The sequence below is a fragment of the Hoeflea phototrophica DFL-43 genome, from assembly GCF_000154705.2.
Lineage (GTDB): Bacteria > Pseudomonadota > Alphaproteobacteria > Rhizobiales > Rhizobiaceae > Hoeflea > Hoeflea phototrophica.
In genome coordinates this window covers 1-56,673 of the sequence record NZ_CM002917.1, presented here as the reverse complement: position 1 = coordinate 56,673, position 56,673 = coordinate 1, and the positions used below count along the sequence as shown (strand labels likewise).

At 59.1% G+C, this 56,673-nt stretch carries 55 protein-coding genes (1 of these 55 only partly in view); 23 read left to right on the top strand and 32 right to left on the bottom strand.

The features are described 5' to 3' along the window. Positions 1–68: the beginning of a taurine ABC transporter substrate-binding protein gene (locus tag HPDFL43_RS00275; RefSeq protein ID WP_007199540.1), read on the bottom strand. It extends 925 nt beyond the left edge of the window; 68 of the gene's 993 nt are visible here — the first part of the coding sequence; it begins with the start codon at positions 66–68; its stop codon lies off the left edge, out of view. Positions 69–414: 346 nt separating this feature from the next. On the opposite strand from HPDFL43_RS00275, the gene HPDFL43_RS00270 reads away from it, so the two are divergent. Continuing rightward, positions 415–1,809 carry an aminotransferase family protein gene (locus tag HPDFL43_RS00270; protein ID WP_007199538.1) on the top strand — a complete coding sequence of 465 codons (1,395 nt, stop codon included), beginning with the start codon at positions 415–417 and terminating at the stop codon, positions 1,807–1,809. A gap of 128 nt (positions 1,810–1,937) precedes the next feature. Beyond that, complete coding sequence (gene pdxR, locus HPDFL43_RS00265) at positions 1,938–3,401, top strand: MocR-like pyridoxine biosynthesis transcription factor PdxR (protein WP_040448846.1); 1,464 nt, start codon at positions 1,938–1,940, stop codon at positions 3,399–3,401. A 72-nt stretch (positions 3,402–3,473) separates the two neighbouring features. Here the strand turns inward: pdxR and xsc are convergent, their stop codons facing one another. From xsc to HPDFL43_RS00250, 3 genes are all read right to left on the bottom strand, one after another. Further along, on the bottom strand, positions 3,474–5,258 hold the full coding sequence (xsc, locus tag HPDFL43_RS00260) for a sulfoacetaldehyde acetyltransferase (RefSeq protein ID WP_156970141.1): 1,785 nt from the start codon (positions 5,256–5,258) through the stop codon (positions 3,474–3,476). 120 nt (positions 5,259–5,378) lie between these two features. Next, positions 5,379–6,581, bottom strand: a complete 1,203-nt coding sequence (locus HPDFL43_RS00255; protein WP_007199535.1) for a DegT/DnrJ/EryC1/StrS family aminotransferase — start codon at positions 6,579–6,581, stop codon at positions 5,379–5,381. A gap of 152 nt (positions 6,582–6,733) precedes the next feature. Further along, positions 6,734–7,615, bottom strand: coding sequence for a LysR family transcriptional regulator (locus tag HPDFL43_RS00250; RefSeq protein WP_007199534.1), 882 nt, complete (start codon positions 7,613–7,615; stop codon positions 6,734–6,736). Between the two features lie 117 nt (positions 7,616–7,732). Here HPDFL43_RS00250 and HPDFL43_RS00245 point away from each other — a divergent pair, with 117 nt between their 5' ends. From HPDFL43_RS00245 to HPDFL43_RS00205, 9 genes are all read left to right on the top strand, one after another. Continuing rightward, positions 7,733–8,692: an NAD(P)H-binding protein gene (locus HPDFL43_RS00245; protein ID WP_040449435.1), complete on the top strand. Its 960-nt coding sequence runs from the start codon at positions 7,733–7,735 to the stop codon at positions 8,690–8,692. 224 nt (positions 8,693–8,916) lie between these two features. Beyond that, positions 8,917–10,200, top strand: a complete 1,284-nt coding sequence (locus HPDFL43_RS00240; RefSeq protein WP_007199532.1) for a polyhydroxyalkanoate depolymerase — start codon at positions 8,917–8,919, stop codon at positions 10,198–10,200. Between the two features lie 162 nt (positions 10,201–10,362). Then, positions 10,363–10,797, top strand: coding sequence for a DUF2852 domain-containing protein (locus HPDFL43_RS00235; protein ID WP_007199531.1), 435 nt, complete (start codon positions 10,363–10,365; stop codon positions 10,795–10,797). Positions 10,798–10,912: 115 nt separating this feature from the next. Then, the gene (locus tag HPDFL43_RS00230; protein ID WP_040448842.1) at positions 10,913–11,659 is read left to right on the top strand and encodes a M48 family metallopeptidase; all 747 of its coding nucleotides are present in this window, start codon (positions 10,913–10,915) and stop codon (positions 11,657–11,659) included. Between the two features lie 109 nt (positions 11,660–11,768). Continuing rightward, positions 11,769–12,434, top strand: coding sequence for a phosphoribosylanthranilate isomerase (locus tag HPDFL43_RS00225; RefSeq protein WP_007199529.1), 666 nt, complete (start codon positions 11,769–11,771; stop codon positions 12,432–12,434). 20 nt (positions 12,435–12,454) lie between these two features. Then, positions 12,455–13,675, top strand: coding sequence for a tryptophan synthase subunit beta (gene trpB / locus HPDFL43_RS00220; RefSeq protein ID WP_007199528.1), 1,221 nt, complete (start codon positions 12,455–12,457; stop codon positions 13,673–13,675). Between the two features lie 2 nt (positions 13,676–13,677). After that, entirely contained in the window at positions 13,678–14,517 is an 840-nt protein-coding gene (gene trpA / locus HPDFL43_RS00215) for a tryptophan synthase subunit alpha (RefSeq protein ID WP_007199527.1), read from the top strand. A gap of 87 nt (positions 14,518–14,604) precedes the next feature. After that, a complete protein-coding gene (accD, locus tag HPDFL43_RS00210) occupies positions 14,605–15,528 on the top strand; it encodes an acetyl-CoA carboxylase, carboxyltransferase subunit beta (protein WP_007199526.1) in 924 nt (307 codons plus the stop codon). 50 nt (positions 15,529–15,578) lie between these two features. Beyond that, positions 15,579–16,925 (top strand): bifunctional folylpolyglutamate synthase/dihydrofolate synthase, encoded by a 1,347-nt coding sequence (locus HPDFL43_RS00205; protein ID WP_007199525.1) that lies wholly within the window; start codon positions 15,579–15,581, stop codon positions 16,923–16,925. Between the two features lie 74 nt (positions 16,926–16,999). Here HPDFL43_RS00205 and trxA read toward each other — a convergent pair whose 3' ends face one another. The 12 genes from trxA to HPDFL43_RS00145 form a co-directional block, all read right to left on the bottom strand. Continuing rightward, complete coding sequence (gene trxA / locus HPDFL43_RS00200; RefSeq protein ID WP_007199524.1) at positions 17,000–17,323, bottom strand: thioredoxin; 324 nt, start codon at positions 17,321–17,323, stop codon at positions 17,000–17,002. Between the two features lie 79 nt (positions 17,324–17,402). Then, complete coding sequence (gene addA / locus HPDFL43_RS00195; protein ID WP_245271086.1) at positions 17,403–20,987, bottom strand: double-strand break repair helicase AddA; 3,585 nt, start codon at positions 20,985–20,987, stop codon at positions 17,403–17,405. Further along, positions 20,980–24,186 (bottom strand): double-strand break repair protein AddB, encoded by a 3,207-nt coding sequence (addB, locus tag HPDFL43_RS00190; RefSeq protein ID WP_007199522.1) that lies wholly within the window; start codon positions 24,184–24,186, stop codon positions 20,980–20,982. Before addB ends, addA begins: the two co-directional genes overlap by 8 nt. Beyond that, a complete protein-coding gene (locus HPDFL43_RS00185) occupies positions 24,183–24,941 on the bottom strand; it encodes a nucleotidyltransferase family protein (protein ID WP_007199521.1) in 759 nt (252 codons plus the stop codon). Before HPDFL43_RS00185 ends, addB begins: the two co-directional genes overlap by 4 nt. A gap of 13 nt (positions 24,942–24,954) precedes the next feature. After that, positions 24,955–26,448, bottom strand: a complete 1,494-nt coding sequence (locus HPDFL43_RS00180; RefSeq protein WP_007199520.1) for a bifunctional tRNA (adenosine(37)-N6)-threonylcarbamoyltransferase complex ATPase subunit type 1 TsaE/phosphotransferase — start codon at positions 26,446–26,448, stop codon at positions 24,955–24,957. 21 nt (positions 26,449–26,469) lie between these two features. Beyond that, positions 26,470–28,998, bottom strand: a complete 2,529-nt coding sequence (locus tag HPDFL43_RS00175; RefSeq protein ID WP_156970139.1) for a sensor histidine kinase — start codon at positions 28,996–28,998, stop codon at positions 26,470–26,472. Positions 28,999–29,192: 194 nt separating this feature from the next. After that, positions 29,193–30,587 (bottom strand): adenosylhomocysteinase, encoded by a 1,395-nt coding sequence (gene ahcY, locus HPDFL43_RS00170; RefSeq protein ID WP_007199518.1) that lies wholly within the window; start codon positions 30,585–30,587, stop codon positions 29,193–29,195. 118 nt (positions 30,588–30,705) lie between these two features. Continuing rightward, complete coding sequence (locus HPDFL43_RS00165) at positions 30,706–30,993, bottom strand: HPr family phosphocarrier protein (RefSeq protein ID WP_007199517.1); 288 nt, start codon at positions 30,991–30,993, stop codon at positions 30,706–30,708. Beyond that, complete coding sequence (locus tag HPDFL43_RS00160; RefSeq protein ID WP_007199516.1) at positions 30,990–31,391, bottom strand: PTS sugar transporter subunit IIA; 402 nt, start codon at positions 31,389–31,391, stop codon at positions 30,990–30,992. Before HPDFL43_RS00160 ends, HPDFL43_RS00165 begins: the two co-directional genes overlap by 4 nt. Positions 31,392–31,546: 155 nt before the next feature. Continuing rightward, a complete protein-coding gene (locus HPDFL43_RS00155) occupies positions 31,547–32,017 on the bottom strand; it encodes an HPr kinase/phosphorylase (protein ID WP_245271085.1) in 471 nt (156 codons plus the stop codon). Next, on the bottom strand, positions 32,014–33,798 hold the full coding sequence (locus HPDFL43_RS00150; RefSeq protein ID WP_007199514.1) for a sensor histidine kinase: 1,785 nt from the start codon (positions 33,796–33,798) through the stop codon (positions 32,014–32,016). Before HPDFL43_RS00150 ends, HPDFL43_RS00155 begins: the two co-directional genes overlap by 4 nt. A gap of 59 nt (positions 33,799–33,857) precedes the next feature. Then, entirely contained in the window at positions 33,858–34,571 is a 714-nt protein-coding gene (locus HPDFL43_RS00145; protein WP_040449432.1) for a response regulator transcription factor, read from the bottom strand. Positions 34,572–34,916: 345 nt separating this feature from the next. On the opposite strand from HPDFL43_RS00145, the gene HPDFL43_RS00140 reads away from it, so the two are divergent. From HPDFL43_RS00140 to HPDFL43_RS00120, 5 genes are all read left to right on the top strand, one after another. Further along, positions 34,917–36,530, top strand: coding sequence for a phosphoenolpyruvate carboxykinase (locus HPDFL43_RS00140; RefSeq protein ID WP_040448840.1), 1,614 nt, complete (start codon positions 34,917–34,919; stop codon positions 36,528–36,530). Positions 36,531–36,630: 100 nt separating this feature from the next. Then, positions 36,631–37,308, top strand: coding sequence for a nitroreductase family protein (locus HPDFL43_RS00135; protein ID WP_007199511.1), 678 nt, complete (start codon positions 36,631–36,633; stop codon positions 37,306–37,308). Further along, positions 37,305–37,739: an alternative ribosome rescue aminoacyl-tRNA hydrolase ArfB gene (gene arfB, locus HPDFL43_RS00130; protein ID WP_007199510.1), complete on the top strand. Its 435-nt coding sequence runs from the start codon at positions 37,305–37,307 to the stop codon at positions 37,737–37,739. The genes HPDFL43_RS00135 and arfB overlap by 4 nt, the downstream gene beginning before the upstream one ends. A 79-nt stretch (positions 37,740–37,818) precedes the next feature. Beyond that, a complete protein-coding gene (gene lysM, locus HPDFL43_RS00125; protein WP_007199509.1) occupies positions 37,819–38,334 on the top strand; it encodes a peptidoglycan-binding protein LysM in 516 nt (171 codons plus the stop codon). Positions 38,335–38,361: 27 nt separating this feature from the next. Continuing rightward, positions 38,362–38,970, top strand: coding sequence for an alpha-ketoglutarate-dependent dioxygenase AlkB family protein (locus tag HPDFL43_RS00120; RefSeq protein WP_007199508.1), 609 nt, complete (start codon positions 38,362–38,364; stop codon positions 38,968–38,970). A 14-nt stretch (positions 38,971–38,984) separates the two neighbouring features. On the opposite strand, the gene coaA is transcribed toward HPDFL43_RS00120, so the two are convergent. From coaA to hisB, 7 genes are read right to left on the bottom strand one after another with little or no spacing between them, the layout of a single operon-like run. Continuing rightward, positions 38,985–39,971, bottom strand: a complete 987-nt coding sequence (gene coaA / locus HPDFL43_RS00115; RefSeq protein ID WP_007199507.1) for a type I pantothenate kinase — start codon at positions 39,969–39,971, stop codon at positions 38,985–38,987. Positions 39,972–39,973: 2 nt separating this feature from the next. Next, on the bottom strand, positions 39,974–40,297 hold the full coding sequence (locus tag HPDFL43_RS00110) for a phosphoribosyl-ATP diphosphatase (RefSeq protein WP_007199506.1): 324 nt from the start codon (positions 40,295–40,297) through the stop codon (positions 39,974–39,976). Between the two features lie 52 nt (positions 40,298–40,349). Next, positions 40,350–41,126, bottom strand: a complete 777-nt coding sequence (gene hisF, locus HPDFL43_RS00105; RefSeq protein WP_007199505.1) for an imidazole glycerol phosphate synthase subunit HisF — start codon at positions 41,124–41,126, stop codon at positions 40,350–40,352. Next, positions 41,123–41,893 carry a 1-(5-phosphoribosyl)-5-[(5-phosphoribosylamino)methylideneamino]imidazole-4-carboxamide isomerase gene (gene hisA, locus HPDFL43_RS00100; protein ID WP_007199504.1) on the bottom strand — a complete coding sequence of 257 codons (771 nt, stop codon included), beginning with the start codon at positions 41,891–41,893 and terminating at the stop codon, positions 41,123–41,125. The genes hisF and hisA overlap by 4 nt, the downstream gene beginning before the upstream one ends. Before the next feature lies 1 nt (position 41,894). Further along, positions 41,895–42,545, bottom strand: coding sequence for an imidazole glycerol phosphate synthase subunit HisH (gene hisH, locus HPDFL43_RS00095; protein WP_007199503.1), 651 nt, complete (start codon positions 42,543–42,545; stop codon positions 41,895–41,897). A 5-nt stretch (positions 42,546–42,550) separates the two neighbouring features. Then, on the bottom strand, positions 42,551–43,033 hold the full coding sequence (locus tag HPDFL43_RS00090; RefSeq protein ID WP_007199502.1) for a DUF2628 domain-containing protein: 483 nt from the start codon (positions 43,031–43,033) through the stop codon (positions 42,551–42,553). Between the two features lie 48 nt (positions 43,034–43,081). Beyond that, entirely contained in the window at positions 43,082–43,690 is a 609-nt protein-coding gene (gene hisB, locus HPDFL43_RS00085; protein ID WP_007199501.1) for an imidazoleglycerol-phosphate dehydratase HisB, read from the bottom strand. Positions 43,691–43,901: 211 nt separating this feature from the next. Between hisB and hslV the strand changes: the two genes are divergently transcribed. The 5 genes from hslV to HPDFL43_RS00060 all read left to right on the top strand — a co-directional run bounded on the left by hslV (position 43,902) and on the right by HPDFL43_RS00060 (position 48,608). Further along, positions 43,902–44,462, top strand: coding sequence for an ATP-dependent protease subunit HslV (gene hslV, locus HPDFL43_RS00080; protein ID WP_007199500.1), 561 nt, complete (start codon positions 43,902–43,904; stop codon positions 44,460–44,462). Between the two features lie 25 nt (positions 44,463–44,487). Continuing rightward, on the top strand, positions 44,488–45,033 hold the full coding sequence (locus tag HPDFL43_RS00075; RefSeq protein ID WP_007199499.1) for a GNAT family N-acetyltransferase: 546 nt from the start codon (positions 44,488–44,490) through the stop codon (positions 45,031–45,033). After that, positions 45,023–46,186, top strand: coding sequence for a hypothetical protein (locus HPDFL43_RS00070; RefSeq protein ID WP_007199498.1), 1,164 nt, complete (start codon positions 45,023–45,025; stop codon positions 46,184–46,186). The genes HPDFL43_RS00075 and HPDFL43_RS00070 overlap by 11 nt, the downstream gene beginning before the upstream one ends. A 7-nt stretch (positions 46,187–46,193) precedes the next feature. Further along, entirely contained in the window at positions 46,194–47,504 is a 1,311-nt protein-coding gene (gene hslU, locus HPDFL43_RS00065) for an ATP-dependent protease ATPase subunit HslU (RefSeq protein WP_007199497.1), read from the top strand. Positions 47,505–47,636: 132 nt separating this feature from the next. Next, on the top strand, positions 47,637–48,608 hold the full coding sequence (locus HPDFL43_RS00060) for a DUF1402 family protein (RefSeq protein WP_040449429.1): 972 nt from the start codon (positions 47,637–47,639) through the stop codon (positions 48,606–48,608). 25 nt (positions 48,609–48,633) lie between these two features. Here HPDFL43_RS00060 and HPDFL43_RS00055 read toward each other — a convergent pair whose 3' ends face one another. The 4 genes from HPDFL43_RS00055 to HPDFL43_RS00040 are packed head-to-tail and all read right to left on the bottom strand — an operon-like array spanning position 48,634 to position 51,458. Continuing rightward, positions 48,634–49,053 (bottom strand): helix-turn-helix domain-containing protein, encoded by a 420-nt coding sequence (locus HPDFL43_RS00055; protein ID WP_007199495.1) that lies wholly within the window; start codon positions 49,051–49,053, stop codon positions 48,634–48,636. Beyond that, positions 49,050–49,616: a Smr/MutS family protein gene (locus HPDFL43_RS00050; RefSeq protein WP_040448839.1), complete on the bottom strand. Its 567-nt coding sequence runs from the start codon at positions 49,614–49,616 to the stop codon at positions 49,050–49,052. The genes HPDFL43_RS00055 and HPDFL43_RS00050 overlap by 4 nt, the downstream gene beginning before the upstream one ends. Before the next feature lie 13 nt (positions 49,617–49,629). Further along, positions 49,630–50,754 carry a murein transglycosylase A gene (gene mltA, locus HPDFL43_RS00045; protein WP_007199493.1) on the bottom strand — a complete coding sequence of 375 codons (1,125 nt, stop codon included), beginning with the start codon at positions 50,752–50,754 and terminating at the stop codon, positions 49,630–49,632. Further along, the gene (locus HPDFL43_RS00040) at positions 50,754–51,458 is read right to left on the bottom strand and encodes a Tim44/TimA family putative adaptor protein (RefSeq protein ID WP_007199492.1); all 705 of its coding nucleotides are present in this window, start codon (positions 51,456–51,458) and stop codon (positions 50,754–50,756) included. The genes mltA and HPDFL43_RS00040 overlap by 1 nt, the downstream gene beginning before the upstream one ends. 132 nt (positions 51,459–51,590) lie before the next feature. Here HPDFL43_RS00040 and HPDFL43_RS00035 point away from each other — a divergent pair, with 132 nt between their 5' ends. After that, on the top strand, positions 51,591–52,145 hold the full coding sequence (locus HPDFL43_RS00035; RefSeq protein ID WP_007199491.1) for an FxsA family protein: 555 nt from the start codon (positions 51,591–51,593) through the stop codon (positions 52,143–52,145). A gap of 96 nt (positions 52,146–52,241) precedes the next feature. Next, entirely contained in the window at positions 52,242–52,754 is a 513-nt protein-coding gene (secB, locus tag HPDFL43_RS00030; RefSeq protein WP_007199490.1) for a protein-export chaperone SecB, read from the top strand. Between the two features lie 91 nt (positions 52,755–52,845). On the opposite strand, the gene dnaQ is transcribed toward secB, so the two are convergent. Genes dnaQ through HPDFL43_RS00005 form a run of 5 tightly spaced genes read right to left on the bottom strand, consistent with a single transcriptional unit; the run spans position 52,846 to position 56,447 of the window. Further along, complete coding sequence (gene dnaQ / locus HPDFL43_RS00025) at positions 52,846–53,547, bottom strand: DNA polymerase III subunit epsilon (RefSeq protein ID WP_007199489.1); 702 nt, start codon at positions 53,545–53,547, stop codon at positions 52,846–52,848. A 9-nt stretch (positions 53,548–53,556) separates the two neighbouring features. Further along, a complete protein-coding gene (coaE, locus tag HPDFL43_RS00020; protein ID WP_007199488.1) occupies positions 53,557–54,150 on the bottom strand; it encodes a dephospho-CoA kinase in 594 nt (197 codons plus the stop codon). Further along, entirely contained in the window at positions 54,150–55,004 is an 855-nt protein-coding gene (locus HPDFL43_RS00015) for a shikimate dehydrogenase (protein WP_007199487.1), read from the bottom strand. Before HPDFL43_RS00015 ends, coaE begins: the two co-directional genes overlap by 1 nt. After that, the gene (locus HPDFL43_RS00010) at positions 54,997–55,590 is read right to left on the bottom strand and encodes a Maf-like protein (protein ID WP_040448828.1); all 594 of its coding nucleotides are present in this window, start codon (positions 55,588–55,590) and stop codon (positions 54,997–54,999) included. The genes HPDFL43_RS00015 and HPDFL43_RS00010 overlap by 8 nt, the downstream gene beginning before the upstream one ends. 35 nt (positions 55,591–55,625) lie before the next feature. Further along, positions 55,626–56,447 carry a pyruvate, water dikinase regulatory protein gene (locus tag HPDFL43_RS00005; protein WP_040449427.1) on the bottom strand — a complete coding sequence of 274 codons (822 nt, stop codon included), beginning with the start codon at positions 56,445–56,447 and terminating at the stop codon, positions 55,626–55,628. Positions 56,448–56,673: the final 226 nt, after the last annotated feature.

Here is a 56,673-nt window from a genome sequence, read left to right as displayed (position 1 = left end):
GCAGCCGAGGCTACCGCGACCATGGCGATACCAGCCAGCAATGAGGACATTCTTGAAGCAATTTTCATAAGGACACTCCCTTGTCGTCGCCGGACCACCCCGACGGACTCTGCACATGTACGCCGTCATCGCTTGCACGACCGGCACTGTTCCCGTTTTCTTTGACGATCTTAGACTTTGTTTTTGGCGTCAAGAGCTCAAAGTCGATCAACCAAAGGACGAAAGCCATAGCGCCAATTCCGCACCTTCCACTGTACCAGTTCAGAAAATTCATCTAGTTCGCTGGTTTTGCTGGCCTTATTGGCTGGCTCTATGGGTCGGGATTCACTGGCCCTATCGAAACGCCGGAAACCAAAGCGATTGTTCTCTTCAGGTGAGGTTTTTCGCCAGCCTCGCGAGCAAAAGGGTCCGACCATGAACATGCCCATTCAATCCGGAATTCAGCCCAATGACATTCAGGCGGTCATTGATGCCGACAAGAACCATGTTTGGCATCACCTGATCCAGCACAAGCCGTTCGAGACGGTCGATCCGAGGATCATGGTCGAAGGCCGCGGCATGCGTGTTTGGGATGCGACCGGCAAGGAGCATCTCGATGCCGTCTCCGGTGGTGTCTGGACGGTCAATGTCGGCTACGGGCGCGAGAGCATTGCCAATGCAGTGCGCGACCAGCTTGTGAAGATGAACTATTTCGCCAACAGCGCCGGTTCGATCCCCGGTGCGCTTTTCGCGCAGAAGCTGATCGAGAAGATGCCGGGAATGAGCCGGGTTTACTATTCAAACTCCGGGTCAGAGGCAAATGAGAAGGCGTTCAAGATGATCCGCCAGATCTCGCACCGCCACCACGGCGGCAGGAAGTACAAGATTCTCTATCGCGACCGCGATTATCACGGCACCACGCTCGCCACACTGTCAGCCGGTGGACAGCCGCAGCGGGCGGAGCAGTATGGTCCGATGGCGCCGGGCTTCGTGAAGGTTCCGCATTGCCTCGAATACCGCAATCAGTTTCCGGACGCCGAGAGCTATGGCGAAGCGGCGGCCAACGCCATCGAAGAGGTGATTCTGCGCGAAGGCCCGGACACGGTCGGCGGTTTGTGCCTAGAACCGATCACCGCAGGCGGCGGCGTCATCACACCGCCGGAAGGATATTGGCCGCGGGTCCAGGAAATCTGCCGCAAATACGACATTTTGCTTCATATCGACGAAGTGGTCTGCGGTGTTGGCCGGACGGGTGAATGGTTCGGCTATCAGCACTACGGTGTAAAGCCGGATTTTGTCACCATGGCCAAGGGCGTGGCGTCCGGCTATGCGGCCATTTCCTGCACCGTTACCACCGAGGCGGTGTTCGAACAGTTCAAGGATGATCCGTCAGATCCAATGTCCTATTTCCGGGATATCTCCACCTTTGGCGGTTGCGCGGCCGGCCCGGCAGCAGCGCTTGAGAACATGCGGATCATCGAGGATGAGAACCTGATCGAAAACACCCAGGCCATGGGTGCACGAATGCTGGACAATCTTCGTGCGCTCCAGGACAAGCACGCCGTGATCGGCGATGTTCGCGGCAAGGGGCTGTTCCTGGGTGCCGAATTGGTCTCCGACCGCACCAGCCGAGAGCCTGCCGAAGAAAAGAAGGTTCAGGCAGTCGTTGCCGATTGCATGGGCCAGGGCATCATCATCGGTGCGACCAACCGCTCGCTTCCCGGCTTTAACAATACGCTGTGTTTCAGCCCGGCCCTGATTGCCACCGCCGACGACATCGACAGGATCACCGACAGTGTCGACCAGGCGTTGACGCGGGTGTTCGGCTGACCAGAGGACACGCGGATCTGACCACCGGAATTTCAAAGCCGCGCGCCACGCAGACGCGTGTTTTGCGTGCGCCCCTTCCTAAGCGCCAAGTGGCGGGATATGCTGGCCAAAACCGGCTGGATGTCTGTATGTCGATCCCGATAGATACGTTTTTTCTCGACCCTAAATTCGAAGGCACGCTGCAACAGAAGATCCAGCGGATGATCAGCGAAGGCGTGCTGTCGGGACGATTCAACCCCGGCTCCAAATTGCCCTCGAGCCGCAAGCTCGCCGCCCATCTCGGCATCAGCCGGATCACTGTGACGCTTGCCTATAGCGAGCTGGTTTCCGATGATTACCTGATCGCCAAGGGCCGCTCGGGCTATTATGTGTCGCCGACGGCCCCGCAACGCACCCGTTTTGAATCGCTGACGGGTGTAACATCGGATTCGGTCGACTGGGGCCGGGCCATCGCCCAACGCTATTCGGGCCAGGTGCTGGTGGAAAAGCCGGTCGACTGGCGCAGCTATCCCTATCCCTTTATCTACGGCCAGGCTGACGAGAAGATCTTCGATCACAGCAACTGGCGGCAATGCGCACTCCAGGCGCTGGGCAAACGTGAATTTGAAACGGTGACTGCCGACAGCTATGAGCGTGACGACCCCGAGCTGGTCAAATACATCGCTCTCAACACCCTACCGCGGCGCGGCATTCAGGCAAAGCCCGAACAGATTCTAATCACCATGGGAGGCCAGAACGCGCTGTGGATGGCCGCCAAGGTGCTGCTCAACCAACGGCGTACGGCAGTGATGGAAAATCCCGGCTATCCGGGCTTGCGGGCAGCGCTCAATCTGGCGCGCTGCAATGTCGTCAATGTGCCGGTCGATCACGCCGGCATGTGTCTTGATTCGGTTCCACCGGAAACCGATGTTGTGTTCACCACACCAAGTCATCATTGCCCGACAAGTGTGACAATGCCGCTCGAGCGACGGCAGGCGCTTCTGGAAATGGCCGCGCGGAACGACTTTATCGTGGTTGAAGATGACTACGAGTTCGAAATGTCGTTTCTCAACCCGCCTGCCCCGGCGCTTAAATCACTCGATGAAGAAGGCCGGGTGATCTATGTCGGTTCCTTCTCCAAATCCCTGTTTCCCGGACTGCGGCTCGGATACATCGTTGGCTCGGAGACGTTCATCCGCGAAGCGCGGGCACTGCGCATGGTGGTCGTCCGGCATCCGCCGGGCCATCTCCAACGCACGGTGGCGAACTTCCTTTCGCTTGGTCATTTTGATGCGCTTGTGGCACGCATGGGCCAGACCTACAGGCGGCGGCGTGATGTGATGCAGGAGGCTATTGACCGGCGAGGGCTGCAGATCGCGGGCGCGGATGTATCCGGGGGCTCCAGTTTCTGGATGAAAACGCCGGATCGTATCGATGCGAGGGCGCTTGCCGAGGCCGTGAAACAGCGCGGCGTGCTGATCGAGCCGGGCCACTTCTTCTTCGCAAATCCTGAAGATGGCAACCGGTTCTACCGCATTGCCTATTCCTCGATCGACAGCGCCCGGATCCCGGGCGGGATCGATATTATCGCCGATACGATCGCCAGTCTCTGAAGACTTCGCCACTGTTGAAACGAAAAGAGACCCCGCCTTGGCGGGATCCCGGTTGGTCTCACTCGCTGTGGATCATACAGCGCCCTGCTGCGGGCGCATGTCATCGCGGCTTATGCCCGCGACCACGACCGGCTTCTTCATGGCATCGCGACGGAACGGTTCGCCAAGCTCCTGATTGAGGATTACCTCGATGAAGGTGGTCTCTCCATCCTTCATCTGCCGCTCAACCGCCTTGGCCAGCTCCTCGGTGAGGCTTTGCTGACTGTTGACAACCACACCCTTGGCGCCACAGGCCTCGGCAATTGCCGCATAGGAGGTGTCTCGATCGAGCTCCGTGCCGACGAAATTGTTATCATACCAGAGCGTCGTGTTGCGCTTTTCCGCACCCCATTGGTAGTTGCGGAAGATCACCATGGTGATGGCAGGCCATTCGTCACGGCCGCAAGCGGTCATCTCGTTCATGGAAATCCCGAAGGCGCCATCACCGGAGAACCCGATCACCGGCACATCAGGCTGCCCGATCTTTGCGCCGAGAATCGAGGGGAAACCATATCCGCAAGGACCGAACAGGCCCGGAGCAAGATATTTGCGGCCCTGCTCAAAGCTTGGATAGGCGTTGCCGATCGCGCAGTTGTTGCCAATGTCCGATGAAATGATCGCGTCCTTGGGGAGCGATGACTGGATCGCCCGCCAGGCCTGACGCGGTGACATAAGATCGGCGTCGCGCTTGCGGGATTCCTCGTTCCAGGAGGTGCCCGGATCGTCTTCCTCATGGTCGAGCGATGAGAGTTCCTGAGCCCAGCGGGATTTGGTCAGCGACACCAGGTTGCGGCGGTCTTCCCGTCCGGCGTCGCCGGCATCATCGGAAAGCTGGGCAAGGATGGCGCGCGCCACCTTTGTCGCATCACCTTCGATGCCCACTGTGACCTTCTTGGTCAGCCCGATGCGATCGGCATTGATGTCGACCTGAATGACCTCCGCATCCTTCGGCCAATAGTCGATGCCATAGCCCGGCAGGGTGGAGAACGGATTGAGCCTGGTTCCGAGCGCCAGCACGACATCGGCCTTGGCGATCAGTTCCATCGCCGCCTTCGAGCCGTTGTAGCCCAGCGGACCTACGGCAAGGCGGTGCGAGCCGGGGAAGCTGTCATTGTGCTGATAGTTCGAGCAGACCGGGGCGTCGAGCCGCTCGGCCAGCTTGACCAGATCAGGGATCGCGCCCGAAAGCACCACGCCGGCACCGGAGAGGATCACCGGGAACTGCGCCTTGGACAGCAGCGCGGCCGCATCCGAAATGGCCTGATCGCCACCAGCAGGCCGCTCGAAGCGCACTACCTGCGGCAATTCGACATCAATCACCTGGGTCCACATATCCCGCGGAATGTTCATCTGTGCAGGCGCCGATCCGCGCCACGCCTTCATGATGACACGGTTGAGCACTTCGGGAATGCGGGAAGCATCACGCACTTCTTCCTGATAGCAGACGCAATCGGCAAACAGGCGCATCTGCTCCATTTCCTGAAATCCGCCCTGGCCGATGGTCTTGTTGGCCGCCTGCGGCGTGATTAGGAGCATCGGTGTGTGATTCCAGTAGGCCGTCTTGACCGGAGTGACGAAGCCGGTGACGCCGGGGCCGTTCTGGGCGATGGCCATGGCCATCTTGCCGGTGGAACGGATAAACCCGTCACACATGAGGCCTGCATTGGTTTCATGGGCGCAGTCCCAGAACGCAATTCCGGCACTGGGAAACAGATCGGAGACCGGCATCATGGCCGAACCGATGATGCCGAAAGCATGCTCGATTCCGTGCATCTGAAGCACTTTCACGAATGCTTCTTCGGTGGTCATTTTAGGCATAGGACACTCCTCTTGATGACGAGTTAAAAACCACATCTGGCATGGTAGTCTCTAGGGCCAGTTTGGCCGCGTCGCTACGCCAGTTTTCCGGGCCGACCAGCTCGGTTCAGGGCGCGCGCTTCAGGAGGCCTGGGCCATAGCCCAGGGAGCGGCACAGTGAGCGATGATCGCGGCAACATGACGGCAATCCTCGAGCGAGAAGGTCAACGGCAACCGCATGTCGAACAGGCCCGCAAGGACCCGGTCAGTACCGGGAAGAGGCTGCGCCTCGACATAGCGCCAGCTGTGGTGGTTCGAGGTGAAGCCGACCGGATCATCATTGCCAAACCACTTGAGCTCCACACCGAGCGCCTTGGCATCCGCGACGAAGGTGCGCGCTGCGGCAGCATCGATTCCAGGCAGTCGGAACTGAATCGAGCTGCCGACAAAACTTTCCTGATCGGGCCGGTGCCGAAGCAAAAGGCCATAGACGCCTGCGAGGCCCTGTTCAACCTCACGGTATCGCTGGTTCCAGCGCTCGATGGACTCATCAAGCCGCGCGAGCTGGGGCAGCAGGATGGCGGCACGCAGATTGTCCATGCGGCCCGACATGTTGGGGGTTTCGAGCCGGACCTGCTCGAACACCTGCGGTGGCGGCGCTGCGCCATGCCGCTCATAAAGCATGTAGGAGCCTGACAGGATGATGGCACGGGCCATGAATTCCGGATCATCCGAGGTCAGCAATCCACCCTCGCCGGAATTGAGATGTTTGTAGGTCTGGGTGGAAAAACAACCGGCCAACCCGAAATTGCCGCTTTTGATACCATTCCAGGCCGCGCCCATGGTGTGGGCGCAATCCTCGATCAGGATAAGGCCATGTTTGCGGACAATCTCGGACAGGTGGTCCATGTCGGCGAGATGGCCACGCATGTTCGACAGCAACAGGAACCGGGCCTGGCTTTCAAGCGCCTTGCGCTCAAGATCGGCAAGATCGATCACCATATCCTCGGTGATTTCAACCAGCAGCGGCTTGCCACCTGCCGCCGTGATGGCGCCTGGTACCGGCGCCAGCGTGAACCCATTTGTCAGGACTGCTTCGCCCTGCTGGAGGCCTGCGGCGCGCAGGGCAATAGCCATGGCGTAACCGCCGGAGGCACAGGCCAGGCAATAGCGGGACCCCTGATAGGCAGCGAAAGCCTGTTCGAGTTGCGAGGCCTGGGAAAGTTCATCCGCAACCGTGTTGTAACGATGGAGACGGCCCGAGCGCAGCACTTCTGTCGCGGCCAGAATGGCCTCGTCGTCCAGAGCTTCCTGTTGCGTGAAACTGCCAGTGAATGGTTGCAACGCTATCGCTCCTCAGCTGCACCGCGGTTCCTTGCCTTAGCTTTGGCCCTGCCGAATGACTACAGCCAGTTCCACACCATGGATAGGGACAATGCCAGTTTCAATTTGAGGCACCCAGCAGCAGCCGGTTTGCGGGATCCGTTTCAGCCATTTCAACCTGCCGATGCGTAGTTACGCATGGCCTTGAAGAGATAGTCCGCGACATAGCGTATGCGCGGGCTGTGCCGGAGATCGCTGTGCATGGTCAAATAGGTTTCCAGCCGGGGAAGCTCCATATCTTCGAGGCATGTTTCGAGGTCAGGATCACCTGCCACAAGAGGCGCTTGCGCGAAGCTGATCCCTGCTCCGGCGCGCAGCGCTTCCCACAACACCAGATGATTGTCGGAACGGACCTTGAAGGACGACCGGTTGATTTTGATGCCGGCTCTGGCCAAGCCGGCAATGATCCCGTCGGAACGGTCGTAACCAATCAACTCATGCGCGGCGAGATCCTCCAACCGCTGCGGCTTGCCGGCCCGGGCGAAATAGTCCGAACTGGCGCATGGCACCAATGGAATGTCGCCGATATGGCGGATCACCAGATCCAGCTGTTGCGGCCTGGTCATGCGAATGGCGATGTCAGCGTCGCGTTTCAAAAGATTGCCAAGGCTGTTCGAGGCGACGATCTCGATCTCGATCAATGGCTCCTGCTGCCGCAGTTCCGCAACAAGCCGGGGCAGCACAAGAGCACCAATCACCTCGCTGGCGGTTACCCTCACGGTGCCGGTCAGGCTTTGGGAATGGCCAAGCGCGATACGCGACAGGGCGTCAGCTGCATCGCCCATCCGCCGTACCTCGTTGAGCAGATCCAGGCCGCGCTCGTTGAGTTCCTGTCCGCGCGGGCCGCGCCGGAACAATTGCATATCCAGCAACCGCTCCAACTCGGCGATATGCCGTCCGATTGACGGCTGGCTCATACCAAGCCGCACCGCTGCAGCCGTCAGGCTTCCGGTCTCAGCCACAGCCAGGAAGCTACGCAACAGGTTCCAGTCCATCGGTTCGATATCCTCATGCCCATTCTTTTTTGAATGGTTACCTTACATTTTTGGTCAATGTTCAAAATAATATGAATGAATGAAGATGGCATCATCCATTCAACACAGGAGATGATGATGAAAACCATTGCAGTTCTCGGAGCGCGCGGCCGGGTGAGCCGGGTTGTCGCGCGCACTTTTCTTGATCGGAACTGGCGGGTCATCGCCGTGACCCGTGACGGCAAGCTTCCCCAGGGTTTGGCCCGGGCAGAAGGCCGTTCTGCCGACGCGATGGATCAGGCCGCGCTGATTGCCGCCTGCCGCGGCGCAGATGTGATCTTCAACGGCCTCAACCCGGTCTATACCGACTGGGCGGAAATAGTTCCCGTGTTCACCGCCAATGTGATTGCGGCAGCCAAGGCGACCGGCGCGCTGCATCTGCTTGCAGGCAATGTCTACAATTACGGCCGGAGCATTCCTGCCATCGCCGACGAGACCACACCGATGCCAGGCGATACTGGCAAGGGTATGATCCGCAATGCCATGGAGAAGACTTTTGAGCGGGCCGCGGGAGACGGAGTGAAAACCACGATCGTGCGGGCCGGTGATTTCTACGGCGGCGACGGACGTGGCGCTTGGTTCGATCTTGGGATTACCGTAAAGCTCGACAAGGGCATCTTCACCTGGCCGGGCGCGATGGATATCGATCATGCCTGGGCCTACCTGCCAGACCTTGCGGAAACCTTCGTTAAAATTGCGGAAACGGGAGGCGATGGAAGCGGCTTTGCGACTTACACGTTCGAAGGTCACACTTTAAGCGGCACGCAAATGAAAAAACTCATCGAAAAGGCTCTTGGTGGCAAGTCGCTGAAGCGTTCCAGCATTCCCTGGCTGCTGTTGCGCGCGGCCGGGCTGGTGGTCCCCAAGTGGCGAGAGGTCGTCGAGGTGTCCTATCTCTGGTTCACGCCACATCGCCTGTCAGGCAAGAGGCTGGAAGCAGCCATTGGCCCGCTTGCAAAGACCTCACCGGACACAGCCATCGCCGAAGCGCTGGCGGAACTGGGTTTCGCCACGACAAAATCCAATCTGGTTGCCTGACCGGCAGTGCAGACAGCACGGGCCCCGAACAGGGCCCGTTCTCCCGATTTCATCAGATAGTCGTAGTTGCCCCTTTCGAAGGGCCCCGTTGTTGCAATGCAACAAAAGCATGATAGGGTCTTTCTTTGGTTGCGCGCTGCAAGAAGTCAGGCTCCGTAAAGGTAATGACATGCATAATGGCGGGAACCAGGCAGCCATCCTGCCGGAAATAGGGGCAATTGATCATGTTCTATCAGATGTACGAGCTTAATCATGCGGCAGTCGCGCCGATGCGCGCCTATGCCGACGCTATGCGCCTGGCGTTCAGAAATCCGATCAACCCTCTTTCCCATACCCCTTTTGGCCGGGCCATGGGCGCTGGCTTTGAGTTGTTCGAGCGCACAACGCGGCGTTACAGCAAACCTGAATTCGGCCTCAACGAGACATCGCTGAACTCCGGAAAGGTGTCGGTGCACGAGAAAGTGGTCTGGTCGCGGCCGTTTTGCGATCTGATCCATTTCGAGCGGACGCTGCCAGCCAATCATCGCCCGGATCCAAAGATCCTGATCGTTGCCCCGATGTCCGGCCATTACGCGACCCTTTTGCGCGGCACTGTCGAAACACTGCTGCCCAAGGCGGAAGTCTACATCACCGATTGGACAGACGCCCGCATGGTTCCGCTGTCCGAGGGACGTTTCGACCTCGATGATTACATTGACTATGTCATTTCGATGCTGCACGCGCTCGGTCCCGACACCCATGTGCTCGCGGTGTGCCAACCCTCCGTGCCGGTTCTGGCCGCGGTCGCAATCATGGAAGAGAGCGGTGATAAATTCGCGCCGTCCTCCATGACCTTGATGGGCGGTCCGATCGACACCCGGATCAACCCGACCGGCGTCAATGAACTGGCGCAAACCAAGCCGATCGAATGGTTTGAAGAAAATGTCATCATGCAGGTGCCGTGGCCGCTGCCCGGGTTTACCCGCGCGGTCTATCCCGGGTTTCTGCAGCTCTCGGGCTTCATGACGATGAACCTCGACCGCCACATGATCGCGCAAAAGGATTTCTTCCTGCACCTGGTCAAGGACGATGGCGATTCGGCCGAGCGTCATCGCGACTTCTATGACGAGTATCTCGCAGTCATGGATATGACCGCCGAATTCTACCTGCAGACGGTCGACACGGTTTTCATCAAGCATTCGCTGCCCAAGGGCGAAATGATGCATCGCGGCCGCAAGGTCGACACCACAGCGATCCGAAACGTCGCGCTGCTGACTGTCGAGGGCGAGAACGATGACATCTCCGGCCTGGGCCAGACCGAAGCGGCGCAGACCATCTGCCCGAATATTCCCGACGAGATGCGCTACCATTATGTACAGCCAAAGGTCGGGCATTATGGCGTCTTCAACGGGTCGCGGTTCCGCGCCGAAATCGCACCGCGGATCCTCGATTTCATGCGCTCCCACGGCAAGGCAAACCGGGCCAAGCGGGGCGCACCGAAGCTGATCAAGGGCGGAAAAAGCGCCTGATCCAGAGCTTATGAGGCATTTTAATCATCGAATTACTCTGAGTAATTACAGAGCGTTATCGGAATCGTGTGGCTGATTTCTTGAATCGCCACCCGGGCCATACCACATCAAATTCACAAGGGAACGATCCCCGCTTCCCTTTGACTGAATGAGGTTTACCCGATGACACAAACCGCATTGATCCGCCCGGCATGGACGCCGGCAACCATTGCCCTGATGGTTCTGGGCTTCATGGTTTTCTGGCCATTGGGCCTGGCCATGCTGGCCTATATCATCTGGGGTGACCGGCTCGACACGTTCAAGGCTGACGTGAACCGCGCCACCGATGATCTTGCCTCGTCGTTCCGCAAGAAGAGCGGCCATGGCACCTATGCAAGCAGTGGAAATGCAGCGTTCGACGACTGGCGCGACAACGAGCTTTCGCGGCTCGACGAAGAGCGCAAGAAGCTTGATGAAATGCGCACGGAGTTCGATCAGCACATGCGCGATCTGCGCATGGCGCGTGACCGCCAGGAGTTCGAGCAGTTCATGGCTGACCGCCAGGCGCGCCAGAGCAAGACCAAGAAAGGCCGATCGGTTCCCGAAATCGATGGCTGATCGCCGGTCCCCCACGGTATGACAAACGGCGCTCCTTCGAGGGCGCCGTTTTTGGTTCCAGCTCAATCAGCAAAAACCGCTCAATCCTGAAGCCGAATCGGGTAGAAGCCTTCTTATGTTCGGATTGGCCCGCACTCTTCAAAGATCGTCCGCCCAACGGCCTGACAGTGTTACTGTGAATGGCCGTGAGCTGCCGTTGACCATTCGCGAGAATGCCCGCGCCACCCGCATGACACTGCGCATCGAGCCTGGCGGCCAAGCGCTGAAGCTGACGATCCCGCGCGGGCTGGCTGTCCACGAAATTGATGCCTTTCTGACCCGGCACCACGGCTGGTTGATGACCCGGCTTGCCAATGCGAGCGATACAGGTCCGTTGATCGAAATCGGCAAGATTGTCATTCGCGGCGTCGAGCACCGGATCGAGATGACAGGCAAATTGCGTGGACTGGCCGAGGAAACCGAGATTGACGGCGTTCCAACGCTGATGGTGTCGGGAAGCCCCGAACACACCGGACGCCGCGTTGCCGATCACCTCAAACGGGTCGCCAGGCGCGAGTTGGAGCAGCTGGTTGCCAAACACGCCGCGACCTTGGGCAAGCCGGTCCGCTCCATTTCCTACAAGGACACCAAGAGCCGTTGGGGCTCGTGCACATCGCAAGGCAATCTGTCATTCTCCTGGCGGATTGCGATGGCGCCGGACTTTGTCATCGACTATCTCGCCGCCCATGAAGTGGCGCATCTCAAGGAGATGAACCACGGGCCGGATTTCTGGGCGACCTGCAAGGCACTTTGTCCGCGCACCAACGAGGCCAAACGCTGGCTCAAGCAGAACGGATCCCGCCTGTTCGCAGTCACTTTCTAGCCGACCGTCAATTTCTGGTCTTTGGTGATCCCCCAAACTCGGCTTTCAAGCTGTCGGGCAAGGCTCAACCATCTCGACTCTGACGCCGATTTGTGCGAGGTCAGCCGCCATGACGATACCGATCAAGATTTGCGGCCTGAGCACGCCGGAAGCGGTGGATCGCGCGGCCGATCTCAAGGCGGATATGGCGGGTTTCATCTTTTTCCCCAAGAGCCCGCGCCATGTCACGGTTGACGACGCGCGGCAACTTGCCGAGCGAGCCCGTGCGCGCGAACTCAAAACCGTTGCCGTGACCGTCGATATGGACGATGCGGGGCTTGATGAAATCGTTGAGCAGATGAAGCCGGACTGGCTACAGTTGCATGGTACCGAAACCCCGGAACGCCTCTCCGTACTCAAGGTACGGTACGGATTGCCCGTAATGAAGGCGCTGGCGGTCCGTGACGCTGGCGATCTTGACCGGGCAGCCGTCTACAACGGCATTGCCGACAGGATGCTGTTTGACGCCAAGCCACCCAAGGGATCGGACCTTCCCGGCGGCAATGGTGTAAGCTTTGATTGGCAACTGCTTGCGGGGCGCGACCTTTCCTCGCTTGACGGGGCCGCTAGTTACATGCTTTCCGGTGGGCTGACGACGGACAATGTCGGTGAAGCTCTCCGGATCAGCGGCGCACCAGGCGTCGATGTTTCATCCGGTGTTGAAAGCGCCCCGGGCGTCAAGGATCTCGCAATGATGGGCGCCTTCGTCCAGGCAGTTTCGAACGCACCGAAGTGACGTTCTTGGGAGTAAGTGAAGTGAACCAGCCATCCAATCCGAATTCGTTCCGCACCGGGCCCGACGAACAGGGCATGTTCGGTATTTTCGGCGGACGTTTTGTCGCCGAAACGCTGATGCCGCTGATCCTTGAGCTGGAAGAGGAATGGACCAAGGCCAAGACCGATCCGGCGTTCCAGGCAGAACTCGAGCATCTCAACACCCATTACACCGGACGGCCTTCTCCGATGTATTTCGCCGAGCGGCTCACGGAGCATCTGGGCGGGGCGAAAATCTACTTCAAGCGTGACGAGCTCAACCACACCGGTTCGCACAAGATCAACAATTGCGTGGGGCAAATCCTGCTCGCCAAGCGGATGGGCAAGACCCGGATCATCGCCGAAACCGGCGCCGGCCAGCATGGCGTCGCTTCGGCCACCGTGGCGGCCCGCTTTGGCTATCCTTGCGAAGTCTATATGGGCGCCACCGATGTCCAGCGGCAGGCACCGAATGTGTTCCGCATGAAATTGCTCGGCGCCAAGGTCAACCCGGTGAGCTCCGGCCACGGGACGCTGAAAGACGCGATGAACGAGGCGCTCAGAGACTGGGTGACCAATGTTGAAGACACCTATTACCTGATCGGCACCGCCGCAGGCCCACATCCCTATCCGGAGATGGTCCGCACCTTCCAGTCGGTGATCGGCAAAGAGACCCGCGAACAGATGCTGGCTCTCGAAGGACGCCTGCCGGACATGCTGATCGCTGCGGTTGGCGGCGGTTCCAACGCAATCGGGCTGTTTCATCCGTTCCTGGACGACAAGGATGTGCAGATCGTCGGCGTCGAGGCCGGCGGCAAGGGCCTGGAGGGCGAAGAGCATTGCGCATCGCTGACGGCAGGCTCACCCGGAGTGCTGCACGGCAACCGCACCTATCTGCTGCAGAATGGCGATGGCCAGATTGAGGAAGGTCACTCGATCTCCGCGGGTCTTGATTATCCCGGCATCGGTCCGGAGCATTCGTGGCTCAAGGATTCAGGCCGCGTTGAATATGTGCCGGTCATGGATGATGAAGCCCTGGAAGCCTTCCAGCTGCTGACCAGGCTTGAAGGGATCATCCCGGCACTTGAACCAAGCCATGCCCTGGCTGAAGTGATCAAGCGCGCACCGAAGATGGGCAAGGACCAGATCATCGTGATGAACCTGTGTGGCCGTGGCGACAAGGACATCTTCACTGTCGGCAAGATCCTCGGCGTGGAGCTCTGATAATGACCACTCGCATCGATACCCGTTTTGAGAAACTCAAGGCCGAAGGCCGGCCGGCGCTGGTGACCTATTTCATGGGCGGCGACCCGGACTACGACACATCGCTGAAAATCATGCAGGCGCTGCCCGGTGCAGGGTCCGATGTAATCGAACTCGGCATGCCGTTCTCCGACCCGATGGCGGACGGCCCGGCAATCCAGATGGCCGGACAGCGGGCGCTCAAGGCAGGCCAGACGCTCAGCCGCACGCTGGATCTGGCGCGGGATTTCCGCAAGGGCGACAATGAGACGCCGATCGTGCTGATGGGCTACTACAACCCGATCTACATCTATGGCGTCGAGCGCTTTCTGGTGGACGCCCGCGAAGCCGGTATTGATGGCCTGATCGTGGTTGATCTGCCCCCTGAGATGGACGAGGAGCTTTGCCTCCCCGCCCTCAAGGCCGGTCTCAACTTTATCCGGCTGGCCACGCCAACCACGGACGACAAGCGTCTGCCACGGGTTCTGAGCAACACCTCTGGCTTTGTCTATTACGTGTCGATGACTGGGATCACAGGCTCGGCGATCGCCGATACCACCAAGGTGAACGCGGCGGTCGATCGGATCAAGAGCCATACGGATCTGCCAATCTGTGTCGGCTTTGGGGTAAAGACCGCCGAACAGGCACGGGCGATCGGCAAGTCAGCCGATGGCGTGGTGGTCGGCACCGCGATCGTTAACCAGATCGCCAATACGCTCGATGCCAACAACCAGGCAACCAGCGATACGGTCGAAAGTGTCGCCACAATGGTGCGCGGGCTTGCGACCGGGGTTCGCGAGGCGCGGCTTGCGCCAGCCGAGTAACACCCCCACATAGCAATATCGGCACCATTGGAACCCGGCTATGCCGGGCCAAGCTCACCAAAGCCAAGACAAACCGGAGACTACGCAGTGAACTGGATCACCAATTACGTCAGGCCCAAGATCAATTCGATGCTCGGCCGCCGCGAGGTGCCGGAAAATCTCTGGATCAAGTGCCCCGAAACCGGGGAAATGGTGTTCCACAACGATCTGGAAGAAAACCATTTCGTGATCCCGGCCTCGGGCTACCACATGAAGATGTCGGCCGAAGCCCGCCTCAAGCATATTTTCGATGATGGAAAGTACGAGCTGCTGCCATCCCCGAAGGTGCCGCAGGATCCGCTGAAATTCCGAGATTCAAAGAAATACACAGACCGCCTGCGGGAAAATCGCGCTAAAACCGGTCTTGAGGATTCGGTTGTTGCTGGCCATGGTGCAGTGCGAGGTGTCGACATTGTTGCCTGCGTGCATGATTTCTCCTTCATGGGCGGTTCGCTTGGTATTGGCGCAGGCGAGGCCATCATCCAGGCGTTTGAAGCCGCAATCGAGCGCAAATGCCCGCTGGTCATGTTTCCTGCCTCGGGCGGCGCGCGGATGCAGGAAGGCATTCTGTCGCTGATGCAATTGCCACGCACCACTGTGGCGGTTGAAATGCTGAAAGAAGCCGGCCTGCCCTATATCGTGGTTCTGACCAATCCGACCACCGGTGGCGTTTCAGCATCCTACGCCATGCTTGGCGATATCCATCTTGCGGAACCGGGTGCGGAAATCTGCTTTGCCGGCAAACGGGTGATCGAGCAGACCATCCGCGAGAAACTGCCGGAAGGCTTCCAGACATCCGAATATCTGCTTGAGCATGGCATGATCGACATGGTGGTGCACCGCCACGACCTGCCCGAGACGATCGCCCGTCTGCTCAGGATCTTCCTCAAGCTCGATGCCCCGGCTCCAGCCGCATTGCCAGCACCCGTGACTGAAGCTGCCGAAGAGGCACCAGCTGAAGCTGCGGAATAGCATCTCCCTGAAGCGGTTGGATTTGAAGGCCGGTATCCAGAACAGGATCGATGACCGTGGAAAAATCGGTGGTGTCTGCGACAGAGCAGGAAATCAACGCATTGATGGCGTTGCATCCGAAAGGCTTTGACCTTTCGCTGGGCCGTATCACCCGGCTTCTGGAGCGTCTTGGCAACCCGCATCAGCGGCTGCCACCGGTGATCCACATTGCCGGGACCAATGGCAAGGGCTCGACAGGCGCCTTCTGCCGCGCGATCCTCGAAGCCCACGGACTTACTGCGCACGTTCATACCTCGCCGCATCTGGTCAATTGGCATGAACGCTACCGGCTTGGTGCGGAAGGCGGCGGACAGCTGGTATCCGATGATGTGCTGGCAGATGCGGTCCGCCGGGTGGCCGAAGCCAACCAAGGCGAAACCATCACCGTTTTCGAGATCCTGACAGCGGTGATGTTCGTGCTGTTTTCCGAACATCCCGCGGATGTGGCGATCATAGAGGTGGGCCTTGGCGGCCGGTTTGATGCCACCAATGTGATTTCAAACCCGGCCGTGGCGCTGATCATGTCGATTTCGCTCGACCATCAGGCCTATCTTGGCGACCGGGTGGAGCTGATCGCGGCGGAGAAGGGCGGGATCATCAAAGCCGATGTCCCGGTGGTGATCGGGGCGCAGACCGAAGAAGCCGCGTGCGACGTGCTCATCAGCATCGCCGAGCGGCTGAGGTGCCCGGTCAGTGTCTACGGGCAGGACTATTTCGCGCAGGAAGAGAACGGCCGTCTTGCCTATCAGGATGAGGAAGAACTGATCGACCTGCCACTGCCGCGCCTGGCGGGCCGGCACCAGCAGTCGAACGCCGCCGCAGCAATCCGCGCGCTGAAGGCCGCTGGCTTCGAACTTGATGATACAGCGATCGCCAAAGGCCTTACCCAGGTCTCATGGCCGGGACGGCTGGAACGGCTGCCGCAGGGACGGCTGGCAGAGGCCACCATGGAAGGGGTCGAGCTGTGGATTGATGGCGGCCACAATCCGGGCGCCGGAAAGGTAATCGCCGAGGCCATGGCCAATCTCGAGGAACGGGATTCACGGCCGCTGTTCCTGATCACCGGGATGATCAACACCAAGGATCCGGTCGGCTATTTCGAAGCCTTTGTCGGCATGGCGCGGCATGTGTTTGCGGTTCCGGTGCCGGCATCCGATGCGAGCATTGATCCGGAGCTTATGGCCGATGCGGCCGATGAAGCCGGGCTGACGGCGGAATCTGCGGAAAGTGTGGAAGCAGCAATCGACGCGGTAACCCGAAACTGGAACAGGCTGGAGCCTGCCCCGCGCATCCTCATTGGCGGCTCACTTTATCTGCTGGGCGATGTGCTCGAGCGTAACGGAACGCCACCGAAATGAATCATATGAATTGGGCCTAAAACAAAAAACCCGCCAGGCAGACCAGGCGGGTTTTTTGTTCATCTGCAATGGGATCAGGCGACGGCGCCACTGATCCAGCTCGAAAGTGCGGTCTTGGGGGAGGCGCCAACCTTGATATCGGCAACTGCACCGGCCTTGAACATGGCAAGTGTGGGGATCGAACGAACGCCGAATTGCGATGCAATCTCCGGGTTCTCGTCGATGTTGATCTTGGCGACCTTCACCTTGCCTTCCATCTCATTGGAGATTTCCTCAAGGCTGGGTGCAATCATCTTGCAAGGGCCACACCACTCGGCCCAGAAGTCGACGACGACCGGAACGCTGGAATCGAGCACTTCGCTCTGGAAATTGGCGCTGTCTACTTTCACGGTTGCCATGATGGGCACTCCTTTGGGATCTGTCTTGGATGCAGATAATGTGATGATTCGCCCTGCAGTATTCAAGTGCTTTCGGGGCTCATCCAGCATCAGCCTCAAATCGTGATCGCGGCTCCAGTGCCATCATAGCCGCATCAAGTGCGGTTTCAGGGATCGGCACCAGAACCGGGCCGGAAACATAGATCAACGCCGCCTCGATTTTCCGGTCCGGATAGAGCGGGGCGAGCAAGGCCCGATAGATGGCGAGCTGGGAAACGTGACTGTGAGGTGGTGGTTCCCCGGAGCCGGGCGCAAGACCGGTCTTGTAATCGACAATCAGCACCCGGTCCGCCAACACCGCGATCCGGTCGATGCGGCCCGAGACCGCGCGCTCCTCTCCGGCAATGCGCAAGGTCCCCATGACCGAGACTTCGGCTTCTCCCTGTTGTGCGGCGAAGACGCCGGCAAAACGCGCATCGTCCAACACCGAACGGACCTGACCGGCAATCAAACCGGCCTCCGAACGGTCCGCGCCCGGCAATGCCCGTTCGAGATAACGCTCAAGTGCCGCATCACGCTCCTCTGGTGGGATCGAGGGCAACACCTGAAGCAAGCGGTGGATCATGCTTCCGCGTTCAAGAGCTGCGCCGGAGCCAGCCGGTTTGTCCGCAAACGGAGAGCGGTTGGCGAGATTGGCACTGTCTTCAAGGACCGCTCCCACGCCCGATGGCGCCAAAGGCCTCGGCAGGCGCGTGGGTGGCGGCAATGGCGAGCTTGGGATAGGAGCCGGAGCCGCGGTTCTTTCCTTTGAATCGGCGGCGGGCTCGCCTGGCGCCACCGGTGCCGGTGCCGCGCGTTGCAGCCGCAATACGGGGAAAGTGGTGTTGTCGGCTTCACGTTCGATCTCGCCGACCGCGTAATCGCCTGCCTCCGCTGCGCGCTCGAAGCCCGCCGAGGCGAGAGTATGCCATGTGGGTGATTTGGCTTCCTTGAGGCCACGATAACCGCAAACCACCAGCCGGTCAGCGGCCCGGGTGAGGCCCACATACAGAAGCCGCCTGTACTCTTCCTCGGCCTGCTCCTTTGCGAGCTCGCGCAACGGATTGGTTGCACCATTGTTGTAGGTCTTGTCGGGCAACCATACCGGGACCGATGGCCCGTCAGACCCCTGGTGGGGACCTTGGGGGATCAGCCACAGATTAGGCTGATGGCTTGTCTGAAATGCTTCACCGCCCGAATCGACCAGAAACACGATCGGTGCCTCCAGACCCTTGGCGGCATGAACCGTCATGATCCGCACCGCGCCGGATCCGGCCTCCATCTCGCGCTTGATCTCCGGCGCGTCGCTTTCCAGCATCGCAAGAAAGGCTTGCAGCCCCGGAAGGCCTGCCTGTTCGTGGTCCAGCGTCAGGCCAAGAAATTCGTCAAGCACATCGCCCGCCTCATGCCCAAGCCTTGAAAGGTAGGCCTGGCGGCCGCCATCAGGACCGAGAACAGTGGCATAAAAATCATGCGGCGGCTGGATGTGCGCCATCGCACGCCAGCGAACCAAGCGGTTACGCGCTGAGGCGAATAGGGGTTCGGTCTTCGCCAATTCAAGCAGATGATTCCAGACAGAGAGGCCGTCGGGCCGTCCGGCTGCAAGCCTGAACAGGGCATCTTCATCGAGACCCAGTAGGGGACTCTTGATCAGAGCAGCGAGCGAGAGGTCATCCTCATCGAGCAGGACAAAACTACCCAACGCCATCAGGTCCTGAACGGCGATGTGATCGGTCAGCCGTAACCGGTCGGCACCAGCCACGGGAATGCCGGTCATCGCCTTAAGCGTTCGCAGGAGCGTCGGCACAAAGCCATCGCGCTTGCGCACCAGAACCAGAACATCGCCAGGGGTGATCGGGCGCAGCTTCCTGGTCTTTTGATCCTCGATCATTTCATTGTCGATCCAGTCGCGAAGCACCGTGGCAATTCGGCGGGCCAATTGCGCTGACGGTGCAGCTTCGGGCACATCATCGAAGGCTGCCGTCCAGTCATCGTCATCATCGGATTTCTGTTTGGCGATCATGGGCCAAAGCTCGGCCTGGCCGGGCGCACGGGCGCGCGCTGTCTCATGCATAACCGGTTCATCCGGATCGCCCATCCCGCGCATGGCGTCCGCCGAGGCGAAGACATGATCAACCAGCTTCAGCACTTCGGAGGAAGAGCGGAACGAAACCCGCAACGGCACATGTTCGAAGACAACGCCGGCTGCTTCAGCCTTCAGCTGCGTGCTTCGCCGCTCCTGGGCAAACCGCTCGGGCCGGGCACCCTGGAACGAATAGATCGACTGTTTCTCGTCACCAACGGCAAACAGCGTGCGGCGGGCCTGACGCGCTCCTTCGCCGGCAAAGAACTCTTCGGACAGTTTACCGATGACGCTCCATTGCAGGGGTGCGGTGTCCTGCGCCTCGTCCACCAGAATGTGATCGATGCCCTGGTCGAGCTTGTAGTGCACCCATGCGCTGGCACCGCTCTTTTCGAGCAATGACGCCGTGGCCGCAATCAGATCATCGTAATCGAGCAGCGCCTGGCGGGATTTCATCGCGGCAAAACCGCCAATGTAGCGCCGCGCCAGATGGTAGGCGATCAGCGATGCATCCAGAGCCTTGAGCCGTGCCAGACGGTCAAACACACCGGCAATCTGCGCCTGGGCTGCTTGCGCCCGGTCAGCAAGATCGGGGAATCGTTCCGCAACCGATTTCGATGCGACACTTCCTAGCTTTGAAGGCGGACCGGACTTGGTGAAAAACACCTGTCGCAGGAGATCAAGCCGCTCCGCTGGGTCGGTTTGGGAATGAGCGGCGACGAGGCCATAGGTGAAATCATAGGCCTTTGACGCGGATTTGGCCGAACCGGCAAACTCGAACACATCCTTGACATAATCAATCGGCAGGGCTTCCATCGGCCAGGCCTGAGCGATGATCGCGGTCTCATCCTCATCTTCGGCGAGACCCAGCGCCGTCCGGATCATGGCATCCGCACCGCCTGCCTTGCTGGCTGCCGCGTCAAAAGCGAGACAATCCCGCCGCCGCGCATAGAGCCCGGCCAACAGCTTGTCGAAACCGCTCTCACCGCCAATGTCCAAAGCTTGGGTGACAGCATCGGCAAGCGCCGGATCTGCTTCGAAGGCTTGCGCCGACATCAGCTCCCGGCGCGCTTCGGCGAGAAGTTCGGCGGCTTTCTGGTCATCCAGTACCGAGAAATGACCTGGAATGTTGGCCTCGAGCGGAAACCGGTGCAGCACGGCTTCGCAGAAAGCGTGAATGGTCTGGATCTTGAGCCCACCCGGGGTTTCGAGGGCTGTGGCGAACAGGCGTCGAGCGAGGATCAGTGTCCTGGGCTCAGTGGGTGCGCCTTCGAGCTCGGTGAGCTTTTCTGCCAGCGCCTGATCGTCAAGAAGCACCCAGTCGGCCAGTGTCTTGAACACCCGGTTGGACATCTCCGCAGCGGCCGCCTTGGTGTAGGTCAGGCACAGGATCGCTGACGGGCGCGCACCGCGCAACAGAAGCCGGATCACCCGCCGCGCCAGCACATGGGTCTTGCCGGAGCCGGCATTGGCGGACACCCAGGCCGAGAGCTGCGGCGTTGCCGCGCGGTTTTGCCTAAGCGTGGTCTGGGAGATGACGTCTGTGCCGTTCGTCTCAGTCATCGCCATCACCTCCCTCGGCGTCGACCACGGTCTGCCATTCGGCCACGCGTGCCAGATGATCATAGTCGCCGGCAAAATCGCGCACGCTCTTGGGGATGGCGCGGGAGAGGAAGCCACGTTTGCCGCTTCTGAGCAGGGTCACCAACCAGGTCAGCTCATCGGCGGCCTTCTGTGCCAGTTCATCAGGATTGAGGAACTCATCCCGGCCAGGCTTTTCCGGATCATTGTCCACGCGTTCGGCAAAGGGATCCTTGCCGGTCAGACGCAGATACAGCAAGGCGGAAGCGGGTAGGGCGCCGAGATCGGCAAAACCGCCCTGACGCAGCGCATGGGCCTCCAGCGCCAGTTGCGGATCGAGCAGGGTGCGGGCCTGTTTGCGTGACGGCGTGCCGCCGGTCTTGTAATCGATGATCCAGGCCGTGCCATCGGCGCGTAGATCGATCCGGTCGGCCATGCCGGTCAGCCGGATGCCCGCCAGCGGCATTTCGAGACTGGCACGCGCCTCGACCACAGAGCGGCCATGCCCGCTGGCAATTCCAGCCTCCCAACCGGCGATGGCAGCCGCCGCTTTGTCAAAGCGCGATTGCCAGATCAGCGCAGTGGCATCCGGCAGCTCCGCATCAAGAAAATGCGCGGCGGCAATCTCGCGCAGTGCTTCAAGCGTGCGATCTCCCGGCGCCCGGCTTGCAATGAACTGCTCCAGGATTGCGTGATAAAGCGTGCCCCGCTCGCGGGGGCCCGGATCCGTCAGGAACGGTTCCAGCGGATCAAGACGCAACACCCGGCGGGCATAGATGGCGTAGGGATCGCGGCGCAGCGTTGCAACTTCGGAAAAGGAGTAGCTTTGGGGCTGCATTTGCGCGGGTGGTTTCGGTTCCGGACGGATAGCTGGGGATACTGGCGTTGCCTGATCAAGACTGCGGACATGATCGAGCAAGGCGTCGCCCCGATGGCGCAACGCAGTGGCGGTGTCTGATCCCGCGACGGCAAGCAGCCGCTGCAGCCAGCGCGAGGCGACGGTGGGTGCCTTGCCCGACCGGTTGGCCCGTGAAAGCACCACCTGCGGTGCACCCATCGCCATCTGAAAATCATGCGCGGCTTGGCCGATCCGCCGTTCAGGCGGTTCCAGGCCCATGGCGGCCTTCATTGAGCGCGACAGGAAGGGATCTTCCTGGCCTGCTTGCGGCCAGACCCCTTCATTGAGCGCACCCAGAAGAATGGTGTCGACATGCTGCAGCCGGGCTTCCAGCGCACCCCAGATGAATGCGCGCGGGTGACCCCCGGTGCGTGGCTTGACCATCCGGCCCGAGATCAGCGCATCAAGCGCGCCAATCCATTCATGGCCGGTAATCGTGAGCGTGGAGCCGCTGTCCCTTGTCTCCAGCAGGATGTTCGACAGAACCTCGCCGGCCTCGTCTCCCCAGAGCGGTTCAAGGCTGCCGGTTTCATCGCTGCAGATCTTCTCAAGCGTTTCGGCAGTCAGCCCCGCCAAACCGCCAATATCGACAGCATTTGAAAACCTTTGCCCCGGAGCCTCGACCAGGATCGACGTCAACGGAGACAGCGCATCCGCCACGCGGGCAGCGAAATCGCGCGCCGCTTCTGCATCCTGGTCTGAAATCCTTGTCAGCCAACGGGCCGCATGGGGTTTCTTGCGGGCCTCGGAGCGCTCGGCAACCAGGGTCTCGAGCTGGTCAACATCCGCCTCGCCACTTCCGCCCCTGAGCGCAATGCGTTCGACAATGCCTGCCAGCTGCTGGGCCGATTGCTGATCGAGCCCGAAACGAGCCAGTGGATGCTTGATCAGAGCAGTGATCGCCACGGCGTCGCCGGGCGCAAAAGCCACCTGGACCGCGAGCCGCACCAGCCCGCCTTGCGGGCTCGACATCAGCGGGATGCCGCCCGAATCATTGGCCTCGATCCCGTAGCGTTGAAGCTCCACCACCACCCGGCGGGCAAGGTTTCTGTCGGGGGTGACCAAAGCCACGACCGGTTCTGCGCTCTTGGAACCGGGTTCAAGCGCCTGGCGCATGGCGGCCGCCAGTGCGGCAGCCTCTTCCCGTTCATTTGCCGCCTCGATCAGGCTCACGGATGCGAAGGCCTGACTGAGTGCGCTGGCATCGGGCAGAAAGCCCGGCTCTCCCCAGGCCTCAGTGGTGCCAGCCGGGAGAAGCGCCGCGGAAACCGCCGCACGGCGCACCTCCATGGCGCCCTCGAGCATAGCGATTTCCGGGATATCGCCGAGACTCGCGATATCGACACCGCAGCTTTCAAGGAGACGCAGCAGACCATATTGCGGGTGACTGCGCGCCGCGGGGTCGAACGAAACCGGTGTGCCAGGTGGAGCCGTCACAGAAACCGACTTGGCCAGATCCTGCCAATGGGACAGGCCCATGGCATGGTCAAGGCCGGGCAAAACCACCGCGCCTCTGGGCAGATGGGCAATGGCTGCGATCAGCCGCGCGGTCGAGGGGCGCGTGCCGGTGGAGCCGGCAACAATGACCGGCCTATCTTCGGGATCCGTGGTCAATGCCCGGGTGAAGACGTCGATCATCGCATTGTGATGGCCCGCCGGGCTGGAACGGGAGATCTCGGTGAGCAGCGCCGGCCAGTATTCCCGGGCGATCGCCAGGAACTCGCGTGTGAGCTGCCACCATTGCTGAAGATCTTCGGAGACGACCTGATCGAGGCCGGCAAAGTCACATTCCTCGGTTTCGACAGCCTGAATGAGATCGAACAGGCTGCGACCGAGCCATATTGCATCGGCCGGATTGGCCGGAGCAACCAGAGGCGCGCCACCGAGATGATCCAGAACTGCTCGGGGCAATGCCTTTTTCCAGGCCAGCACTAGATCGGCCAACCGCAAGGTTGCAGCCGTTTGCGGGATCGCCGGGTCAAGCGACAGGGTCGCAGGATCGGCGGAATCGAAAAAGCCCGCGTCCTCATCGGTCTCGCCAAGGGGCCGGATCGACGGCAGGATTGCAGACCCCACCCCGATCCGGTCCGTGAGTTCGGAGCGAAGCGCGCGGGCTGCCCTTCGTGTGGGGACGAAAATGGTTGCGCGAGCCAGCGAAAGCGGATCTTCCGGCCGATAGGCAAGGCCATCAATGAGCCCGCCACCATGAATTTTCTCGACCAGGACGGACAGAAACGGCGCGCCGGGCGGAATCGTCACGATATGCGGCGCGGATCTGGTCATCTGTTTGGCCGATGGCCGGTTGATGAGGCTGAACCGTTGAGATAGGCACTCATGGCAGCCTCCGCCTCGCCAATCGCGGCGGGCGTGCCGACGGTCAACCAATGGCCAAGCATCGGTGCGCCAAACAGGCGTCCGCTTTCGATGGCTGCGTCAAAACAGCGGTTGAGCGAGAACTTTGGCTCGGAAATGGCATCGAAGATATGGGGACTGAGCACCAGCGCTCCGGCATAGATCACCGGATCGCCTGAGCCGCGATAGCGTGCCAGCCGACCTTCCGGATCGATGGTGAAATCGCCTGCTCCGGTGTGCCCGGTGGCCTGGTCGAGCCGCGCGGTCATCATCATGATGTCCATGATGGCCGGATCAAACTGGTCTGCCATGCGCGCCAGATTGTCAGAACCGGCATCCGGATCCTCGAGCCAGAAGGTGTCGGCGTTGAGCACCAGAAACGGGTACGGGCCGAGCTGCGGCAGCGCTTTGACGATGCCACCACCCGAATCCAGCAATGTCTCGGTTTCGTCAGAAATGGCAATCTCGGCGCCGGGCCAATCCTTGAGCCATTTGGTTAGCATAGGCGCAAGATAATGCACGTTCGCGACTATGCTGGTCACCCCGATCCGGTCTAGCGCCTCGAGGCTGTAGGCGATCAGCGGCTTGCCTGCCACCTCGACCAGCGGTTTGGGCAGGGTCTCGGTGATCGGCCGCATGCGGGTGCCGAGACCGGCAGCGAGGATCATGGCTGAGTTTATACGCATTGGCTGGCCCGGTTTATGATTCGGTCTCACCAATACCAACGCGTGTGAACCAGGATCGCAAGGGCCGCAGGGCGGGATGATTGAGCGATTGCGCAATATAGGCTTCAATTCGCGGCAGATGGCGCAGATAAGCCGGTTTTCCGTCCCGCTGGTCCAGCCGGACAAAGATCCCCAGGATCTTAGCGGCGCGCTGGGCGGCCATGATCGCATAAGCTTCGCGGAACGCCGCCTCATCAAATGCAGGATCGACTTCATGGCGTGCGGCGATGTAGCGGGCGAGGAGCTTTTCGGCGAGCTCGGGCTCAATGGTCACCCGCGCGTCCTGGCACAGAGACGCCACATCATAGGCCGATGGGCCGATCATCGCGTCCTGAAAGTCAATAATGCCAAGACGATCGAATCCCTGCCGTTCGCTACGCCAGATGAGGTTGGGTGAATGGTAGTCGCGCAGCACCAGGGCTTTTTCGGCGGCTTCAAGCGATGAAAACAGTCCGGACCAGATTGCAAGATACTCCTGGCGATCGCTGTCCGGCAGCGGATGTCCGGTGCGCCAAGGCAGATACCAGTCCGTCAGCAGTTCGATCTCGATCTGCATAGCCCGTGGATCGTAAGCCGGCACATGATGTTCAGCGCCAGCGATTGGAATTGTTGTTGGCGGGGTCTTGCCATGTAGCGCCGCCAGACAGTCGACGGCAAGCTGATAGCGTTCGGCAACCGGCGCGCCTTGTTCATCAAGAAGGCCTCCGGAGCCAAGATATTCGACCAGCAGGAAGCCTTGATCGAGATCTTCCGCCAGAATTTCAGGCGCCGCAAATCCCTGCTCATGTAGCCACTGGGCAATGGCGACGAAAGGCACGACATCTTCCGCCAGATGGGCAATGCGCGAATAGGGCAATCCATCACGAATGGGCGGTCCATCGGGCCGGTGCGGCGCATTCATCAGAATGACCGGATCCTTCCCGTCAGCGCGCACCATTTCATAAGTTCGCGATGAGGCATCGCCCTGTAGGTGACGGCGTTCAGCCGCCAGCAACCCGGCCTGCTCGAGAAAGGCCCGGACAGCACACGACCGCTTGAGCCGATCAAGAAAGTCTGTATTAGCGCTGACAGTTGCCGTACGGGTTGCATCCAGGCCCGCAAAACGGATCTCGACCAAATTTTGCGGTAATCGTTCTGCTGCTTGTTCAGGCCATTCGATCAGCGCCGCACCATCACTCAGCGCATCCTCAAGGCCGAGCTCATCGAGTTCCTCGGCCGATCCGAGGCGATAGAGATCAAAATGCGCGATGGGCAGACGAAGCTCGTAGACCTGCACAAGGGTAAACGTCGGACTCGGCACCTCAAGGTCCGGATCATCTGCGACAGCGCGAATCAGTGCGCGGGCAAAGGTGGTTTTCCCGGCACCCAGATCACCCGAAAGACAAAGACAGTCTCCGGGTTTGAGCGACAAAGCCATATCTTCGGCAAACCGCGTCGTCGCCGCCAGATCTGCAAGACTGAAGATCATTGGAGATATCGGCACCGAAGTTCACTCGGCCGCATCGCGTAGCTGTGGAGCCTTGGTGGGGAAGCGGCACAGAATTGTGGTGCCGCTGCCTTCGCTGTCTTCCACCGAAACCGTGCCGTTATGCAACGAGACGAAGCTCTGGACAATGGACAGTCCCAGACCGGCACCACGACGGCGACCGCCCTGACCGTGGGTTTCGAAGCGGGCGAACACATCCTTTCGCGCACTCTCGGGAATGCCCGGACCGGAATCGGCCACAGAGAAGACAATCGATTCATCCTCCATTGCACAACCCAGCCTCACCACCGAGCCCTCAGGCGCGAAATTGGCAGCATTCATCAGAAGCTTGAACAGGATCTGCTTGAGCCGCTGATAATCACCCATCATCGTTGCCGGCGCATTGGCAGACTCTGTCTCCAGCTTCAGGCCATTCTCCTTGAACCAGTCGGCGATCTGATCAGCGGCCTCCGAGAGGAGGGTATCAATGTTCACCTCGGCAATTTCCAACTGCATGATCCCGGCATCCACCGTGGCGAGATCAAGAATGTCGTTGACGATGGTCAGAAGCACTGAAGAGGAGGTCGAGATATGATCGAGATACTCGGCCTGACGCTCGGTGAGATCGCCAACGCCCGGCGTCTTCAAGAGATCGGTAAAGCCGATGATGTTGGTGAGCGGTGAGCGCAATTCATAAGAGACATGATTGACGAAATCGTTCTTCAGCGCATCCGCCTTGCGCAGCGCCTCATTGGTTTCGGTCAGCATGCGTTCGGCATCGACGCTGTCGGTGACATTGACAAAGGCAACCATGGTTTGACCGTTGGGCAACGGCACCACGGCGTAGTCGAGGATCAGTCCGGTGACCAGTTCAATTCGGCCATCACGCGAGCGGCGTTCTTCATTGAAAGAAGTTATTTCGCCGGCAAAAAGTTTCCAGCCGTCCGGCTCTCGGTAGGAGGGCTCGCATGCAGCCGTGATATCACGGATATGGGTGCCGGGCTTAACCTGCTCTTCGGTGAGCCCCCAAAGTGCGCGGAAAGAGGGGTTGGAGAGACGGATCCGGCCATCGGGGCCAAACACGCCGACGCCCTCGGCCAGATGATCGATGGTTTCGCCCTGGACCTGCAACAAGGTGTTGTACTTGGTTTCCAGATCCACCTTCTCGGTCAGGTTTTCGAACACCCATGTCACCCCGCCCTGCGGATGGGCATTGGCGAAGACGTTAAGGGTTTGACCATCGGGAAGATGCCACAGATGCGGGGTTGTCTCGACCGAGCGGTAGACCGACAGCATCTGTTCCTTCCAATCACGCCATGCGTGCGGCTCCGGCAATTTGCCATCGGCACGCAGACGTTCAAGGAATTCACCATTGTCAGGCCTGCGGGCCAGGAACGGAATGTCGAGTTCCCAGAGTTGCTGGAAGGCCTGATTGTGAAACTGGAGCCTCTGGTCGCGGTCAAAAATCGCGACCGGCGTTGCGAGATGGTCGAGGGTCTCGGAATGACTTTGGATTGTGCGGCGAAGTTCCTCGCGCAGATCCTCTTCCACTGAAACGTCAAGGGCAAGTCCCGCATTGCCGCCGGGTGTCTTGACATCGGCCACTTCGAGAAAGCGCCTGTGACCCTGGATCACGGTTGAAACCCGGTCCAGGAAAGGCCGTTCCGGGGTGGCTGCCGCGCGGATTTTTTCGCGCGCCGCGGTTCCCAGAAGCTCCATGCCACGTTCGATTGTGTCGGAGCGGTCCGGGCCTTCGACAGCACGAACATAGGCATTGTTGACCCATAGCAGTTTAGCATCAGAACCCCTGAGCCAGGCCGGCATATCGATCACGTCAAGCAGGGTCTGAAAGGTATCGACCGAAGCCAGCAGGCGGTCGCGTTCGGTCTTGAGCTCGGCGAGTTCGGCACGGACGTTGGACAGCGCCACAAACCGGACGAAGGCGCGCCCGCCCGAGACACGGCCCTGGGCCTCGATGACGTGGCCCCGCACGGTCTCAACAATCAGATCGAACCGCTCTGCCTGAGCGCGCAGCAGGTCGATCGACTCATTGAGACTGGCCGCCGAGCGCGGTTCCAGCCAACGGCCGAACGCAAGAAAATCATCGGGCTTCTGCGGTGCGCCCGTCGCCGGGGAAAGGTTCCCCAAGACCTCCGCGGGAACGCCGACGCCATCCCAGACAACGATCTGCCGGTCACGATCGACGATCAGGGACTGATAGCGCGAAAGTTGGGCGTGGGAATCTGCAAGTGCCGTGCGCAGGGCAACGTTCTCAGCATCGATCTTGGCGCGTTCGCGGATCAACCAGATAGCGGAGATCATGGCAGCCGAAATGGCGCCGATGACCATCGCGAAATTGACCACTTCGAGAGAGGAGATCTTGAACCCGCCAGCGCTCTGGGCAAAAGCATGGGAAAACGGGAGGAGAAAGCCTCCGCCGACAAGCGCTGTTCCGGTCAAAAATCGCCGGTACAGGCGCTTCAATCCACCGGTCCATGTGCCTTCGGAACCAGGTTTGCTGTCAATCTGCTGTGAATCCGCCTTCACTGGCATGTCTCCGTCCCCTCGCCGCCTGTTTGACAAGACATCGCCGATCCACTTGCCGCGCCGCCAAACACGAAAGCGAATCATCATCTGAAAACATACAGGCTTCACGAATCACGGTGAAGGGGACGCAGCGCAAAAAGAAACCGCGCCCCTGTTGTCAAGGACGCGGCATCAATATCTTGTGGGTATTGATAGAAAAATCAGTACCTGTAGTGTTCCGGCTTGAACGGGCCTTCGACGGTTACGCCAATATAGTCGGCCTGTTCGGGCTGAAGGCTGGTCAACTTTGCCCCAATCTTGTCGAGATGCAGGCGCGCGACCTTCTCATCAAGGTGCTTGGGCAGGACGTAAACCTCATTCTTGTACTCATCGCCCTTAGTCCAGAGTTCCATCTGCGCCAACACCTGGTTGGTGAAGGAAGCGGACATGACGAAGCTGGGGTGACCGGTCGCATTTCCCAGGTTTAGAAGCCGGCCCTGGCTCAACAGGATCATGCGGTTGCCCGAAGGCATCTCAACCATGTCTACCTGATCCTTGATGTTGGTCCACTTATGGTTCTTCAGGGCTGCAACCTGAATCTCATTGTCGAAGTGGCCGATATTGCCGACAATCGCCATGTCCTTCATCTCGCGCATGTGCTCGAGGCGGATCACGTCCTTGTTGCCGGTTGTGGTGATAAAAATATCAGCGTCCGACGCCACATCTTCCAGCGTTACCACTTCGAAGCCGTCCATGGCGGCCTGCAATGCGCAGATCGGGTCGACTTCGGTGACCTTCACCCGGGCTCCGGCGCCGCGAAGCGATGCTGCCGAACCCTTGCCGACATCACCGTAACCGCAGACTACAGCAACCTTGCCGGCCATCATGGTGTCGGTGGCACGGCGGATACCGTCGACGAGGCTTTCCTTGCAGCCATACTTGTTGTCGAACTTCGACTTGGTGACCGAGTCATTGACGTTGATGGCCGGGAAGGGAAGCAGACCCTTCTTGTGCAATTCATACAGGCGATGGACACCTGTGGTGGTCTCTTCGGACACGCCAACGATCTGGTCGCGGATCTTTGTAAACCAGCCCGGCGAAGCTGCCATGCGTTTCTTGATCTGCGCCTTGATCACTTCTTCCTCTTCGGAAGCGGGAACAGGGATGATGTCCTCACCGGCTTCGGCGCGGGCGCCGAGCAGCACATAGAGGGTAGCGTCGCCACCATCATCGAGAATCAGGTTCGGGCCATCCGCAAACATGAACGACTTGTCGAGATAATCCCAATGCTCCTCAAGGGTCTGCCCCTTGATCGCAAACACCGGGACACCGCTCTTGGCAATCGCTGCAGCCGCATGATCCTGGGTCGAGTAGATGTTACACGAAGCCCAGCGGACATCGGCGCCGAGCGACGTCAATGTCTCAATCAGGACGGCGGTCTGAATGGTCATGTGCAACGAACCGACGATGCGCGCGCCCTTGAGCGGCTGGCTGCTGCCGTATTCTTCGCGCAGCGCCATCAGGCCCGGCATTTCAGTTTCAGCAATATCGAGTTCCTTGCGGCCAAAATCGGCCAATGCGATATCGGCGACAACATAATCATTGGTTGCGGTCATGTTCATTATCCCACGGTTTTACCTGCCCTGGCGGGCATGGCGTGTTTATTTGAGCGTGCAATAGCAGGAAACGATCAGAGTGGCAACACGATATAAAGATGTCTTTATGTGTACTTAATTATTCGTCTTCGCCAAAGCGATCCTTGACCAATGCTTCCAGCGCGTCGAGGACTTCGGTGGCCTGACGCCCCTCGACCTCGACCTCGATTGAACAACCGGGGCTGGCCGCCAGCATCATCAATCCCATGATCGAAGTGCCGCCGACGGTCGAACCTTCACGGGTCACCCGAACGGTCGCATCATAACCTTCCACAGTCTGCACAAACCGTGCGGAAGCGCGCGCATGCAGGCCGCGTTTGTTGATGATTTTGAGGGTCCGTGACTGAACTGTGGCTTGTGTGGTCATTTTCCAGCCAGCAACCGGCTGGCGACATTGATGTATTTGCGCCCTGCGTCCTGAGCCTGAGCCAGGGCGTTGTCAATGTCGTTCGCGCCGCGAATCCCCGCGAGCTTGATCAGCATCGGCAGGTTGACCCCGGCAATCACCTCAATACGACCGGAATCCATCACCGAAATCGACAGATTTGAAGGAGTTCCACCGAACATGTCTGTCAGAATGATCACACCCTTGCCGCTTTCAACACGCGAAACAGCACCGACAATGTCCATTCGCCGCTGGTCCATATCGTCTTCAGGTCCGATGCAAACGGTTTCAAGTGCGGTCTGTGGCCCAACCACATGCTCAAGGGCATGCCGGAACTCCTCAGCGAGCTTGCCATGGGTGACAAGCACCAATCCGATCATATTGCCTCCAGCAGCATGCGGCGCGCCCATCCCGGGACCTACCCGCGCCGATTGCTTCGCACTTGCGAATAACACGAAAATTCATCTTGGACAGAAGAGGACGAAGTTCAAGCCAAAAAACGCCCGGAAGCCCGTATTTACGTCACAAGGAAGCCTCAATTGCTCAAAAAGCGATCAGGCCGCAGGGCACACAAGGCCGTCAGGGGATCTGTTGCGCCGTCACGCCACAACCTCTGAAGATGCAGTTCCACGCCATCACACGTGAAGATTTCATTGTCCGGAGGCAACCGGCTCTTAACGGATGGCGGACCCGGCGCGACCGCAAGATGCATGACGGCGCGCCCGATCCGCGGCAAATCCACAATTCCACCGCCCCGCAATTCGAGCTTGCCCCGTATCGGCTCGGGACAGGATGCAATGCATCTGCCCGAATGGACGGTCAGACATGTCCGGTCATCGGCAACCAGCGCCGCATTCCAGCCACGACTGATCGCGCCTGCAAGACAAGCGAAGGCCATGGTGCTCTTGCCCGCGCCGGACGGGCCGACAAAAAGGATCCCCGTTTCGCCCACGACGATTGCCGTGGCGTGCATGGTCTCGCCATTGGCTGAAAACCAACCGCTCAAAGCTGTTCCGCCGGCAGCTCAATGATGAATCGCGCACCAGCCCATTTCCCATCCGTTTGCGGAGCAATGTTCTCGGCGGTCAGTGTTCCGCCATGCGCCTCGATGATCTGCCGGCTGATGGAGAGTCCGAGACCGGAGTTCTGACCAAAGTCTTCACCATCGGGGCGGTCCGTGTAAAAACGCTCAAACACCCTTTCGATGACCTCTGCACGAATTCCGGGCCCGTTGTCCTCGATCAGAACCCGCACAGCGCCGCGGCGACGCGCCAATCGCACCACGATCCGGCCATCGGTTTCGGGGACGAAAGAGCGGGCATTCTCGATCAGATTGGTCACGACCTGACCAAGCCGGAGGTCGTGGCCAACAATGATGAATTTGGTCTTGTCGCCAGCCTTTCCGTCTACCTTGAGATCAATGGCAACCTTCTTGCTTCCGGCCCGGACCTGGCGGGCGATCTCAACCAGATCGGTGAGCAGCGTTCGCATGTCCACAGTCGCGCCATCCTGCCGCGCCAGTTCGGCGTCAAGCCGGGAAGCGTCGGAGATATCGCTGATCAGACGATCCATGCGGCGGACATCATGCAGAATCACATCCAGAAGCCGTTTGCGGGAATGCTCATTGCGCGCAAGCGGAAGCGTTTCGACGGCACTGCGCAACGATGTCAGCGGGTTCTTGAGTTCATGGCTGACATCGGCTGCAAAGCTCTCAATGGCGTCAATGCGGTCATAAAGCGCATTGGTCATGTCGCGCAGCGCCACGGAAAGATTGCCGATTTCGTCCTGTCTGTCTGAAAAGTCGGGAATCTCCTCTCGCGCCTTTACGCCACGGCGGACGCGCACCGCAGCGGCCGAGAGCCGCCTGAGCGGTGTGGCAATGGTGCTCGCAAGCAAAAGCGACAATACACTCGACACCATGAAGGCGACACCGGACACACGGAAAATCGCCATTCTTTCCGCGTGAACGATCTTGTCGATGTCGCCGGCCTGGGTCGACAGCAGCAGAACGCCAAGAACCGCGCGGAAGCGTTGAACCGGGACGGCCACCGAGACGATCAGTTCGCCCGCTTCAGTGACCCGGACGACCGCACCGCGGCCTCCGGCCAGTGCATTCATCACTTCCGGATAGATTGACCCGTCGGCGCCCGGCGGCTCGCGGTAAAGCGGCAGATCGGAGCGTTGGAAGAAGCGGTTGAACCATGCACCAAGGGATTCCGTGAGACTGCGCTGCGTGACTTCGTTGGCGGGTAAATCGTAACGCAGGACCTGTCCGCTGGTGTAAAGGTAGCGCGAATCAAGGATCAGGCTGGCGTCGTCATCATAAATCCGCGCACGGGTGCGGGTTGGCGAAATCAACCGCCGGAGCACCGGTGCAACACGCTCCGGGTTGATCGGAAAATCAAGATTCTCGTTTGAGTTGGTCGGAGAAATGGTTTGTCCGGCCTGCAACTCGAGGAGTTTCTCTGGATCAATGGTGATCGAATTGGTTTCAACGCTTGCAGAGGCCGCAACCGCGCCGGCAATGATTTCGCCCTGGGTGAGGAGGCTTTCGACCCGGGCGTCAATCAGCCCTTCGCGGAACTGATTGAGATAGAGAATGCCCGAGACAAGGACAATCAGCGCCGCGAGATTGAGAAACAGGATACGCCGGGTCAGGCTGGAAAAGATCAGGTGACCAAAAATCCGGCGCACCAAGGTGACCGGATGTATCCAGTTCTTCTGTCGCGTGGCCGCGGCTGAATGATCAGCCTCGCTGCGCAAGTTGTCTTCAGTTTCAATCGCCATGTCACTCTTGCCGCAGGCGGCTTGATGTCAGGGCCGGAGCCCGGACGTGGTGATCGGTTTCATGCGGCTTCGCGAAAGCGGTAGCCCACACCATAAAGCGTTTCGATCATGTCGAAATCATCATCGACCATCTTGAACTTCTTGCGCAGCCGCTTGATGTGGCTGTCGATGGTCCGATCATCGACATAGACCTGTTCATCATAGGCGGCATCCATCAGCGCGTCACGGCTCTTGACGACGCCGGGGCGCTGGGCCAGCGACTGCAGAATCAGAAATTCGGTGACGGTCAGGGTGACCGCTTCGTTCTTCCAGGTGCAGGTGTGGCGCTCCTGATCCATGACCAGGTTTCCGCGCTCCAGCGATTTGGTTGGCGTCGCAGCGGCGCGGCCCGGCGCGGCGGCAGCATCGCGGCTGGCCGCTCGGCGCATGACGGCCTTGACCCGCTCAACCAGCAAACGCTGGGAAAACGGCTTGGTGATGAAATCGTCCGCGCCCATTTTGAGGCCGAACAATTCGTCGATTTCCTCATCCTTGGAGGTGAGAAAAATCACCGGAATATCTGATTTCTGGCGCAGACGGCGCAGCAGTTCCATGCCGTCCATGCGCGGCATCTTGATGTCAAAGATTGCCAGTTGCGGCGGACGGGCAAGCAACCCGTCCAGCGCGGACGCGCCGTCGGTGTAGGTTTCAACACGATACCCTTCTGTTTCGAGCGCAATCGAAACCGAGGTAAGGATGTTGCGGTCGTCATCGACGAGCGCGATTGTCTGCATGATAGTCGTCTCCGTCATGGTCTAGCGAACCTCTGGGTAGTGCCCCCGCTTCAACCCGGTCCAGACCAAGCGTCTGTCTTTTCCGGGCCCCGCCGCCACGTCCATGAGGATAAAGTGAGAACAAAATGTGGCACAGTTCTCCCTAAGTGTCATTCGCTCATTGTCTTTGAGGCTGGTCCCTCACTTCAATTGAACCGATTGAAATTTTGTGCGATTTTTTTAAATCGATTAATACTTTGTTTTCATTGAGTATTCGTCTTCTCAACTGTTGTTTTTTAAAAAAGCCGCCTCTATGGTCCGACAAAATTCGAACCTGTCCAGCGCCTGTAAGAAAAGGAATCCGAAATGAGTAAGGATTTGGGAGTGCGTAATCCGTCGGCCAGTCTGGCCCTGTGCGGCCTCGAGACAACTGGCGTGGTGCGCTACAATCTGGGCGAGGCGGAACTGGTCGAGCTGGCAGTGGCAAACGGGGAAGCAACCCTGACAGCCCATGGCGCGTTGCGCGCGCTCACAGGCCAGCACACCGGCCGGTCGGCCAAGGACAAGTTCGTGGTTCGTGATGCCTCGACCGAAGATCAGATCTGGTGGGACAACAACAAGCCGATGGCTCCCGAAGCGTTCGAAACGCTGCATGCCGACATGATAGCCCATGCGCGCGAGCGTGATCTGTTCGTTCAAGATCTGGTTGGCGGGGCCGATAGTGCCCATGCCCTGCTATCGCGGATCGTCACCGAATATGCCTGGCATGCATTGTTCATCCGCAATCTGCTGATCCGGCCAGAGCGCGCAGCCCTCGCCGGGTTCATGCCCGAGCTTACCATCATCAATCTGCCGTCCTTCCGCGCAAACCCGGAACGGCATGGCTGCCGCAGCGAAACCGTGATCGCCGTCAATCTGGCCAAAGGCCTGGTGTTGATCGGTGGTACATCCTACGCCGGTGAAATGAAGAAGTCGGTGTTCACCGCGCTCAACTATCTGCTTCCGGCGAAAAACGTCATGCCGATGCATTGCTCCGCCAATGCGGGACCTGATGGTGATACGGCAGTGTTTTTTGGCCTTTCGGGAACCGGCAAGACAACTCTGTCGGCAGATCCCGCACGCACGCTGATCGGCGATGACGAGCATGGCTGGGGCGAGGACGGCGTCTTCAATTTCGAAGGCGGCTGCTATGCCAAGACAATCCGGCTGTCACGCGAGGCCGAGCCGGAAATCTTCGGCACCACCGAACGCTTCGGCACCGTACTTGAGAATGTGGTTCTGGATGAAAACCGGATCCCGGATTTCGATGATGGCTCGCTGACCGAAAACACCCGCTGCGCCTATCCGCTGCACTTCATCCCCAATGCCAGCAGCACTGGCAGGGCGGGTCATCCGCGCAACATCATTATGCTGACCGCCGATGCCTTTGGCGTTATGCCGCCTATCGCCAAGCTGACGCCTGAACAGGCAATGTACCACTTCCTGTCGGGCTACACCGCAAAGGTGGCAGGCACCGAAAAGGGCGTTACCGAGCCTGAGGCCACGTTCTCAACCTGCTTCGGCGCACCGTTCATGCCACGCCACCCGTCCGAATATGGCGCGCTTCTTCGCAAGCTGATCAATGATCATCGGGTCAATTGCTGGCTGGTCAACACCGGCTGGACCGGCGGCGCCTATGGCCAGGGTCAGCGCATGCCGATCAAGGCCACGCGCACCCTGCTGACCGCAGCGCTTAATGGATCACTGGAAACCGCCGAGTACCGCAACGATCCGAATTTCGGTTTCGCTGTTCCGGTCACTGTCTCGGGTGTCGACAGCACCATTCTTGATCCGCGCTCAACCTGGTCGGACAAGCACGCCTATGATGCGGCTGCTGATCGGCTGGTGGGGATGTTCATCGACAATTTCGAGAAGTTCGAAAGCCATGTCGATGGGTCGGTTCTCACCGCTGCTCCGGGTTTCAAGGCTGCTGCTGAGTAATCTGGCACCGTCTTCAGACAGGATTTGATCATCAACATTGACCGAACCCGTTCGGTCACGCATTTTCTGCCGACCACGATCCCTGCAGGAAATCCATCACATGGCCAAGACCGCCGAGACCATAGAGCTTTCGCTGCCACGCCTGAGCGAAGCGGATATGCTGGCAGAAGCGCGCGCTTTTCATGACCGGCTGCAGTCGCGCCGGACAGTGCGTGATTTTTCGCCCGAACCGGTTGATCCGGAACTGATCCGGATTGCCGTCCGTACTGCGGGTACGGCGCCCTCTGGTGCCAACCAGCAACCCTGGAGCTTTGTCGCCATCGGCGATCCGGACACCAAGCGCGCGATCAGGCTTGCAGCCGAAGAAGAAGAGCGAACCTTTTACAAGAGCCGTGCCGGCGATGAATGGCTTGACGCCCTTGCCCCACTCGGCACCGATGCGGACAAACCGTTTCTCGAAACGGCTCCCTGGCTAATCGCCATCTTTGCGCAGCGCTGGGGCGTCGACGCCAAAGGCCGAAAGATCAAACACTATTATGTGCCCGAATCGGTTTCCATCGCCATTGGTCTGCTTATCGCCAGCCTGCATTCTGCCGGGTTGGCAACCTTGACCCATACGCCATCACCAATGGGTTTTCTCAACCAGATCTGCGGCCGGCCTGAGAATGAAAAGCCGCTTGTGTTGCTGGTGGTCGGGCACCCGGCCAAAGGCGCGCGGGTGCCGGCGATCAGCCGCAAGGACGAAAGCCAGATCCTGTTCTGGAAGGTGGACAGATGAGCACAGACGCCCTTTATGCAGCGCGGGGCATCGTGATTGCCCACTGGGAATTGAGCGAGAGCTTCATCCGTGCATCAGGTCCGGGCGGTCAGAACGTCAACAAGGTAGCGACCGCGGTGCAGTTGCGTTTTGACATCACCAACTCTCCTTCGCTGACCGATCGGGTGAAGGCCAATGCCATTCGGCTTGGCGGCAGCAGAGTGTCCAAGGAAGGCGTTCTGATTCTCGAAGCCAACCGGTTCCGGACCCAAGAGCGCAATCGGGCCGATGCGCGCGAGCGGTTGGTCGAACTGCTTGACAAGGCGTCCGCTCCACCACCGCCGCCACGGCGCAAAACCAAACCGACCCGCGGTTCGGTGGAGCGGCGGCTGGCTGCAAAATCCGGGCGGGCAGTGATCAAGAAAGCCCGGCAGAAAGTCCGCGACGATTAAATTAGCTGGTGCTTTTTCTTGGCACGGCGAATTCAGCGTGCTTATGTCAAATTCTATGTATTCAGGGAGACAAAGACTTATGGGCATTTTCGATTTCATCAAATCTGCGGGAAAGAAGCTTGGTATTGGCGGTGATGACGACGCTCCGGAAGCCGATGCCGTCAAGAAAGAACTCGATTCCTTCGGCTTGGGCACCGACAAGGTCGATGTGAAGGTTGACGGCGACAAGGTGGTGCTGTCGGGCGTGGTCGAGGATCAGTCGATTTTCGAAAAGGCCATCGTTGCGGTGGGCAACACACTCGGGATTTCCAAGGTGGAGGCCTCCGAACTGAAGGTGGTGCTGCCCGACTCCGGTCTAAAGCTCGCTGATGTCGACATGACCGCGCTGGTCGCAGCGTCAACACCGGCAAATGAGCCGAAGTTTCATACGGTTCAGAAGGGCGACAGTCTCTGGAAAGTCGCTGAAGCGGCCTATGGCAAGGGAAAAGGTGGCAAATACAAGGTGATCTTCGAGGCGAACAAGCCAATGCTTTCAGATCCCGACAAGATCTATCCGGGCCAGGTCCTGCGTATTCCAGATATCGAAACGGCCTGAACCACCAAGACACCAGAAAGGCCGGCAATGCTCGTTCTGCCCAAAGGGGTGCGCCACATTCCCGGCCATCTCGATCGCGACGAACAGACCTCTCTGGTTGAAGACATCCGGGCGGTGGTGCGGCAAGCTCCGCTGTACCGCCCGGAAATGCCAAGGACCGGCAAACCCTTGAGCGTGCGCATGACCAATTGCGGGACGCTGGGCTGGGTTTCCGACAAGGCGGGCTACCGCTACCAAGATAGCCATCCGGTCTCAGGAGCGCCCTGGCCTCCAGTCCCCAACAGACTGAAGGCATTGTGGGCCGATCTCACGGGTGAGAGCCGTCCGCCACAGGCTTGCCTGATCAATTACTATGACGTGTCGGCCCGCATGGGCCTGCACCAGGACCGCGATGAGAGCGATTTTTCCGCTCCCGTTCTGTCGGTCTCGCTGGGTGACGCCTGCCTGTTTCGCATCGGTGGCACCGAGCGCGGGCAGCCAACCAGATCATTCCGGCTTGAAAGCGGCGATGTGGTCATTCTTGGCGGGGAAAGCCGGCTTGCTTTCCATGGCGTCGACCGGATCTACCCGATGACCTCGACATTGCTCAAGGATGGCGGGCGCATCAATCTGACGCTGCGCCGGGTCGATTCCTGATACAATAAGATCATCTAGAGTTTGCGCAAGGCAACTTGCTCGATGAGGTGGTTGGGCGCCTTGCGCAGAATCAGATCGGCGCGCGGCCGCGTCGGCAGGATGTTCTGACGCAGGTTCTTCAGGTTGATGTTTTCCCAAAGGCTCTCGGCAATGGCCAGCGCTGCGTCCTCGTTGATCGTGGCGTAGCGGTGGAAGAAGGAATCCGGATCGCGGAACGCGGTCTGCCTCAGATTCATGAAGCGGTCGACATACCATTTGTGGATGTCTGCTTCTTCGGCATCAATGTAGATCGAGAAATCAAAGAAGTCCGAAACGAACGGAACAATCTTGCCGTCTTCAGGCAGGTCGCGGACCTGCAGCACATTGATCCCCTCAAAGATAAGGATGTCGGGCCGGTCGATCACGGTGTGCTCGCCAGGCAGCACATCATATGTCAGGTGGGAGTAACAGGGAGCATGCACATTGTGCTGGCCCGCCTTGATCTCTGAAAGAAACCTGAGCACCGCGCCAACATCATAGCTTTCCGGGAAGCCCTTGCGGTCCATCAGGTTTTCACGCCTGAGCACCTCGTTGGGATAAAGAAAACCATCGGTGGTCACCAGATCGACCTTGGGGCTCGAGGGCCAACGGGACAGAAGTTGGGCCAAGACACGTGCGGTGGTGGATTTGCCAACGGCCACGGATCCAGCAATTCCGATGATAAATGGCGTTTTAACGACATCGGACAGGTTGAGGAAACGCTTGCGTTGCTCAAACAGCAATTGCGAGGATTCCACATGGGCCGAGAGCAACCGCGACAATGACAGGTAGATCCGCCGCACCTCGTCAAGATCCACCGGATCGTTGAGCGAGCGCAGCTTGCGGACCTCATCCTCGCTCAAGGTAAGAGGCGTGTCAGCGCGGAATTCTGCCCATTTTTCGGCGGAGAAAAAACGGTAGGGCGAAAAATCATCGCCGGTGAAGTGATCCAGGGTGCGTGGCTGAATGTCGGTCTGGTCCATGGTTACTCCACCGGACGTCCGGCCTTCTCGGCCAATCCCGATTGCGCGGTCCGCCGCTGCAGTTCTGCCATGACTTCGTTCAGCGGGATATTACCAATTCTGAGCACGACCAACAGATGATAGAGCAGATCTGCGGATTCACCCACCAGTTCACCACGGCCTTGAGACGTTGCGGCGATTACCGTCTCGACCGCCTCTTCGCCAAGCTTCTTTGCAGCCTTGGGCATACCGGCAGCCGCCAGCTTGGCGGTCCAGGATTCCGCAGGATCAGCCGCAGCGCGTACGGCGACGATCTTTTCAAGATCGGCGAGAGTGAAACTGGTCATCGCCCTGTCTTCCCTTCAAATGATGCCATAACGGCTGAACAATCACGCCCGGTCAATCCAGACGCATGTCCAGACCTGCTGCAGCCATGTGTTGTTTGGCCTCGCCAATCGTATAGGTTCCGAAATGGAAAATCGAGGCGGCAAGAACCGCGGTGGCATGACCATCACGGATTCCCTCGACCAGATGATCGAGTGTGCCGACGCCACCCGAAGCAATCACCGGAACCCGGACTGCATCGGCAATGGTTCGGGTCAGGCCGATATCGAAGCCGGACTTGGTGCCGTCCCGGTCCATTGAGGTCAGCAGCAGCTCGCCAGCGCCAAGCTGAACCATTCGCTCGGCGAAACCCACCGCGTCGATGCCGGTGGGCGTGCGGCCGCCATGGGTGAAGATTTCCCAGCGATCAGTCTCATTGGGCCCGGAAACCTTCTTGGCGTCGACCGAGACGACAATGCACTGGTTGCCGAACTTGTCGGCGGCTTCGGCGACAAAATCCGGATTGTTGACGGCAGCGGTGTTGATCGAAACCTTGTCCGCACCCGCCAGAAGCAATTTACGGATATCGGCCACTGCCCGCACGCCACCACCAACGGTCAATGGCATGAAGCAATGCTCGGCGGTCTGCGCCACGACATCGAAAATGGTTTCGCGGTTGTCCGACGAGGCAGTGATGTCGAGAAAGCAGAGCTCATCAGCACCCGCAGCATCATAGGCCTTCGCAGCCTCAACCGGGTCTCCGGCATCGATGAGATCAACAAAATTGACGCCTTTGACGACGCGGCCGTCCTTCACATCCAGACAGGGGATGACACGGGATTTCAGGGTCATGAGCGGTCTTCCTGCTCGAATTTTGCCGGCTCAAGGGTCAGCGTTCCGTTGAGAACACCCAATGCTTCTGCCGGATCGATGCGCCCATCGTAAAGGGCGCGACCCGAGATCGCGCCTTCGAGCCTTGCGGCATCTGGCATTTTCATACGCACGATGTCGGCAATTGAAGCCAGGCCACCCGAGGCGATTACCGGGATCGACACGGCTCCCGCCAATTCGATGGTGCTCTCCCAGTTGATTCCCGCAAGCACGCCGTCGCGATCAATGTCGGTGTAGATGATGGCCGCGACCCCGGCACCTTCGAAACGTTTGGCCAGTTCGATGACACCGAGCTCGGAAGCCTCGGCCCAACCCTCGACTGCCACCTTGCCACCCTTGGCATCGATGCCGACGGCAACGCGTCCGGGAAACCTCTTGCAGGCCTCACGCACCAGGTCCGGATCGCGCACCGCAATGGTGCCAAGAATCACCCGAGCCAGGCCCTTGTCGAGCCAGCTTTCGATATGTGCCAGCGTGCGGATACCACCGCCGAGCTGAACCGGATTCTTCGTGGCCTTGAGGATCGCTTCGACCGCCGCGCCATTGACCGACTGGCCTTCAAACGCGCCATTGAGATCGACCACATGCAGCCATTCAAAGCCCTGATCCTCAAAGGCGCGAGCCTGGGCTGCCGGGTCTTCATTGTAGACCGTTGCCGAGGCCATCTCGCCCAGCTTGAGCCGGACGCACTGGCCGTCTTTGAGATCGATTGCGGGAAACAGGATCATGTCAGGGCTTCCATTTGAGGAAATTGGCAATCAGGGCAAGACCCAGCGTCTGGCTCTTTTCCGGATGGAATTGTGTTCCCGCCTTGTTTTCATGGGCAACTGCTGCCGTGACCGTTCCGCCATAGTCGCAGGTCGCGATCACATCCGCGGATTTCTTAGCCGCCAAATGATAGGAATGGACAAAATAGGCATGCAAACCGTCAGGACCAGTGGGAATGCCTTCAAACAGCGGATGCTGCGCCTGCAGATCCAGCGTGTTCCAGCCGATCTGGGGAATTTTCAAAGCCGGATTCGATGGCGCGATCTCGACCACATCACCGGAGATCCAGTTGAAGCCTTCAGAGGTGGTCTTTTCCAGACCCCGGGTCGACATCAGCTGCATGCCGACACAGATGCCCAGAAACGGACGGGCCTTGTCTTCCACAGCATGGCGAAGCGCATCGGCCATGCCATCAATGGCATTCAGACCGGCGCGGCAATCGGCATAGGCGCCAACACCAGGCAAAACCACACGATCAGCGTTTGCGACCTGATCGGCCTCGGCACTCAGGATGATCTCGGCGGATACGCCGGATTCGCGCGCGGCGCGCTCAAACGCCTTTACCGCCGAGCGCAGATTGCCCGATCCGTAGTCAACCACCACAACCCGCATCGAATTCAACTCCTTTGAACCGGCACAAGGCCGATGGTACCGGCGTCGCTCTCATCAGCGCGGCCGGGTTGCGGGAAATTCCGCGGTGGTGTGGGCCTGTCCCCCGGAACTACAGTCTTACCGCCAGACGCTCTCAAGGCATGAATCTCAAAAGCGGCGTCCGCATCATCGGCCTCGATGAGATCAATCATCTGCCAGCCCCGGCGCACAAGTGCCGCCGCACGCCAGTTGCGCCCCTCCATGGCCGTGACGGCGGACAACGCCACACCCAACGCCAGACCCGGCCAGAACAAAGCCGGATTCGTGATCATCATTGTCGAGGCAAGAGAAAGCGCAAAGGCAATCGCCGCCTCGATCCAGAGCCGGTTGAACAGCAGCCACAGCATGGGAAAAGCAAAGGCCCATGGCGCAAACCGATCGGCGACAATCACCGATCCCTCATCGGGGACCGGCGCACCCGGCCGGGCGAAAACAAGATAACAGCTCATCACGGCTCTCCGATTGTCCGCAGATGCGGCCCCGACCCCTGAAAGGCTTCAGGCCAGAGATCCCTTGGTTGAGGGAATGCGATCCTTCTGGCGCGGATCAACCTCACAGGCCGTGCGCAGGACCCGCGCCACAGCCTTGAAGCAGGTCTCGGCGATATGGTGGTTGTTCGCACCATAGAGATTGGTGACATGCAAGGTGATGCCGCCATGCTGGGCCAGAGCCTGGAAAAACTCGCGCACCAGCTCGGTGTCGAATGTCCCGATTTTCGGGGCGGAGAAATTCACATCCCAGACCAGGAACGGCCGGCCGGAAATATCAACAGCGGCACGGGTCAGGGTTTCATCCATTGCCAGATCGAGCGAGGCATAGCGGGTGATGCCCTTGCGATCGCCCAGTGCCTTGGCAAGGGCCTGGCCAATGGCAATGCCGGTGTCTTCCACGGTGTGGTGATCATCGATGTGGAGATCGCCCTTGGCTTTGATCTCGAGATCAATCAGCGAGTGGCGCGAAAGTTGCTCGAGCATGTGATCAAAAAAGCCGACTCCGGTCGAAATCGATCCGGTTCCGGTTCCGTCAACCGAGAGGCTGACAGAAATGTCGGTTTCGTTGGTCTTGCGGGCAATCGAAGCGGCGCGCGCGCTCTCGGTGGTGGCCATCGGGCGTCTCCGGGCATTGTGATCGGCGCTCAATACCAGTCTGCGGCTGAAATATCCAGAACGGGTTGCTGTCCAATGTTCAGGCGGTCCAGTTCTCAGCCGGCCCAGTTCTCGGTTGGGGAGCGATTTGCATTTGCCCTCAACGCGCTTACATAGAACTGACTTGATTGCACGGCGTCCGATCCACGCCGTTTGACGGAAAGGACGCGCCATGAGCGAGCACAATCCCTTTGGCCAGATGCATGCCACCACGATCATCACTGTGCGCAAGGGCAACCAAGTGGTGATGGCTGGCGACGGACAGGTCAGCCTTGGTCAAACGGTCATGAAGGGCAATGCCCGCAAGGTCCGCCGTATCGGTAAGGACAATTCAGTCGTTGCCGGCTTTGCCGGGGCCACGGCGGATGCATTCACGCTTCTTGAGCGGCTTGAAGCCAAGCTCGAGCAATATCCCGATCAGCTCACCCGTGCCGCGGTGGAACTGGCCAAGGACTGGCGCACCGACCGCTATCTCAGACGGCTTGAGGCGATGATGCTGGTGGCCGACAAGACTGTCACCCTGGCGATCACCGGCAATGGCGATGTTCTGGAACCCGAACACGGCACCATGGCGATCGGTTCAGGCGGCAATTATGCCTATGCAGCCGCAAGGGCTTTGATGGACGGCGACAAGAGTGCTGAGGAGATCGCCCGGCGCGCAATGGAAATCGCCGGGGATATCTGCGTCTACACCAACACAAACATCGTGATCGAAACTCTTGAGCTCGATTGATTCCGGCCAGATAAGCTTCCGGTCCGTGAGCGCGCATGACTATGAGCTGCTCGAAAACTGGATGCGACGGTCGCACTGGCAGGAATGGTGGGGCGAGGCGGAAACCGAGCTCGGCTATGTCCGCGACATGGTCGAAGGGCGCGACACCACACGCCCTTACCTGTTTGCGCTCGATGGCGAGCCAGCCGGCTACATTCAGGCCTGGATGATCGGTGACCATCTGACAGAGCCATGGCTCAGCGAGACGCCTTGGCTGCGTGACGTCCCGTCCGACAGCATTGGCATCGACCTGGCGATTGGCGACGTTGAAAATCTCTCCAGAGGACTGGGAACCGCTGCCCTGAAAGCGTTTGCCAAAATGTTGATCGAGGAAGGCCATCGCCACATCCTGATCGATCCGGACGCAGCCAATCTTCGAGCCATCAGAGCCTATCAGAAAGCCGGTTTTGAACAGCTTCTGATCGCACCAGATCCTGAGCACGAGGGCCAGTCCACCATGATCATGCAGCTGTCAATCGACGGCAATCAGGCTCAATCAGGCAATCAGACGGGTATTCAGCATGATAGATGAGACCACACTCGATCTGGCGGTTACCAGAGGAGTTCTGGATGCAGACCAGCGGCAGGCGTTGATCGCACTGGCCAAGGAGAACCGGCCAGCAGCCGAGGTTGATCGAGGTGATGCAGACCCCTCTGTCGATGATCAGATGCGGCTTGTTGGCGGCGGCAACGATATTTTTGTCACCGTCGGCATCATTTTGCTGTTTTCCGGAGCACTGTTCGCGCTGCAATCGGTTTTTGCACCGGGCGACAACCTCATCTGGGTCATCATGGCCATAAGCAGTTGGCTGGTTGCGGAAATCGTCACGCGGCAAAAGCGGATGCGGCTTTCAAGCACCCTGCTGGCGCTGGTTTTCGTGTTTGCAGCGGCGTCCCTGCTCACGGAACTGCTGGCCGGACGTATCAGTATTCCGAGCCAGATCAACGCTTTCTCGCTGATGGCGCTGCGATCAGAAGCAGGCCAGGTTGCCTTGATCCTCGGCGGAGGTCTGATCGCTGCGGCAGCGGTCTATTTCTTCCGGTTCAAGGTTCCCGTGCTGGCGGGGGTGATTGCGATTGCAGTAACCGGCCTGGGCTTTCTCGGAGCAATCGTGTTTTACCATGACCAGCTGATCAGCGGGGCAGTCGCGGCACCAATACCCGAACAGCTTGCGGATGTTGTCGCCAATGCGCTCATCATCCCGCTGGTTTGCGGGCTTTTGATTTTTGCGGTTGCCGTTGCATTCGATCTGCGTGACCGGGAACGCCAGACCGTCTGGTCAGACTGCGCCTTCTGGCTTCATGTCGTCTCCGCGCCACTATTGGTGCATCCATTGTTCATCCTGTCCACTGGTCAGGAGGTCTTGTCGGGACAGATCGAGCCGGGCATCAGCGCAAGCATATTGCTTGGCCTGATGATCACCACTTTCGTGATCGTGGCGCTGGCAATCGACCGGCGCTCCCTGCTTGCGCCAACCCTTGCCTATTTTGGCTCGGTTGGAATCTACTACCTGATCAACGGGGCGGCCAACACCACAGGCATTCCACCCTTTGCACTGATCCTGATCGTGATCGGTGCAGTGGTGATCCTGTTCGGCGCGGGCTGGCAGCGGATCCGCCGCTTGATTATCAAGCCACTGGTTCCCACATCGATCCTCGACAGGCTTCCACCGATAAAGGCATAGTCCAGACATGACCACTTTTTCACCTCGTGAGACCGTAACCGAACTCGACCGGTTCATTATCGGCCAGAAGGATGCCAAACGGGCGGTCGCCATCGCATTGAGAAACCGTTGGCGCCGTCAGCAGCTGACAGGTCCGCTGCGCGAAGAGGTGATGCCAAAGAACATTTTGATGATCGGACCAACAGGGGTCGGCAAGACGGAGATCTCACGCCGCCTGGCGCGGCTTGCCGGTGCGCCGTTCATCAAGGTGGAAGCCACGAAATTCACCGAAGTTGGCTATGTTGGCCGTGATGTCGAGCAGATCATCCGCGATCTCGTGGAAGCTGGAATCATGCTGGTGCGCGAACGCAAGCGCGGCGAAGTCGAGGCCAAGGCGCGGCTGAACGCCGAGGAGCGGGTGCTGGATGCGCTGGTTGGTGCGACGGCATCGCCTGCGACCCGCGATTCGTTCCGCAAGAAACTTCGCGACGGTCTGCTTGACGACAAGGAAATCGAGATCGAGGTTGCCGACAACAGCGCGGGCGGCATGCCGCAATTCGATCTGCCCGGAATGCCAGGCGGCAATATCGGTGTGCTCAACCTGAATGACTTGTTTGGCAAGGCGATGGGCGGACGCACCCGCAAGATCAAGACAACGGTTCGTGATTCGTACGACACACTGATTGGAGATGAATCCGACAAGCTCCTGGACATGGACCAGATCCATCAGGAGGCGCTGAAATCTGCAGAAGATGACGGCATCGTCTTTATTGACGAGATCGACAAGATCGCCAACCGCGAGGGCGGCATGGGTGCCGGGGTCTCTCGCGAAGGCGTTCAGCGCGATCTTCTTCCTTTGGTGGAGGGAACCACAGTTGCAACCAAATATGGTCCGGTGAAGACCGATCACATCTTGTTTATCGCGTCAGGCGCGTTTCACGTTTCCAAACCATCGGACCTGCTTCCTGAGCTGCAGGGCCGGTTGCCGATCCGGGTTGAACTGCGGGCTCTTACAAAGGACGATTTCCGACGGATTCTGACGGAGACCGAGGCCAGCCTGATCAAGCAATACGTAGCTTTGATGGGCACCGAAGACATGACGCTCGAGTTCACCGAGGATGCGATCGATGCTCTCGCCGAAGTCGCTGTTCATCTCAACGGCAGCATCGAGAACATCGGCGCGCGCCGCTTGCAAACGGTGATGGAACGGGTTCTCGACGATATTTCTTTTACCGCGCCAGATCAGTCGGGCTCGACAATCACGATTGATTCGGACTATGTCCGGAAGAACGTTGGCGACCTTGCGCAAAACACAGATTTGTCCCGTTTTATACTCTAACGGGATAAGCAGTTGGTCCTGTCGGTCGGCTTTGCCAGTTGGCTTTGGTCTTGGATCAGCAATGATGCGTTGTGTTTGGTGTGAGGCCGGATCCCGGAGGCGCTGAGGAGAAGCATGATCGTGGCCCGCAATATGCTCAAGACAGTGATAGCCATCTCGGCCGCATTTGTCGTCAGCATAGCTCCGCTGTCTGCCGCAATTGCCGTTGAAGTGGTGCCGGCAGGGAACCGCAATGCAAAGCAGCCTGAAATTCCAGGCGCATCCAAGCGGCGAACCCAGGCAACAAAATCGAGCTTTGACGAGAAGTATGAGAAGATTCGTGATCTGATTGCGGGTGATGACAAGCTAAAGCGGAAAATACGGAGTGTTTCAAAGCTCTACAAAATTGATCCGATCCATATAGTCGGCGCTTTGGTCGGGGAGCACACCTACAATGTTGATGCCTATGACCGGCTGCAGACTTACTACATCAAAGCAGTCTCTTATGCCGGGGAACGGTTCCGTTTCGAGTATGACGGCGAAACGGTTGTCAATTTTGTCGAAAGGCCTCAGTTTGAATCCTGCGACGAAGACGCCGGGTCGGCGGAAGTGTGGACCTGCCGCGAGGAGATCTGGGAAAGCAAGTTCCGCGGCAAAACAGTCGATGGCAAGAAATTTCCCAATGACCGGTTTGGCGCCGTGTTCTTTCAGCCCTTTTTTGCAGGTCAAACCTTTGGTCTGGGGCAACTCAATCCGCTGACTGCGCTGATGCACAGTGACCGGGTGAGCAAGGTTTCGCGATATCGCAAGCTGAGCGCCGCAAATGCCGCCCAAGTGTATGAAGCGATCATGGAGCCGGATTCGACCCTTGCCTTCATGGCCGCCTCAATTGTCGAATCGATCGAGAACTACCACGACATTGCCGGATTCGATATCTCCAGGAACCCGGGCGTGACAGCAACACTCTACAATGTCGGCAATTCTGCCAAGCGCGCGCGCGATCTGGCCGAGACAAACCGGAAACGCGCAAACCGCGGACAAAAGCGGATCTTGCCTGCTGAGAATTACTACGGGTGGCTGGTTAATCATCACGAAGACGAGCTGCGCGAAACGATCAGCAACTAGCCAAGCAATCCTAATTTACAGAAATTTACCGCGGAAGCTTGTCGCCAAATCCTGACCTGATCGGGTGGGACCCCGCCGGACTGTTGTTCCGCTCGATCGGTTCGATCAGCTTTGCAATATCGTCCAGCGTCTCGGGCTCCAACCTGGCCATCACCGCCGCCAGCCGATTGGCGATCTCTGTGGCCTTGGATGACAGCCCAGCCGTATCGATCGTCACCTTCGGGCGCGACAGTCCGGCAAGCATCTGCAACTCCTCCGCCTCGTCCCAGATGATGTTGAAATAGCCGATAACGCGTTGGATGAATTCCCAGCTCGGCTCGGAGCGCTTGCCATGTTCAAGCGCGGACAGATAGGCTGGTGAAACCCCCAATGCCTCAGCCATATGACGCTGGGTCACACCACGTTCGGCCCGAAGTTTTCGCACGGCTTCACCAAACGGGGTCATCGCGGTCCGCCTCTCTCCCTGCGTAGGCGGATATAGAGCGCCCCTTCGCCGCCATGGCTTCGGGCAGCATCCTCATGGCCGGAGATCAGAAACCTGAACTCCGGCTTGGCGAGCCACTCCGGAACCAGCCGCTTGAGAACACCCTGGCTTCCGCGTGAGGAGCCCTTGCCGGTGATGACCAAGACGTGGCGAAGGCCACGCTCATGAGCCCGAGCGATAAAGTCGAACAGCAGATTGTGCGCCTCGGACTGGGTCAGTCCATGAAGGTCGATCCGTCCGTCGATCGGCAAGCGGCCACGCGCGAGTTTGCGCACCACCGGCTTCTCAATCGGATGATGTTTTGGCCTTTGAGAAACTTCGGGCTTGGGAATCGGGACAGGCCGGGATGACGGCTGAAGATCCGGGCGCTCCGATTTGGCCGAAATCGCCGGGGAAGCCGGGTCTTCCTTCAGGAACCAGTCATCTTCCTCAACCGACTTGCCCGGATAGGCTTCAACTGTCCGCGCGATCCTGGCCCAGATTATGCGATCTTCATGGCTGAGATTGCGTTTGTCGTCACTCATCACAAACCACTCGTCAATGGGCCCGCCGCGCGCAGCCAGATTCCTTGGGTGCAAGGATGAAAAACCGCGCCCCGGTGTTGATTGATCCGGCCTTTTCTCCCGCTTGAGGACCACATCCGGCAAAGAGATCACCGCGAGCCGGCCCGACGATTGCGGTGCCGGTGTCCTGGGCAATCATCAGCCGCGCAAATGGGCGGGCTGCATCGAAATCCTCAAGCTGGGGCGCAACGACAAAGATCGGTGTGCCGAAGCTGTGAACATGGCGGTCAACTGCCAGTGACCGGCCCGGTTCAAGCGGGACCTTGGCGGCCGCCACCGGGCCCAGCCGTTCTTCCGTGACCTCCGCCTCCCGGAAGAAGATGAAGGATCGATTCTGCCACATCAACTCATCCGCAAGCTCCGGATGTTGCGCAAGCCAGTGGCGGATTGAGGCCATCGAGATGGCATCACGGGAGATCTCGCCGCGCTCGATCAACAGGCGACCGATTCCAGTGAATGGGTGTCCGCTCTTGCCGTCATAGGTGATCCGCCGTGTGCGTTGCCCGGGGCATGTGAGCCGGGCGCAGCCCTGGACATGGGCAAAGAACACATCCACCCGTGAAGTCGCCCAGGCAATCTCGAGGTTCTGTCCATCAAATGCGCCCGATTCTATCTCGCGGCGATCCGGGCACGGACGGACCCCACCCTCGGTTTCGAGCATGAAAGCATAGCCCTGCGGAATTCCAATGGGAGGTTTTTCCGGGTCGGGAACCTTGGAAAGCGCCACAGGCCTCCGCAGAAACGGATAGCGGAAAATGCCGTCAGGTTCGGTCCGGATCTCGATTTCCGGCTCGTAATAACCAGTCACGTGGCCCGGGGCCTCATCAGTGAGGATTTCCAGCGGTTGAAACCAGTGTTCAAAAAAAGCGCGGGCTTCCTGGTCGGACAGACGCCCGCTCTGACGATTTTCGACTTCCAGAGCTGCCTGGAAGACCGGCTCAAATTCAACGGCTGACAGACCTAGAGAGCCTGACTTGTAAGGCGTCACCTCAAGGGCGTATCGGGCAGAACGACAAAAGGCGACAAAAGCTGTGGCAGGGGAATCAGCTGCCCAACCGGGCAGCTGGCTGAAACCCTCCCGCCGCAGCGATAGCGGCATTACTGATCGGCTTCCGTCGCAATCAGGCGCCAGTTCGGATCACGCGACCGGGTGTCACGCGTAAAGGTCCAGACATCATTGACGTCAGTGACCTCCACCAGATCGCCCTCAACCACCTCACCATCCTTGTCGAGCGTGGCAGAAATCAGCTGGCTGATGATACGCAGCGTGACATTGGCCTCGGTGCCTTTCATTTCCGCCTGAATGATATTGGCCTTTTCAATTCCAACAAAATTCGACCGGACGGTTTCGCCGCGGGCTTCGCGTTCATCTATGGCTGAAACAAAGCCGTCGAAAACCTCCCGGGACAAAAGCGACTTGAGCGTCTTGCGGTCGCCATCGGCATAGGCGGACACAATCATCTCGTACGCCATGGTGGCGCCGCCGACGAATTCCTTCGGATTGAAGGACGGATCAGCCTTGACCAGTTCGCGTAGCCCTTTGTTGAGATCGCTGCCCGGTTCCGCATAGGCATCCACAGCGGCGAATGCATCAGGTTCGGCAGCTTCACGGCCACGGCGCGGCAAGGTGACCACTTTCGGATCATCAATCCCATCCTGTGCGTCAGTCTGGTCGCGCCGCTCCATCTGCTCGCGTGGCGGCCGTTCATGTCCCGTCCGCTTCCCGAGTACAGCCCGGAGCTGGATGAACACAATCACCGCCGCAACGAAAAAGAAGAACGTCACAAAATCAAAGGAACCCATTCCCGCCTTCTTTCGGTTTCATCCTCAGTTAGGATGCATATAATCCTCTCGGGCCCATCAATCAAAGGGTCCGACCTTTCTATTTGTCGCAGCCGGTCAATCCGGCGCAGATTCTGCACCCGGATTTTCATCATGCGCTTCTCCTTTATCCCGTTTTTGCTCTTGGTCATACCGCTTGCCGAGATTGCCGCCTTTGTGGTGATTGGTGGCCAGATCGGCGTCTGGGCAACGCTCGGCATGGTGTTGCTGACAGCCGCTATCGGCAGTTTTCTGCTTCGTTGGCAGGGTGTTGGCCTTTTCAACAAGATCAACACTGAATTGCGGGCGAACCGGGTTCCCGGCCGTGAACTGGTGCATGGGGTCATGATTCTTGTCGCGGGGGTGTTGCTGCTGACGCCTGGCTTTGTCACTGATTCGCTTGGATTCCTTTTGTTTGTTCCGGCGTTCCGCGACATGGTCTGGAGGTTGGTGAAAGACCGGATCGTGGTTCAGACGATGTCGGCGCGACATGGTGGAGGCCCGACAGGAGCCACGAGAAAGAGTGATGACGTGGTCGATCTCGGAGAAGACGAGTTCGAGCGGCAAGGCGACCCATCATCGCCATGGTCGGAAGATCACGGGCGAGGGGGCGGAGAGACAGGCAGCCAGGAGCGCCTTCCTGGGCGCGATACAAAGAAGCGCGAATGAGCAAACGGGTTGTAACAATCGTGGTGAAATGCTAGCCCACCCCCGAACAATTTACCGGACAACCGCCCTCGGCGGACGAAAACAGGGAAGAGCCATATGGCAAAGGATACTACTGGCGCAGGCGCCGCAGCACCCGCAGATGCAAAAGGCAATGGTGCAGCGCCAGCGCTCAACATTCTGGCACAATATGTGAAGGATTTGTCGTTTGAAAATCCTGGTGCGCCCAAGTCGCTTGGTCCACGCGACAAGGCTCCGGAGATCAACATCAACGTCAACGTCAATGCCAACCCGCTTGGTGAGACCGAATTTGATGTGGTGCTGACACTGAATGCCGAAGCCAAGAATGGCGAAACCGTGGTTTTCAATGTCGAGCTGGTCTATGGCGGTGTTTTCCGGGTCGCCAATTTCCCGCAGGAGCACATGCTGCCGCTGCTGTTCATCGAATGCCCGCGGCTGCTGTTCCCGTTCGCAAGGCAGATCGTTGCCGACGCAACGCGCAATGGCGGTTTCCCGCCCCTGTTGATCGATCCGATCGACTTTGCGCAGATGTTCCAGCAGCGCATGGCGGAAGAAAAGACAAAGGCTCAGGTCGAAAACCCGGTCAATTGATGAGCAAATCAGGTTTTAGGAAAGCCGCCTTCGGGCGGCTTTTTCACATTTTGGCGTAACGCAAACCAAATTGGATTGAAGAGAACCTTCGTCAGGTCCGATTGGCCTTGAGCCACAGCGCATCAGCACCGATCCGGTTCACCAGTGTTGAATGGGCCTCGAGTTCGCCAGCGGTAAGCCGCTCAGGCAGTTTGCCGGGCCTCTCGCCGATTTCGATGACAACACTCTCCGATTCTTCCGTCTTGTTACCGGCTTCTGCCGAAGACAGACCCAGTGCCGCCTGCCGGCCGCCGCGCATCTCGATATAGACGTCCGTCAGCAGTTCGGCATCAAGCAGCGCGCCATGTTTGGTGCGGTGGGCGTTGTCGATGCCATAACGGCGGCACAAAGCATCCAGCGAATTGGGGCCCATCGGATGCCGCCGGCGGGCAAGTGCCAAGGTGTCAATGACCAGTCCTGGATCGACAGGTGGCAACCCGATACGATCAAATTCGGCGTTCAAAAACCCCATGTCAAAATTGGCGTTGTGCGCGACGTAATGGGCGCCATCGAAAAAAGCGGCTATTTCATCGGCAAGGTCGGCAAACACCGGCTTGTCAGCCAAGAACTGATCGGTGATGCCGTGCACTGCCAGCGCATCGGGATGAACAGCCCGGCCATCGGGATTGATGAACAGGTGCAGGGACCGACCAGTCGGGAACTGGTTTTCAAGCTCAACGCAGCCAATCTCGATAATCCGGTCAACCTTGTTGTCGAGGCCCGTTGTTTCAGTGTCGAAAACGATTTCGCGCATGGCGTTTTCCTAGTCCTGATGGTTTTCGCCAAGCTGGCTGATGATGTCGGCAACTTGCCAGCGCGCTGGCTCAAGGCCCTTTCCCGTGTCGATCACGAAATCGGCGCGAGCGCGCTTTTCAGCATCGGGCAACTGCCTGGCAACAATAGAGTCGAATTTGTCCTCAGTCATCCCCGGCCGGGCCAGAACACGCTGGCGCTGGATATCCGGATCACAGCTTACCACGACAACGGTATCAACCCGCTTTTCCCCGCCGGTTTCATAAAGCAGCGGGATGTCGAGCAGCGCCATTGCATGGCCGTCAATCCGGGCTTGATTAAGAAAAGCATGCTCGCGTTCACGCACCAGCGGATGGATGATGGCTTCGAGCCGTTTGAAGCCGGCCGGATCGCGCAGAAGGATTTCCAACAGTGCCTGACGATCAACGATACCGGCTGAGGTGGAGCCCGGAAAAGCCGCTTCTACCAACTTGACTGCGTCACCGCGGTAGAGTTCGTGAACAATCTCGTCGGCGCTGATCACCGGAACACCGGCCGCCTTGAACATCTCGGCAGTGGTGGACTTTCCCATGCCGATGGATCCTGTGAGACCAATGACAATCATCAGTGGGCCTCAATATCGGCGATGACCAGATCGCGCAGGGATTTGGTCACGGCCGGCGTCCTGCCAAACCATTTCTCAAAACCGGGAGCGGCCTGATGCAGCAACATTCCAAGTCCATCGACCGTTGCGAGACCCTGGCTCGCAGCCATTGCCATGATGGGGGTGACCAACGGAACATAAACAATGTCCGTGACCAAGGCGCCGGTGGCCAATCTGGAGAAGTCGATGTCGGGTACCGGTGTGCCACCCATTCCAAGCGAGGTTGTGTTGACAAACAGGTTCGCACCGGAGCTCACATCATCCAGCTCATCAATGCTGTGGGCGGAAACACCACCACCAAAGCGGTCGGACAATTCCTGTGCACGAGCGAGGGTGCGGTTGACGATCCGGATCGAGGTAAAACCCCGCGCCTTGAGCGCATGGAGGATGGCGCGACTGGCGCCTCCAGCGCCGAACACCACAGCGGTCTTGCCGCGATCCCAGCCAGGTTCCAGCTCATCGAGGTTTGCCGAAAATCCATGTGAATCCGTGTTGGTGGCGCAGAGGCGGCCAGCTTCGAGCCACACTGTGTTGACCGCGCCGATTTGCTTTGCGGTTTCGTCAATGTTGTCGACGAGGTCGGCGATCGCCTGTTTGTGCGGAAGGGTTACATTTCCGCCGGCATAGCTCGATGTCCCATCCTTGAGCGCAGCGACAAAGCGCTTGAGGTCTGATTCGCGGATATGGACCGGATCATACGAGCCTTTGATTCCCGCCGTTTCGAGCCAATGCCGGTGGATCAATGGCGAGCGGGAATGGCTGATCGGATCGCCAATCACGAAGGCACGGGGATGTAGCGGATTTTGATCAGCCATCGATCACCTCCAGACTGCGCAGTTCGGCGAGCAGAGGCAACATCGGCAGGCCGATGATGGTGAAGTAAGCACCTTCTATCCGCTCGAACAGCTGGATGCCCTCGCCTTCATATTGATAGGCACCCACTGAAGACAGGATTCTGTCTCCGGCACTGGCAAGGTGGCGGCCAATGAATCCCGGGTCGAGCTGGCGCATGGTCATGCGGGCAACGGACACGTGGCGCCAAAGCGTTTCACCATCGCGTGCAAGCACCACCGCGCTGTTGAGCTGATGCGTCCTGCCTGAGAGCTTGAGCAGCCGGCGTCTGGCATCTTCCATGTCTTTCGGCTTGTGAAAGACTTCACCTTCAAGCGCCAGCGTCTGGTCCGATCCGATGACAACGCAGCCCGGATGCCGGGCTGAGACATCCTGGGCCTTCGCCTCGGCGAGGATGATCGCAACATCTTCCGGGTCCATCGCGCCAAGCGTATCCTCGATGGCGCGTTCATCGATGTCGGCGGCTTCCGCGACAAAGCTGAGCCCGGCATTTTGCAGGAGCGCTTTTCTGAATGGGCTTGCGGAGGCAAGAACAAGCTTGGTCGACATGAAGGCTCCCAATAGCGGACCGAGGCTGGGTTGAGTTAGCGCCACTTTGGCCGCAAGGCAAGAATCGCGGCGGCAGTCTCCTCGATCGAGCGGCGGGTCACATCGATCGCGGGCCAGTTGTGCCGTTCACACAGCGAACGGGCATATTTGAGCTCCTCGCTGATCAATGACCGGTCGGTATAGTGCTCACCCTGATAGCCAGCGGTTGACCCGAGAACACGGTTCTGCCGGACCTGTGCTATCCGGTCAACCGACGCGATCAGGCCAACGACCAGTGGCTTCTTCGCGGTGATCAACCCTTCGGGCAAGGGTACCCCATGAACGATAGGGATGTTTGCGGTCTTGATTCCACGATTTGCAAGATAGATCGAGGTTGGGGTCTTGGACGTCCGGCTGATACCGATGATCACAAGATCGGCTTCATCAAAGTCCGCAGGTAATTGCCCGTCGTCGTGATCAAGGGTGAAATTGAGCGCATCGATGCGTTTGAAGTAATCCTCGCCCATCGCATGCTGGGCACCGACCCGGCGGCGAGACGGGGCACCGAGATAGGATTGAAAGACATTGATGACCGGTTCGAGCACCGAGACACTGGGAAGGCCCATGTCGCGGCATTTGAGTTCAATGATGGCGGCAAGTTCTGAATCCACAATCGTATAGAGCACAATTCCAGGCGCTCCATCGATGGCGTCGAGAACCGCAAAGAGCTGCTTGCGCGTTCTGATCAACGGATAGACGTGCTCAAGTGCCTGCGCGCCCTGAAATTGTGCTGCAGCAGCGCGGCCAGCGGCCATCAGGGTTTCGCCTGTCGAATCGGAGATCAGATGCAGATGGAAATAGTTTTTAACCTGCTCCACAGATATCTCCGCGGTCTGTTGATAAGAGGGGACAGGCACGAGGTAAGGGGTCAGCGGCTGCGAAAGCAAGGGACAGGGTGAGGGTTTTTCCACAATAGTGGTTTCGGGGAAGGAATCTGGCGATGGCTTCGGACTTTTGGGGATAAGCTTGCCAAAGCGAATTTTGGCCGGCTTGAGATCAGAATGATCCTTCAGCAATCAAACGGGTTTGGCTGCTGTGAGAGCT

Bases quoted from the DNA above. Each gene is read 5' to 3' on its own strand.
- secB (WP_007199490.1), top strand. From the start codon at position 52,242: ATGGCAAAGGATACTACTGGCGCAGGCGCCGCAGCACCCGCAGATGCA.
- mltA (WP_007199493.1), bottom strand. From the start codon at position 50,754: ATGCCGCTATCGCTGCGGCGGGAGGGTTTCAGCCAGCTGCCCGGTTGG.
- HPDFL43_RS00225 (WP_007199529.1), top strand. From the start codon at position 11,769: ATGACGATACCGATCAAGATTTGCGGCCTGAGCACGCCGGAAGCGGTG.
- hslU (WP_007199497.1), top strand. From the start codon at position 46,194: ATGACCACTTTTTCACCTCGTGAGACCGTAACCGAACTCGACCGGTTC.
- HPDFL43_RS00050 (WP_040448839.1), bottom strand. From the start codon at position 49,616: ATGAGTGACGACAAACGCAATCTCAGCCATGAAGATCGCATAATCTGG.
- HPDFL43_RS00160 (WP_007199516.1), bottom strand. From the start codon at position 31,391: ATGATCGGATTGGTGCTTGTCACCCATGGCAAGCTCGCTGAGGAGTTC.
- coaE (WP_007199488.1), bottom strand. From the start codon at position 54,150: ATGATTGTCATTGGTCTCACAGGATCCATCGGCATGGGAAAGTCCACC.
- HPDFL43_RS00245 (WP_040449435.1), top strand. From the start codon at position 7,733: ATGAAAACCATTGCAGTTCTCGGAGCGCGCGGCCGGGTGAGCCGGGTT.
- HPDFL43_RS00165 (WP_007199517.1), bottom strand. From the start codon at position 30,993: ATGACCACACAAGCCACAGTTCAGTCACGGACCCTCAAAATCATCAAC.
- HPDFL43_RS00145 (WP_040449432.1), bottom strand. From the start codon at position 34,571: ATGCAGACAATCGCGCTCGTCGATGACGACCGCAACATCCTTACCTCG.
- HPDFL43_RS00055 (WP_007199495.1), bottom strand. From the start codon at position 49,053: ATGACCCCGTTTGGTGAAGCCGTGCGAAAACTTCGGGCCGAACGTGGT.
- HPDFL43_RS00070 (WP_007199498.1), top strand. From the start codon at position 45,023: ATGATAGATGAGACCACACTCGATCTGGCGGTTACCAGAGGAGTTCTG.
- HPDFL43_RS00060 (WP_040449429.1), top strand. From the start codon at position 47,637: ATGCTCAAGACAGTGATAGCCATCTCGGCCGCATTTGTCGTCAGCATA.
- hisH (WP_007199503.1), bottom strand. From the start codon at position 42,545: ATGCGGGTTGTGGTGGTTGACTACGGATCGGGCAATCTGCGCTCGGCG.
- HPDFL43_RS00120 (WP_007199508.1), top strand. From the start codon at position 38,362: ATGCTCGTTCTGCCCAAAGGGGTGCGCCACATTCCCGGCCATCTCGAT.
- HPDFL43_RS00270 (WP_007199538.1), top strand. From the start codon at position 415: ATGAACATGCCCATTCAATCCGGAATTCAGCCCAATGACATTCAGGCG.
- addB (WP_007199522.1), bottom strand. From the start codon at position 24,186: ATGACCAGATCCGCGCCGCATATCGTGACGATTCCGCCCGGCGCGCCG.
- coaA (WP_007199507.1), bottom strand. From the start codon at position 39,971: ATGGACCAGACCGACATTCAGCCACGCACCCTGGATCACTTCACCGGC.
- HPDFL43_RS00010 (WP_040448828.1), bottom strand. From the start codon at position 55,590: ATGTCGACCAAGCTTGTTCTTGCCTCCGCAAGCCCATTCAGAAAAGCG.
- HPDFL43_RS00180 (WP_007199520.1), bottom strand. From the start codon at position 26,448: ATGATCTTCAGTCTTGCAGATCTGGCGGCGACGACGCGGTTTGCCGAA.
- hisF (WP_007199505.1), bottom strand. From the start codon at position 41,126: ATGACCCTGAAATCCCGTGTCATCCCCTGTCTGGATGTGAAGGACGGC.
- pdxR (WP_040448846.1), top strand. From the start codon at position 1,938: ATGTCGATCCCGATAGATACGTTTTTTCTCGACCCTAAATTCGAAGGC.
- hslV (WP_007199500.1), top strand. From the start codon at position 43,902: ATGAGCGAGCACAATCCCTTTGGCCAGATGCATGCCACCACGATCATC.
- HPDFL43_RS00110 (WP_007199506.1), bottom strand. From the start codon at position 40,297: ATGACCAGTTTCACTCTCGCCGATCTTGAAAAGATCGTCGCCGTACGC.
- HPDFL43_RS00205 (WP_007199525.1), top strand. From the start codon at position 15,579: ATGACCGTGGAAAAATCGGTGGTGTCTGCGACAGAGCAGGAAATCAAC.
- HPDFL43_RS00150 (WP_007199514.1), bottom strand. From the start codon at position 33,798: ATGGCGATTGAAACTGAAGACAACTTGCGCAGCGAGGCTGATCATTCA.
- HPDFL43_RS00250 (WP_007199534.1), bottom strand. From the start codon at position 7,615: ATGGACTGGAACCTGTTGCGTAGCTTCCTGGCTGTGGCTGAGACCGGA.
- lysM (WP_007199509.1), top strand. From the start codon at position 37,819: ATGGGCATTTTCGATTTCATCAAATCTGCGGGAAAGAAGCTTGGTATT.
- HPDFL43_RS00040 (WP_007199492.1), bottom strand. From the start codon at position 51,458: ATGGGTTCCTTTGATTTTGTGACGTTCTTCTTTTTCGTTGCGGCGGTG.
- HPDFL43_RS00240 (WP_007199532.1), top strand. From the start codon at position 8,917: ATGTTCTATCAGATGTACGAGCTTAATCATGCGGCAGTCGCGCCGATG.
- addA (WP_245271086.1), bottom strand. From the start codon at position 20,987: ATGACTGAGACGAACGGCACAGACGTCATCTCCCAGACCACGCTTAGG.
- HPDFL43_RS00140 (WP_040448840.1), top strand. From the start codon at position 34,917: ATGAGTAAGGATTTGGGAGTGCGTAATCCGTCGGCCAGTCTGGCCCTG.
- dnaQ (WP_007199489.1), bottom strand. From the start codon at position 53,547: ATGCGCGAAATCGTTTTCGACACTGAAACAACGGGCCTCGACAACAAG.
- hisA (WP_007199504.1), bottom strand. From the start codon at position 41,893: ATGATCCTGTTTCCCGCAATCGATCTCAAAGACGGCCAGTGCGTCCGG.
- HPDFL43_RS00035 (WP_007199491.1), top strand. From the start codon at position 51,591: ATGCGCTTCTCCTTTATCCCGTTTTTGCTCTTGGTCATACCGCTTGCC.
- trpA (WP_007199527.1), top strand. From the start codon at position 13,678: ATGACCACTCGCATCGATACCCGTTTTGAGAAACTCAAGGCCGAAGGC.
- HPDFL43_RS00230 (WP_040448842.1), top strand. From the start codon at position 10,913: ATGTTCGGATTGGCCCGCACTCTTCAAAGATCGTCCGCCCAACGGCCT.
- HPDFL43_RS00090 (WP_007199502.1), bottom strand. From the start codon at position 43,033: ATGAGCTGTTATCTTGTTTTCGCCCGGCCGGGTGCGCCGGTCCCCGAT.
- HPDFL43_RS00235 (WP_007199531.1), top strand. From the start codon at position 10,363: ATGACACAAACCGCATTGATCCGCCCGGCATGGACGCCGGCAACCATT.
- HPDFL43_RS00135 (WP_007199511.1), top strand. From the start codon at position 36,631: ATGGCCAAGACCGCCGAGACCATAGAGCTTTCGCTGCCACGCCTGAGC.
- hisB (WP_007199501.1), bottom strand. From the start codon at position 43,690: ATGGCCACCACCGAGAGCGCGCGCGCCGCTTCGATTGCCCGCAAGACC.
- HPDFL43_RS00015 (WP_007199487.1), bottom strand. From the start codon at position 55,004: ATGGCTGATCAAAATCCGCTACATCCCCGTGCCTTCGTGATTGGCGAT.
- arfB (WP_007199510.1), top strand. From the start codon at position 37,305: ATGAGCACAGACGCCCTTTATGCAGCGCGGGGCATCGTGATTGCCCAC.
- trxA (WP_007199524.1), bottom strand. From the start codon at position 17,323: ATGGCAACCGTGAAAGTAGACAGCGCCAATTTCCAGAGCGAAGTGCTC.
- HPDFL43_RS00185 (WP_007199521.1), bottom strand. From the start codon at position 24,941: ATGCGTATAAACTCAGCCATGATCCTCGCTGCCGGTCTCGGCACCCGC.
- ahcY (WP_007199518.1), bottom strand. From the start codon at position 30,587: ATGACCGCAACCAATGATTATGTTGTCGCCGATATCGCATTGGCCGAT.
- HPDFL43_RS00175 (WP_156970139.1), bottom strand. From the start codon at position 28,998: ATGCCAGTGAAGGCGGATTCACAGCAGATTGACAGCAAACCTGGTTCC.
- xsc (WP_156970141.1), bottom strand. From the start codon at position 5,258: ATGCCTAAAATGACCACCGAAGAAGCATTCGTGAAAGTGCTTCAGATG.